At 39.8% G+C, this 57,671-nt stretch carries 51 protein-coding genes (2 of these 51 cut by a window edge); 32 read left to right on the top strand and 19 right to left on the bottom strand.

The genetic code is table 11. From position 1 onward, the window contains the following. The 3 genes from BLR53_RS06320 to BLR53_RS06330 all read left to right on the top strand — a co-directional run. On the top strand, positions 1-566 hold the 3' portion of the coding sequence (locus BLR53_RS06320) for an AraC family transcriptional regulator (RefSeq protein ID WP_074588090.1). Its footprint begins 217 nt before the window's first position; 566 of the gene's 783 nt are visible here — the last part of the coding sequence; the start codon falls outside the window, past its left edge; the stop codon is at positions 564-566. A 65-nt stretch (positions 567-631) separates the two neighbouring features. Next, positions 632-1,162, top strand: a complete 531-nt coding sequence (locus BLR53_RS06325) for a dihydrofolate reductase family protein (protein WP_074588551.1) — start codon at positions 632-634, stop codon at positions 1,160-1,162. A 302-nt stretch (positions 1,163-1,464) separates the two neighbouring features. After that, complete coding sequence (locus BLR53_RS06330; protein ID WP_074588093.1) at positions 1,465-3,843, top strand: ABC transporter permease; 2,379 nt, start codon at positions 1,465-1,467, stop codon at positions 3,841-3,843. A 30-nt stretch (positions 3,844-3,873) separates the two neighbouring features. Here BLR53_RS06330 and BLR53_RS06335 read toward each other — a convergent pair whose 3' ends face one another. Next, on the bottom strand, positions 3,874-4,422 hold the full coding sequence (locus BLR53_RS06335) for a hypothetical protein (protein WP_074588098.1): 549 nt from the start codon (positions 4,420-4,422) through the stop codon (positions 3,874-3,876). A gap of 64 nt (positions 4,423-4,486) precedes the next feature. After that, positions 4,487-4,861, bottom strand: a complete 375-nt coding sequence (locus tag BLR53_RS06340) for a winged helix-turn-helix transcriptional regulator (protein WP_037444461.1) — start codon at positions 4,859-4,861, stop codon at positions 4,487-4,489. Positions 4,862-4,949: 88 nt separating this feature from the next. On the opposite strand from BLR53_RS06340, the gene BLR53_RS06345 reads away from it, so the two are divergent. After that, positions 4,950-6,359: an MFS transporter gene (locus BLR53_RS06345; protein ID WP_074588103.1), complete on the top strand. Its 1,410-nt coding sequence runs from the start codon at positions 4,950-4,952 to the stop codon at positions 6,357-6,359. Between the two features lie 181 nt (positions 6,360-6,540). Further along, positions 6,541-6,990 (top strand): low affinity iron permease family protein, encoded by a 450-nt coding sequence (locus BLR53_RS06350; RefSeq protein ID WP_037444455.1) that lies wholly within the window; start codon positions 6,541-6,543, stop codon positions 6,988-6,990. Here the strand turns inward: BLR53_RS06350 and BLR53_RS06355 are convergent. Then, positions 6,987-10,073, bottom strand: a complete 3,087-nt coding sequence (locus BLR53_RS06355; RefSeq protein WP_074588105.1) for an AsmA family protein — start codon at positions 10,071-10,073, stop codon at positions 6,987-6,989. The two genes, BLR53_RS06350 and BLR53_RS06355, sit on opposite strands and share 4 nt — an antisense overlap. 360 nt (positions 10,074-10,433) lie before the next feature. Here BLR53_RS06355 and BLR53_RS06360 point away from each other — a divergent pair, with 360 nt between their 5' ends. The 7 genes from BLR53_RS06360 to BLR53_RS06390 all read left to right on the top strand — a co-directional run bounded on the left by BLR53_RS06360 (position 10,434) and on the right by BLR53_RS06390 (position 21,693). Beyond that, positions 10,434-11,636 carry a GAF domain-containing sensor histidine kinase gene (locus BLR53_RS06360; RefSeq protein ID WP_051760240.1) on the top strand — a complete coding sequence of 401 codons (1,203 nt, stop codon included), beginning with the start codon at positions 10,434-10,436 and terminating at the stop codon, positions 11,634-11,636. Between the two features lie 75 nt (positions 11,637-11,711). After that, the gene (locus tag BLR53_RS06365; RefSeq protein ID WP_037444452.1) at positions 11,712-12,182 is read left to right on the top strand and encodes a redoxin domain-containing protein; all 471 of its coding nucleotides are present in this window, start codon (positions 11,712-11,714) and stop codon (positions 12,180-12,182) included. 17 nt (positions 12,183-12,199) lie between these two features. Next, entirely contained in the window at positions 12,200-12,727 is a 528-nt protein-coding gene (locus tag BLR53_RS06370; protein ID WP_037444449.1) for a DsbA family protein, read from the top strand. Between the two features lie 74 nt (positions 12,728-12,801). Continuing rightward, the gene (locus BLR53_RS06375; RefSeq protein WP_083332021.1) at positions 12,802-13,551 is read left to right on the top strand and encodes a LytR/AlgR family response regulator transcription factor; all 750 of its coding nucleotides are present in this window, start codon (positions 12,802-12,804) and stop codon (positions 13,549-13,551) included. After that, on the top strand, positions 13,551-15,506 hold the full coding sequence (locus BLR53_RS06380) for a sensor histidine kinase (protein WP_074588107.1): 1,956 nt from the start codon (positions 13,551-13,553) through the stop codon (positions 15,504-15,506). The genes BLR53_RS06375 and BLR53_RS06380 overlap by 1 nt, the downstream gene beginning before the upstream one ends. A 530-nt stretch (positions 15,507-16,036) precedes the next feature. Next, complete coding sequence (locus BLR53_RS06385; protein ID WP_074588110.1) at positions 16,037-18,406, top strand: ABC transporter permease; 2,370 nt, start codon at positions 16,037-16,039, stop codon at positions 18,404-18,406. 122 nt (positions 18,407-18,528) lie between these two features. After that, positions 18,529-21,693 (top strand): lantibiotic dehydratase, encoded by a 3,165-nt coding sequence (locus BLR53_RS06390; RefSeq protein WP_074588112.1) that lies wholly within the window; start codon positions 18,529-18,531, stop codon positions 21,691-21,693. Here the strand turns inward: BLR53_RS06390 and BLR53_RS06395 are convergent. The 6 genes from BLR53_RS06395 to BLR53_RS06420 form a co-directional block, all read right to left on the bottom strand. After that, positions 21,690-22,412 (bottom strand): LytR/AlgR family response regulator transcription factor, encoded by a 723-nt coding sequence (locus BLR53_RS06395; protein ID WP_037444438.1) that lies wholly within the window; start codon positions 22,410-22,412, stop codon positions 21,690-21,692. The genes BLR53_RS06390 and BLR53_RS06395 overlap by 4 nt on opposite strands. Next, positions 22,409-23,461, bottom strand: coding sequence for a sensor histidine kinase (locus tag BLR53_RS06400; protein ID WP_074588114.1), 1,053 nt, complete (start codon positions 23,459-23,461; stop codon positions 22,409-22,411). Before BLR53_RS06400 ends, BLR53_RS06395 begins: the two co-directional genes overlap by 4 nt. Positions 23,462-23,499: 38 nt before the next feature. After that, positions 23,500-23,694 (bottom strand): hypothetical protein, encoded by a 195-nt coding sequence (locus BLR53_RS06405; protein ID WP_074588116.1) that lies wholly within the window; start codon positions 23,692-23,694, stop codon positions 23,500-23,502. A 150-nt stretch (positions 23,695-23,844) separates the two neighbouring features. Next, complete coding sequence (locus tag BLR53_RS06410; RefSeq protein WP_074588118.1) at positions 23,845-25,074, bottom strand: DUF4374 domain-containing protein; 1,230 nt, start codon at positions 25,072-25,074, stop codon at positions 23,845-23,847. 24 nt (positions 25,075-25,098) lie between these two features. Beyond that, positions 25,099-25,752: a hypothetical protein gene (locus BLR53_RS06415; protein WP_037444429.1), complete on the bottom strand. Its 654-nt coding sequence runs from the start codon at positions 25,750-25,752 to the stop codon at positions 25,099-25,101. Between the two features lie 65 nt (positions 25,753-25,817). Continuing rightward, complete coding sequence (locus BLR53_RS06420) at positions 25,818-26,363, bottom strand: sigma-70 family RNA polymerase sigma factor (RefSeq protein WP_218122971.1); 546 nt, start codon at positions 26,361-26,363, stop codon at positions 25,818-25,820. A 204-nt stretch (positions 26,364-26,567) separates the two neighbouring features. Here BLR53_RS06420 and BLR53_RS06425 point away from each other — a divergent pair, with 204 nt between their 5' ends. Continuing rightward, positions 26,568-28,208: a TldD/PmbA family protein gene (locus tag BLR53_RS06425; protein ID WP_037444542.1), complete on the top strand. Its 1,641-nt coding sequence runs from the start codon at positions 26,568-26,570 to the stop codon at positions 28,206-28,208. Positions 28,209-28,211: 3 nt separating this feature from the next. Continuing rightward, positions 28,212-29,549: a TldD/PmbA family protein gene (locus BLR53_RS06430; RefSeq protein WP_037444427.1), complete on the top strand. Its 1,338-nt coding sequence runs from the start codon at positions 28,212-28,214 to the stop codon at positions 29,547-29,549. A 132-nt stretch (positions 29,550-29,681) separates the two neighbouring features. Here the strand turns inward: BLR53_RS06430 and BLR53_RS06435 are convergent, their stop codons facing one another. Together BLR53_RS06435 and BLR53_RS06440 are read right to left on the bottom strand one after the other, a co-directional pair. Continuing rightward, positions 29,682-30,911, bottom strand: a complete 1,230-nt coding sequence (locus BLR53_RS06435) for an MFS transporter (RefSeq protein ID WP_074588120.1) — start codon at positions 30,909-30,911, stop codon at positions 29,682-29,684. 36 nt (positions 30,912-30,947) lie between these two features. Then, positions 30,948-31,604 (bottom strand): FadR/GntR family transcriptional regulator, encoded by a 657-nt coding sequence (locus BLR53_RS06440; protein WP_037444421.1) that lies wholly within the window; start codon positions 31,602-31,604, stop codon positions 30,948-30,950. 144 nt (positions 31,605-31,748) lie between these two features. Between BLR53_RS06440 and BLR53_RS06445 the strand changes: the two genes are divergently transcribed. After that, the gene (locus BLR53_RS06445) at positions 31,749-32,117 is read left to right on the top strand and encodes a DUF1304 domain-containing protein (protein WP_074588122.1); all 369 of its coding nucleotides are present in this window, start codon (positions 31,749-31,751) and stop codon (positions 32,115-32,117) included. A 102-nt stretch (positions 32,118-32,219) separates the two neighbouring features. On the opposite strand, the gene BLR53_RS06450 is transcribed toward BLR53_RS06445, so the two are convergent. The 6 genes from BLR53_RS06450 to BLR53_RS06475 are packed head-to-tail and all read right to left on the bottom strand — an operon-like array spanning position 32,220 to position 36,929. Then, positions 32,220-32,693 (bottom strand): sterol desaturase family protein, encoded by a 474-nt coding sequence (locus tag BLR53_RS06450; RefSeq protein WP_074588125.1) that lies wholly within the window; start codon positions 32,691-32,693, stop codon positions 32,220-32,222. After that, positions 32,686-33,216, bottom strand: a complete 531-nt coding sequence (idi, locus tag BLR53_RS06455; RefSeq protein ID WP_037444413.1) for an isopentenyl-diphosphate Delta-isomerase — start codon at positions 33,214-33,216, stop codon at positions 32,686-32,688. The genes BLR53_RS06450 and idi overlap by 8 nt, the downstream gene beginning before the upstream one ends. Further along, entirely contained in the window at positions 33,209-33,715 is a 507-nt protein-coding gene (locus BLR53_RS06460) for a hypothetical protein (protein ID WP_074588128.1), read from the bottom strand. Before BLR53_RS06460 ends, idi begins: the two co-directional genes overlap by 8 nt. Then, positions 33,712-34,548 carry a phytoene/squalene synthase family protein gene (locus BLR53_RS06465; protein WP_037444409.1) on the bottom strand — a complete coding sequence of 279 codons (837 nt, stop codon included), beginning with the start codon at positions 34,546-34,548 and terminating at the stop codon, positions 33,712-33,714. Before BLR53_RS06465 ends, BLR53_RS06460 begins: the two co-directional genes overlap by 4 nt. Continuing rightward, entirely contained in the window at positions 34,532-36,040 is a 1,509-nt protein-coding gene (locus tag BLR53_RS06470) for a phytoene desaturase family protein (protein ID WP_074588130.1), read from the bottom strand. Before BLR53_RS06470 ends, BLR53_RS06465 begins: the two co-directional genes overlap by 17 nt. Continuing rightward, positions 36,030-36,929 (bottom strand): MerR family transcriptional regulator, encoded by a 900-nt coding sequence (locus tag BLR53_RS06475; RefSeq protein ID WP_074588133.1) that lies wholly within the window; start codon positions 36,927-36,929, stop codon positions 36,030-36,032. The genes BLR53_RS06470 and BLR53_RS06475 overlap by 11 nt, the downstream gene beginning before the upstream one ends. Positions 36,930-37,213: 284 nt before the next feature. Here BLR53_RS06475 and prpB point away from each other — a divergent pair, with 284 nt between their 5' ends. From prpB to BLR53_RS06525, 10 genes are all read left to right on the top strand, one after another. Beyond that, entirely contained in the window at positions 37,214-38,119 is a 906-nt protein-coding gene (gene prpB / locus BLR53_RS06480) for a methylisocitrate lyase (protein ID WP_074588135.1), read from the top strand. After that, a complete protein-coding gene (gene prpC / locus BLR53_RS06485) occupies positions 38,109-39,263 on the top strand; it encodes a bifunctional 2-methylcitrate synthase/citrate synthase (protein ID WP_037444399.1) in 1,155 nt (384 codons plus the stop codon). Before prpB ends, prpC begins: the two co-directional genes overlap by 11 nt. 4 nt (positions 39,264-39,267) lie before the next feature. After that, positions 39,268-40,719: a bifunctional 2-methylcitrate dehydratase/aconitate hydratase gene (locus BLR53_RS06490; RefSeq protein WP_074588558.1), complete on the top strand. Its 1,452-nt coding sequence runs from the start codon at positions 39,268-39,270 to the stop codon at positions 40,717-40,719. 242 nt (positions 40,720-40,961) lie between these two features. Continuing rightward, entirely contained in the window at positions 40,962-42,482 is a 1,521-nt protein-coding gene (locus BLR53_RS06495) for a succinyl-CoA:acetate CoA-transferase ScpC (RefSeq protein ID WP_074588136.1), read from the top strand. 50 nt (positions 42,483-42,532) lie between these two features. Next, positions 42,533-43,465, top strand: a complete 933-nt coding sequence (locus BLR53_RS06500) for a hypothetical protein (protein ID WP_083332022.1) — start codon at positions 42,533-42,535, stop codon at positions 43,463-43,465. A 107-nt stretch (positions 43,466-43,572) separates the two neighbouring features. Beyond that, positions 43,573-43,896: a hypothetical protein gene (locus tag BLR53_RS06505; RefSeq protein ID WP_139218428.1), complete on the top strand. Its 324-nt coding sequence runs from the start codon at positions 43,573-43,575 to the stop codon at positions 43,894-43,896. A 148-nt stretch (positions 43,897-44,044) separates the two neighbouring features. Further along, positions 44,045-46,432, top strand: a complete 2,388-nt coding sequence (locus tag BLR53_RS06510; protein ID WP_074588138.1) for a TonB-dependent receptor — start codon at positions 44,045-44,047, stop codon at positions 46,430-46,432. A gap of 54 nt (positions 46,433-46,486) precedes the next feature. Next, complete coding sequence (locus tag BLR53_RS06515; protein ID WP_037444392.1) at positions 46,487-47,245, top strand: DUF4625 domain-containing protein; 759 nt, start codon at positions 46,487-46,489, stop codon at positions 47,243-47,245. Positions 47,246-47,269: 24 nt separating this feature from the next. Continuing rightward, positions 47,270-48,193, top strand: a complete 924-nt coding sequence (locus BLR53_RS06520) for a DUF4625 domain-containing protein (RefSeq protein WP_037444390.1) — start codon at positions 47,270-47,272, stop codon at positions 48,191-48,193. A 44-nt stretch (positions 48,194-48,237) separates the two neighbouring features. After that, entirely contained in the window at positions 48,238-48,714 is a 477-nt protein-coding gene (locus BLR53_RS06525) for a DUF4625 domain-containing protein (RefSeq protein ID WP_074588563.1), read from the top strand. Between the two features lie 60 nt (positions 48,715-48,774). On the opposite strand, the gene BLR53_RS06530 is transcribed toward BLR53_RS06525, so the two are convergent. Continuing rightward, positions 48,775-49,467, bottom strand: a complete 693-nt coding sequence (locus BLR53_RS06530; RefSeq protein WP_074588141.1) for a GNAT family N-acetyltransferase — start codon at positions 49,465-49,467, stop codon at positions 48,775-48,777. 198 nt (positions 49,468-49,665) lie between these two features. On the opposite strand from BLR53_RS06530, the gene BLR53_RS19680 reads away from it, so the two are divergent. Both BLR53_RS19680 and BLR53_RS06545 read left to right on the top strand, forming a co-directional pair. Then, entirely contained in the window at positions 49,666-51,456 is a 1,791-nt protein-coding gene (locus BLR53_RS19680) for a sensor histidine kinase (protein WP_083332023.1), read from the top strand. Between the two features lie 82 nt (positions 51,457-51,538). After that, positions 51,539-51,874 (top strand): hypothetical protein, encoded by a 336-nt coding sequence (locus BLR53_RS06545; protein ID WP_037444388.1) that lies wholly within the window; start codon positions 51,539-51,541, stop codon positions 51,872-51,874. A 54-nt stretch (positions 51,875-51,928) separates the two neighbouring features. On the opposite strand, the gene BLR53_RS06550 is transcribed toward BLR53_RS06545, so the two are convergent. Next, positions 51,929-53,014, bottom strand: coding sequence for a serine hydrolase domain-containing protein (locus tag BLR53_RS06550; protein ID WP_074588143.1), 1,086 nt, complete (start codon positions 53,012-53,014; stop codon positions 51,929-51,931). A gap of 111 nt (positions 53,015-53,125) precedes the next feature. Here BLR53_RS06550 and BLR53_RS06555 point away from each other — a divergent pair, with 111 nt between their 5' ends. The 5 genes from BLR53_RS06555 to BLR53_RS06575 all read left to right on the top strand — a co-directional run. After that, positions 53,126-54,310: an ankyrin repeat domain-containing protein gene (locus BLR53_RS06555; protein WP_074588145.1), complete on the top strand. Its 1,185-nt coding sequence runs from the start codon at positions 53,126-53,128 to the stop codon at positions 54,308-54,310. 11 nt (positions 54,311-54,321) lie between these two features. Continuing rightward, positions 54,322-55,626 carry an ankyrin repeat domain-containing protein gene (locus BLR53_RS06560; RefSeq protein WP_244889459.1) on the top strand — a complete coding sequence of 435 codons (1,305 nt, stop codon included), beginning with the start codon at positions 54,322-54,324 and terminating at the stop codon, positions 55,624-55,626. Between the two features lie 27 nt (positions 55,627-55,653). Beyond that, on the top strand, positions 55,654-56,175 hold the full coding sequence (locus BLR53_RS06565; RefSeq protein WP_037444380.1) for an STM3941 family protein: 522 nt from the start codon (positions 55,654-55,656) through the stop codon (positions 56,173-56,175). Between the two features lie 97 nt (positions 56,176-56,272). Next, entirely contained in the window at positions 56,273-56,854 is a 582-nt protein-coding gene (locus BLR53_RS06570) for an RNA polymerase sigma factor (protein WP_143007833.1), read from the top strand. 100 nt (positions 56,855-56,954) lie between these two features. Continuing rightward, positions 56,955-57,671 carry the 5' portion of a FecR family protein gene (locus tag BLR53_RS06575; protein WP_143007834.1) on the top strand. The gene runs 282 nt beyond the window's last position, so the window shows 717 of its 999 coding nt (coding positions 1-717); the start codon lies at positions 56,955-56,957; its stop codon lies off the right edge, out of view.

The following is a 57,671-nucleotide window of genomic DNA, read 5'->3' on the forward strand; positions in this document are numbered from 1 at the left end:
TGGATGTTCAGATGCGAAAAGGCGCCGGTTGTCTCGCTATTTGTTTTTACCCTGGCATGGCGTATAAGTTTTTCCAGGTACCCATGTGTACACTAAGTAATACCACTGCGGCTTTATCTGATATATGGACCGGCCTGGCAGACGAAATAGAAGATCAACTAGCTTGTGCCCGAGATAATAATACACGTGTGCAGATTGCGCAAAATTATCTGGTACAACAAATAAACCGGGGAAAGAACGACTTGCAGCTAGACTATTGTATCCAACAGGCACATCTTTCTGGTGGCTTAGTATCCCTGAGTAAGCTTACAAATGACGCTTGCATCAGTCAGCGGCATCTTTCAAGAATATTTAAACAATATATTGGCTTATCACCTAAAGAATATTTGCGCATCTGCCGGTTCGTGCATTCACTGACTCATATGAAAAAATACCCGGCATTTTCACTTACGGAAATAGCATGCAAAAGCGGCTATTATGATCAGGCACATTTTAATCGTGACTATAAAACGTATACCGGATATGCTCCGGGTAAATTGGTACGTGCACCACATATTTTGTATTAATGTCCGTTTTGTACAATTTATAGTAAGTTGATCTCTACAAATTGCGGGACAAAAACATTGACGATATGAGAAAACTAATATTAGGATTGGCAGTAACATTAGACGGATACATAGAAGGGCCAAATGGCGAATATGATTGGTGCTTTACGGATCAGGATTATGGTTTGAATGAATTCTTTGCCCGTGTTGATGCGATCTTTATTGGTCGTAAAAGCTATGAGATAGCGCAACAGCATGCAGCTAAAAACGGAGAAATAGTTCCTGGTTTGCCTGAAATAACAGAATACGTCTTTTCTAAAACTTTGAAAACAGTTAAAGAAAGTGCTGTGCTTATAAACGAAGATAGTATTGCCGAGGCGCGAAGGATAAAAGAGCTACCTGGTAAGGACATATGGTTATATGGAGGTGCGGAGCTCAGCGATGCCTTAATGAAAGAAAACCTTGTGGACGAATTGTGGTTGTCGGTACATCCCATACTCCTGGGTAGTGGCAAATCTCTTTTTCATAAGCAGAATAAATCATTCAAATTAACACTCCAGAAAAGCAAAACATATAAAACAGGTTTGGTGTCGCTCTGGTATACAATCAATAAATAGTAGAATCTTATATGAAGATTTGAAAAAGATGTGGAGTTAGCTGGTAATACGATATCAGTAGAAATGTACAGGTGCTGGTTGGGGATCGTTCTTAAGGCAAATTCGCGTGTTGCTCAGCTATGTAACTGTACGATTTCGCTCATAAACTGTTCATTTACGACCGTTTTGGGCTGAGTATTTTTGACTCAAGTTGTTGTTTTATAGTAGTTTATGTACCTGATTTGCTTTTGGCATGTACTTGGTTTACAGCTAGCCATACCAAACCGCCGGGCAGCTGCCCGATTAGATCAATTCATATGAGTATGTTTAGACTGAACTTAAAAATAGCCTTGCGAAACATTCAGAAAAATGTCGGTATTACATCACTTAATGTGGGTGGTTTAGCCATTGCGCTGGCCGCTTTTATTTTGGTAATAATGTATTTTAATTATGAGACGAGTTTCGATAAATCAAATCCCAATTACAATAATATTTACGTAGTCGGAAGAATATACCCGGATTTCAAGACCAATTATACAGCTCCTCCTTTTGCTAAAGCGATCAAACATAATTTTCCAGAAGTAGAAATTGCGGGTATTACCAAGCTCGATCCTTCTTGGGAACTGGTGATTAAAAATGGTGATAAAACAGTTTTTGCTAAAAATTTCTTACAGGCTGATTATAATGCGGCTAAAATTTTGGATTTACAGCCTATCGGAGGATTAGAAAAGCCGACTGGTGACATCGAAAGGCTTGCTTATTTAAGTACTGAAAGTATGCAGATACTTTTTCCGGATAAAACAGATAATAGTCCGGAAATGGTCGGATTCGGACCGAGTACTTCAGGTATAACAGGGAAAATCAATGGTTCAATAGCAAGTAACCGGCATTCAAATATAAATTTTGACGGTGTGTCAATCGCTAATGAGCTGGGAAAGTCAGAAAATTACGGGCATAACAATTACACCACTTATATTCAGGTGAAACCCGGTACCGACATAGCAAATCTGGAGCAAAAAATAACAAATTTATATAGGGCCGAATTGTTGAAGGGGGAGACCGACCAATCGACCATAGATGAAATCAAGGTTATCTCCACATTTTTAGATCCCTTAGCAAATTTGCATTTAAAACCAAGAGCAGGTAATGATGCACCTTATAAGATACTAATTGCACTTTCGATACTTGGGGTATTGATTTTGGTTATTGCATGTATCAACTTCACGAATTTGAGTATCGCTCAGGCAACCAAACGCGCTAAAGAAGTGGGGGTTAAGAAAGTATTAGGTGCCTATCGTTTTCAAATTACGGTTCAATTTCTTACCGAAATATTCATGCAATGCTTGTTAGCGACTATTTTAGCGTTGATTTTGGCAGAGTTGATATTGCCTACATTTAATAATCTGTTCGAAATTAATTTATCCATCTGGCATGCTGATAATAGTCTGATTTGGCAACTTCCGGTAATATTATGCCTTATTACTATTATCGCGGGTATATATCCCTCGTTAGTGTTATCCGGCTTTAAACCGGCGATGGTGCTAAAAGGAAATTTCTCTACGAATAAACAGAGCTACTGGTTACGGAATAGCTTACTGGTATTCCAGTTCAGTATTGCCGTGATTTTTATTATCGGTTTGTTTATTATCCATTCGCAGTTAAAATATATGCGCAGTCAGGATCTTGGTTTTGAGGCGACTCAAGTGGTTTACGTCAAAAATATCATGATTTTTAATGACCCTGCTAAATTCAAGCCTGTCAGAGAAAAGATTTTGAAAATACCTGGAGTAGAATCGGCTACGGTATCTACCACTATTCCTGATGGTTCTGAAAGTGGATTAAACGGATATACTGCAGGCGGAAAACAAGCAAATATCGATTTTGTGGATGTAGATTTTGATTATTTCGAAACCTTAGGCATTAAATTAAAAGAGGGCCGTTTTTTTTCACAGAAGTTTAAAACCGATACAGCGAATTCGGCGATAATAAATGAAAGCGCTGCTGCGAAATACGGAATGAAAAATCCGGTGGGGCAGCTGATCAGAGGTTGTAATATGGATTATAAAATTGTCGGTGTGGTGAAAGACTTCAAGACACAAGGTTTCGAAAATGCGGTTCAACCTACAATCTATGGGATTAAAAACCCTTGTGGGAACTTGAAGGTTCATATCATGCTGAAGATCGAGGAAAGTAAAATGGCAGGAGCTCTGGCTGCATTGAAAGCCCAGTGGCCAGAAATAAATACGAAGGATGGCGAAGACTTTCGGTTTGAGTTTTTAGACGAACTTTATGGTAAGCTTTTTAAAAAACAAGAGCAGCTACAGTCTGTATTTTTTGCAGCGGCAATGCTTACTATTTTTATCGCCATTTTAGGTCTGTTCGCTTTTGCAAAATACATCACCAATGGTAGAACTAAGGAGATTGCTGTGCGTAAAATCCTTGGCGCAAGCGATATTCAGATTTTTAAGTTAATTAACAGCTCTTTTCTTGTAATGGTCACGATCGCTAATATTATTTCATGGCCAGTAGCTTATATACTTACGAAAAAATGGTTAGAAACCTTTGCTTACCGCGTTGATCTGTCGGTGCTTCCATTCCTGATGAGTGCATTGATTACAATTTTACTCACCGTAATTACGGTAAGTATTCAGGCCAAAAAAGCTGTTAAAGCAAATCCAGTTGATGGTCTGAAATATGAATAAAATATTTTTTGGTCTAAAAAGTAACAGATGTTACTTATCCGGGTGTTTAATCTGGAAAATCATCCGGGCATCTGAGGTCCAGATATAATCGTCTGAACAGCAATAACCTCTTAGCCACTTTGCTCTGTTAAAATTTCTCAGATATAATCCGCGCGGGAAATCTTCATTTTCAAAAAGAGGTTTGGAGAAAATAGTTAAAGCCCCATGAGGATTTTGATTTACAGTCTCAACGTTAGATTCGGCCTGCTCAAGGTAAGCAAGCCTGATATACGGACCAAATTCTACGGGACAAGCACATAAATCGAATTTAACGATCGCTGCATTTATCTCGCTGAAATTTCCGCCGCCGGTTAGTCCTAGATCAGCCAGTGCGCATTCAATAATTGTTATAGACGAACTTAGCCCGTCGGGATTAAACCTTTCCGAATTGATGATCTGATAAGCATATTCGTTAAGCTTTATATTAGAAGTACCAAGTTCATGCAGTAATGCCGGATTAGCTAAGCCGGCATTTTTTATAAAGTGTGTTTTATTTTGTTCATCAGAAATTAGTTGACTGAAGTGCATTCCTTTTTTCATTTAGCACTTTTTATAATTGCACATATGCTTAATTGATGGTTGTATTTCATCTTTTTGCAAATTATTACAAATTGCTTTTGCAATACGTATTTCCCCAAGCTATAATGGTGTTGATTACCGGAACGAGTGTTTCGCCTAAAGGCGTAAGCTTATACTCCACTTTTGGGGGAGTTTCGGCATAAATTTTACGGGAAAGAATTCCGTCGCGTTCCAGCTCCCGCAGTTGCGCGGTCAATGTGGTCTGCGTAATATCTTTCATTTTTTTCTTTAACTCTCCAAACCTCGCTGGACACTCGGACATAATTGCATGAAGTATTAACAGCTTCCATTTTCCGCCAATAACTTTAAGCGTATTTGTCATTGGACAGTTATTTTCGACAATATCAGAAAAATCCTGATTTGTAAATTCCTGCTCGTCAGCATTAGTATTATTTTTCATACTTAGTACGGTTTATCAAACTACTTGCAGACACAGTTCCGCATTTGCAAATTTGTGATTGCAATCTAGTTAAAACCGTTCCAAATCTATGAAGAGTATACAAAAGAGCAAGTGGATATCGCTGCTGATCGTTTCTTCTGCAATGTTTCTTGCAGTAATTGATATCTTTATTGTCAACGTAGCAATTCCGGCAATTCAGAAAGGAATTAATGGTACTGAAGGTGACATCCAGCTCGTTATCGCTTTGTATCTGCTTGGGTATGCTGCCTTTTTAATTACTGCGGGAAAAATAGGTGACAGATACGGACGAAAGCGTGTTTTTGTTACAGCAATGTTCGTTTTCACCTTAAGCTCCCTTTTATGCGGCATCTCGCAGACAGCATTACAATTGAATACTGCGAGATTTTTACAAGGCGTCAGTGCCGCATTTATGATCCCTCAAAGTATCGCTTATATTCAATTTTATTTTCCGGAACAGCGGGAACGAATTAAAGCAATGGGTATTTTCGGTAGTATTGCCGGTGCAGCGTCAGTTATTGGTCAGTTTCTGGGAGGTGTTTTGCCAGATACAGACTGGATCATAGCAGGTTGGAGATTGATCTTTTTGATTAACCTTCCAATAGGACTGATTGCAGTTATGTTGGCCTGGAGGAAATTAGAAGATACACCCAGACAAATAACCGGTTCATTCGATTATATGGGAGTCACGCTGCTCACTTCAGCTTTAATCTGTCTGATTTACCCCTTAATCAGGGGCCGGGAATTGGGATGGCCGTTGTGGAGCCTTTTCGGTCTCGGGGCTTCCGTTATCCTGCTCATTGTATTTATTTTTAACCAACGTAAAGGAACTATTGCCGGAGTAGACAGGTTGATTAACATGCAGCTTTTTGCATTTACAGATTTTAACCTGAGTCTTTGTGCAGTGCTGTTTTATTTTCTGGTACAGGATACTTATTTTCTCATCAATGCCCTTCTGTTTCAAAATGGATTTGGGATGAGTTCCTCGGAGACTGGTGTTTTTTTTGTAGCGCAGGGAGCAGGGTATGTTTCAGCTTCTTTGTTTGCAATTAGGTTAATACCTGTTTACGGGAAAAAGGTATTACAGACCGGGGTGGTTATTATGCTGATTTCGCTTGTTTTTCACGTGTTGTTCTTCCGGTCGGCCGATATAAGCAGGTGGATAATCTACCCGGTTTTGTTTATTTATGGAACAGGCTGTGGGTCAGTACTTCCATCTTTGATGACAATGGCGCTCAGAGGGATTCCTGTTCATTTGTCTGGAGCTGCCGCAGGTACATTCTCCACATTTCAGCAGACAGCTATAGCGCTGGGAATCGGGTTGGTAGGAGGAGTGTTTTTCTATTGTCTGAACGGAGAGGTCAGTACGCAGGCGTATGTATATGCGTATGACATAACAACTGTTTTAAATGTGATATTACTCCTTCTGGTTAGTTTCTTTTTATATCTTTTACCAGGTGATGTCGCCACTCAGGATTAACTTCCCAAGCCTGAAATGATCTGTAGAGGAGCAGCTGGACCTTTACAGTCTTTTTGATGGAAAGAGGCGAGAATAGACTGAAAAATTGGAATTTTTTTAAAAAAAAACGTTTAAACAAATTTTGTGCGGACTTGTTAGGGATCGAAAATGACATCATTCATTATACTAACGAACACACGAAATGAAATCTAAAACATCCAGCGGGTTTGAAAAAATAGCAGATCGTATTACCTGCTTCACAGGTAGCTCCACGGCATTTGGTATTGCAGCTGCAGTAGTCATAATATGGGCGGTGAGCGGGCCCATATTTAAATATTCTGATACCTGGCAGCTCGTTATTAATACCGGAACCACAATTGTCACCTTTATGATGGTCTTTCTGATCCAGAAATCTCAAAACAAAGAAAGCAAAGCAATTCAGTTAAAATTAAATGAGCTTATCGCCGCCAGCCGACATGCAAGTAACAGGATGGTCGATATTGAAGATTTGACTGAATTAGAGCTGGATATGCTCCATAAATACTACGCTACCCTTTCAGATAAAGCAGAGGAGGATGACGATATCCACAAGTCGCACTCTATAGATAATGCCCGTATCAGGCAGGAAGAAAAAAACAAGAGATATAATTAATTATCATCATTTGTTTCTTCAAGTTTACCGTCTTTATTTCTTTTTAGCCTGATCACCGGATTTTCCTGTGTGCCGGTAATACTTAGTGGAATTCCAAATAAACCAAAAGGTGGCAGACCCAGTCTTCCACTAATATTTAAATGACCGTCCAGACTTATCTGACCTTCAAAACGTGGACGAAACCCGGCTATGCGCATTTTCGTACGCTTAATGGTCATAATATTGCGGTCTATGCGAGATTTGATCTGCACATCTTTAAGGTTTGGGTTTTTAAGACTATCCCTTTTTGTCTCTTTGCTCACTGCATTAATCATTTTAAATCCCATCAGACTTACCTTTTTTAAGATAAGTACGCCTTCACCTTTAATCGATGGCAATACTGGGAACATATCTCCGTTCAGACGGCCTGATAACTGGTAGTCCAGTCCGACAATACCTTTAACTGAAGAAGCCGAAGTGGCCATTTCCCGGAATAGTTTAATCTCCCGGTATGCTTTGGCAATATCAAAATCCTGTGCAGAAAGATGAAAATTGAAGTCGGCAGATTTAAGTGAAGTACTGCGATAAGTTGCATCCATTTTTACCATTGCATCAATCAGATCGAATCCAGTATCCTTTAGTGTAAGTGCGCCGTTATTCAGTTCCATCGTCCCCGTTGCATTTTGTATTTTAAGGCCGCTGTACACGACCTGTCCGGCACTGGCTTTGAATTGTATATTCAGATTCTCCGGAATCAGAATCACACCATTTGATCCTGAGGATGGCTTTACCGGATTTTGATCTGCATAAACCATAAATTCATCTGCATTTATTTTTTTACTTTTCAGAGTGAAGATACCCTTCAGGCTAGATTTCTCATTTAATACATAACTCATGACATTCTCCAGGTATCCGTTAAGATTGAAATCTGAACTGCCATAAACGGCCTTAAATTCATCAAATTTCATCTGTTCATTGGTGAAAGAGAAATCTCCTCTTGAAATCCGGAATTCCTTTGGAAACAGATCAGACTGCAGATTTAATTGTTTAATCCGTATAGCTCCTGTATTGCTTAAGCGGGTAAATCTGCCGGCAGCTGCATCACTTTGCAAGCCTTTAAAGTGTACATTAGTAAAGATATTTCCTCTAACCTGATAGCCTTTTATAGCGAAGAACTGATATATTTTTCCCAGATCAATATTACCTTTTGAGCTGAGATCATAACGGATGTTTTCAAAGTCACTGACAGCTGCTTTTAACATAAAAGGCTGTCCTGCCATTAGGAAAGAAATGGGTTTGATAATTAGCTTACTATTACGGAACGTTCCATCTGTATTAGACAGTTGTGCATCGATCTGAATTGAAGTCAGCGCTTCAGGAAAATTCGCAGTTTTGATACTACCATTGTCCATTTTAAGTGTTGCCCTTGTTTTTGGAAATAGTTTTTTAGCGTGGTTATAAGGTCCCATGCTGCTCAGGTCCAAGTTTAGCGTTCCCTGAAGTTCCAGATCTGTTAAGGGATAGACCTTAGCAATATCTGAAAGGTTCAGCAGCGCCTTTAAATTTATTTGTAAAGGAAGATCGGGGCGGGTTTTTATTTGAAAATCGCCTTTGATATAACTGCTCAGTGCTTCCAGAGTCAGGTCATTAACGCAAAGCATCGTGTTTTGATAAAGCCCATCTGTATTTTTCCCGGTAATATTAAAATTGATTTTCTCGATTGCCGCAGGAAGAGCAGTGAATTTCAGATAACCGTTACTAAACCTGGAGCTGAGTGAAAACTTTGGGACGGTGGACCATACAGTATCAACTTTTCTAATACCGCTCCGCACCACTTTTTTACTGAACTTTCCGTCGGCTTTAAGATTCATAACTAATCTGCCTTTCAGATCCAGTCCTTCGATATTAAAAGCTTTGGACCATTTTTCCAGATCGATGTCGGTACGGGTATCTGTTTTCAAAACAGGTTCTTTTAATCCATCCAGCTTAAAGACTGCAGCAACATAATCTTTACCCATATTAAAATAAAGGCTATCCAGATCTATGAACAGACGGTCCATATTTAAATCCGGTAACCGTGTCTGCAAATTCAAGGACAGTTTGGTTACAGGGACAGGAACCTTTGGATTTTCTATGTATCCGTCACGTATTTTCAGGTTGAATGTCGCAGAAGGCATCTGCTGGGTTGCAGCGATATATTGTCCTGTAAGAGATGCCGAAATTTCTGCATAACCAGTAATTTTTGTACGGCTGAACTGTTCGGCCATAGCGGGAGGCAGGGCGGAAAATATATTAGCCAGATCTGTTTCTTTAGCCCTGGTTTTGAAATTCAAATCATAACCATCTTTCAGAAATGCGAATTTCCCGATAAAGCTTATAGGTAACGAGTTAATTATCAGATTGTTTTCGTTAAACTGGAGTTCCAGAGAATTCGTGTTGATTTTGGTGAGTAATTTAGCGTTAAGCTTCTTATGTAACAAATAAGGAACATGGTTGTAATAAATATCGATGTGATCAGCAGTAAGCTGGCTCTTCAGGTCAAAAATATCCTTGCTAAAATCACCTTTGCCCTGGTAATTTAGGTTTTGGGCCTTCAGTTCGAATGGAATCGACTCGTCTTTATAGCTAATCTCACTGTTCAGTAAATAAATAGCCTCTATTTTTAACGCTGTTCCTGATGAGGTAGAATCTGAAGCGGCAGTATTTCCGGTTGGTTTGTAGATGTTATAATTTGCATTCCCTTTTTCATCAACCATGACATTAACTTTTGCATGATCGGCATAGATCTCGTCAATCCGTATCTGTTTCGACCATAACGAAGGGATATTCAGGCCAAAAGATAATCTCTTGGCTAACAGTAATTCTTGCTGTCTGAAGGGTGCAGATCCTTTTAAGGATACGCCGTTCAGGTTAATTGTAAGTGAGGGAAACTGTGTGAAAAATGAAATATTACTATTCTCAAATTTGATCTCACCGTCAATCTGAGCGTTGATTATCCGGGTTACTTCCTGATCTATTTTTCCAGGAATGATTAAAGGTATACTAAGCAGAATTGCCAGGATTGAAAGAATGGTGATTACCATTACTTTTACTATTTTTTTCAAGAGCGCACCGGTTATAGATTGTAAAAATGCGAAGATAGCAGTTTTGATTTCAAGCCTGTGTGTTTTATCGCTATTAATTAATGGTTAAAATATCTTGCGTTGATGTTGTTTTGGTTAACTTAATGGTTTCTTCGTATTTTGTTCGGACTTCCTTCGTACTTCCTTCAATGTTCCTTCAATACTTACCGAACGAATATTGAAGGAACACTGAAGGTGATTTGAATTTTATTATACTAATACTATAATTATAATTAACTATTAGTATACTGTGAATGCCGGCCTTGCGGTGCCGGTCTGTTTGATTTAATTTTAAATTACCGTATATTCGTATAGTTCAATTATTTCAATATTAATTGGCTTATGAACAAAAAATTGGAGGAAAAGCTGGATAGTAAACAAAAAGATATCGACGCAATAAATCAGATTCCTGTAATCAATCAGATTTTGGAAGTCATTTGCGGAACTACTGGTATGGGCTTCGCAGCAATTGCCAGGGTTACACCGGACAGCTGGACGACTTGCGCGGTAAGGGATGAAATTCTATTCGGTCTTAAGCCAGGCGATGAATTGCAGATTGAAACGACCATCTGTAATGAAATTCAAATGTCAAGATTGCCGGTTGTCATTAATCATGTAGCTAATGATTTGCATTACGCAGATCACGCCACACCGAAAATGTATGGTTTTCAAAGCTATATTTCCATACCTATTATCACAAAAGATGGCAGTTTCTTCGGTACATTGTGCTCACTGGATCCTGAGCCTGCAATTCTCGATACGCCACAGGTTATGGGAATGTTTAAGTTATTCGCAGACCTGATTGCTTTTCACCTTCATGCATTACAGGAACTGACAATTACTGAAATAAGTCTGCAAGAAGCACAAAAAACTTCGGAGCTTCGCGATCAGTTTATAGCTATATTGGGACATGATCTCAGAAACCCGGTTGGTGCTATCAGAAACGGCGCCCAGCTACTGTTACGGTCCGAACTAAAAGAGCGCGACCTTAAACTGGTGAATGTAATTAAGGATAGTTCTTACCGCATTACCGGACTTATTGAGAATGTACTCGATTTCGCCAGAGGCAGGCTTGGTGACGGAATTACACTGGATGCCACACGTAACGAAAAGATCAGAGAAGATCTTGATGAAGTTATCCGTGAACTGAATATGATCTGGCCCGGCCGGAAGATTGAGACAATTTACGATCTGGACTATGCTGTTCACTGCGATGGCAAAAGAATCGCACAGCTATTTTCAAATCTGCTGGGAAATGCGCTCACTTATAGTACCGCTGAGTCTGTAGTTACTGTAAAAGCATTTTCCGACCCTCAGAAATTTCATCTTGAAGTAATCAATACCGGAAATCAAATTCCCGATAGTAAGCTTGAGCGACTTTTTGAACCTTTTTCGCGTATTGAAACGGGCAAGAGTAAAGACGGACTTGGACTTGGACTCTATATATCTAAAGAGATCGCCCATGCACATGGCGGGCACCTGCTTGTAGATTCCAACTCGGAATACACTTGTTTTAAGTTGATTATTCCCCAGCTTGCAGGCTGATTAATACACCGGCAAACTTTGCCCGTCCACGTTTGTTATTTTGTCAGATTTAACCATTTGATAGAATTCAATTTTATGTTAGGACAAAACGAAAAAGCACCAGACTTCAGTTTGCAGTCATCCGATTTCAATCCGGTTTCCCTCAGTGACTTCAAGGGTCGGAAAAATGTTGTGCTGTTATTTTACCCGGCAGACTGGAGTCCTGTTTGCGGTGATGAGATAGCCGTATTTAGCGCAATGAAATCCATTTTTGATAAAGAAGATACTATTTTACTCGGAATTTCAGTAGACAGTATGTTTTGTCATAAAGCGTATACAGATGCGCATCAGGTGAAATTCCCCCTGCTTGCCGATTTTCATCCAAATGGTGCTGTTGCACAATCTTATGGGGTTTTTGATGAACAGACCGGGTATTGTAAGAGAGCGTTGTTTCTGGTCGATAAACAGGGGTTAATTAACTGGTCCTACCTTTCTCCTGATGAAATTAACCCGGGCGCAGACGGAGTACTTGAGGCAATTGGAAAACTGAATAAATCTAATAGTTAATTTTTAAAACATAAATTATGTCAACACAATTAAAACCCGAGATCAGCGAGCAGGACCATACCAGGGGTAATAAAAAAGCTCAGCTTGAAATTGTAGAATATGGAGATTTTCAATGTCCTGCATGTGGTGATGCTGAACCTCTTTTAGAAGAGATGCTGGATCAGTTTAACTCTGTACTAAGTCTAACATTTAGGAACTTTCCGTTGAAAGACGCTCATAAATTTGCATATGGTGCTGCATTGGCTGCTGAAGCAGCAGGAAAACAGGGGAAATATTGGGAAATGCATGATTTGCTTTTTTCCAATCAGGACAGTCTGAACGAAACACATCTGATAGGGCTGGCAGAAAGGATAGGATTGGATACCGAGGTTTTTGAGCGCGATTTAAGGAGTAAAGACGCAGTGGATAAGATTGAGGCCGATTTTGAGAGTGGCGCCAGGAGCGGAGTCAATGGGACGCCAACATTTTTCGTGAATGGAACCCGCTTTGATGGTGGGGCTGCAGATCTGTATCAAATTATCAAAGATAATGCTACTATGAATTGATTGTTTCGTATTTCTTTAAAACCTGCAATAATTAGTCTAATTTTCAGGCACGAATTTGTAGTATAGCTTAAGAGATGATACGTACCCTGATAATTGAAGATGAGACCGCCATTATTAAAGAAATAAAATGGTTCCTAAGTCAGGAAACTGATATTGAAGTGGTCGGTTGTGCGTCCAGATTACCTATAGCGTTGGATATGATTACCAGCCTCCGTCCCGATCTGGTACTGATGGATATTCAGTTACCCGATGGCACCGCTTTTGATATTCTTAATCAGCTCGAAGATATTGATTTTCAGTTAATATTCTTGACTGCATTTAACAATTTTGCGATTAAGGCTATCAAATACGGTGCGCTGGACTACCTCTTGAAACCAATGGACGACGATGAACTTAAACTTGCGCTGGAGAAGGTTAGGAGAAATATCGCGGCAAAGGATATTAGTCAGGATACTCAGGTTAAAATAGCTTTAAAGAGTCATTTACTTCCAGAAACGCCAGACAGCCATCTAGTCCTTCATACGATGGAATTTATTCAGATACTGCAGCTTAAAGAAATTATATACTGTAAAAGTGAAGGAAGCTACACAACGTTTTTTCTGACTAATGACAGAAAGTTAATGATTTCTAAACCCCTTAAATTTTATGATGAACTGTTGCCTGAGCAATTCTTTCTCAGACCCCATCAAAGCTTTTTAGTAAACTTCGCATTTATAGATAAATATCTTAAATCCGGATCGATTCTGTTGAAGAATCAGATGGAAATACCGGTTTCGATACGCCGAAAGGAATACGTTCTGCAAAGATTGATAAAGTTAAACTGATGAAATGTAATTTCAGTATTTTTGTTATCGTTTTATTGTCAGCCGGATTGTTGTGCTGTAAGCAAAAGAAGGCCGTTCCGGCAAAAGATGCAAATAGAATTGATGTACTCGCTAAGCTTAAAGCAGATGCTTTAAAATTTCAGGACGATAAACGCCCTATTGCCACACATTTAGCTTATTGGAGCGGTCTGCTCAAGCAACAGCCTTACTATCAGGATTCTGTAATGCAGTCTATGTTGCATTACTATATTGCCGGTGTATATTTTAGAATGGATGAGCAGGATTCGCTAGAACATCATATGCAGCAAGCCTGGTCGCTGATGGAAAATCAGCAGGGATTCGAATCCGAAAAAATTCTTTTATTTTCTGGGTTGGGGAATGTAGCTATGGTCAGGCATTTGATTCAGCAGCAAAATTATTACTACCAACGGGCGGCTCGTTTATTAATAGCAGTAAATGGAGGAACTTTAAAGCCCAGACAACAGGTGCAGATTCTATTCGCAGCGGCACAATCTGCACAAAAACTCCGGCAATATGACACCGCGGTTGAAATGAATAGAAGGGCATTAAAAATTCTTCCTGGTTTACCAGATGATTATTCTGCCTGGTTCAGAGCTTACAGTCAGATGGCTTCTTATTTTTACCAATCTGATGGCAATTCGGACTCATTATATCACTATATCCAAAAAATGGAGCAAGTTTACCATCTTGCGCCGGATCACAATAAAGCAAGATTTCTGTATGATCGTAAAGCTTCCTATTTCGAGCATAAGGATATGATGGACTCTGCACTTTTATACAGTCAGTATAGAAGAAATATTGATCTTAAGGATGCAAAGACTAATGGCGACTTAAGTAAGGGCCGGCTTAGTGGGAATTTGTTCAATAGTTACGCAGATCTTTCTGCAATCCACCTTAAAGCACGTAATTTAGATAGCGCCGCATATTACCTCAAGCTTTGCGAGAAACTGATCAGCCGTTTTCCCGATGGTCTAGATGAGAATAATCTTATTTTATATAGTCAAAATAAGGCCGGTTACCTGCTCGCAACAAATAATTTAAAAGCAGCCTCTGGATTACAGCAGAAACTAGTCAGGCAGTATCGCGAATTATACGAAAACGAGAATGCAAGAGCCCTTGCTGAGATGTCCGCACTTTATCAGCTACAGTCAAAAGACCAATCAATTTCGCGGTTAAATTTCAAAGTTGGGGAGACAAACACCAGCCTTCAACGGAATAGATTTTACCTGATCATCACTGGATTGACCGCATTACTGGGAATTACTTTTTTTATCCTCTTATATTTTATTCAACGGCAGCGGAAATTGAAAGCCGAAAATGAAAAAGCGATGCTCAACCAGCGCTTACTGCGAACGCAGATGGAACCCCATTTTATTTTCAATACACTGGCTGCTTTGCAAAGTCTGATTCGTTTTGACGAAAAAAGTAAAGCATTGAAATACCTGAGTCAGTTTAGTAAGTTATTAAGAAGTTCCCTCGAACTGTCCCGAGATGAGATGGCGCCGCTCGAGGAAGAAATAAGCACTTTGGAAAACTATCTCAGTCTACAGCAGATGAGGTTTGATTATGCTTTCACTTATTGTATCACACTTGCTGAAGATCTGGATTCATCTGCATTGTATGTACCGCCTATGTTAATTCAACCTTTTGTTGAAAATGCTATTATTCATGGCGTTAGTACCAGAAAGCAGGGGGGAGAGATAACCGTCAGATTTTCGCTTCAAGGTAAGATGCTGGAAGTTCAGGTTACAGATAATGGAGCTGGATTGTCGGTTAATACTGAAGAAGGAAACTCGCCTCATCATTCCTTATCTACTCAGATCAGTCGGGAACGGCTGACACTGTTGTCCAGAGATAAAAATATGAATGGGGGAATTGATATTAGTCATACCGCGCAAGGTACGGCAGTGCTGATTAGAATACCTGTTTTTTAAAATTGAATTGGTATATACTAAACCAATCTTGTGAATTTATGGTCAAAAATCCTCCTCATTATCTGATAGAATCTGCAAAACGGCAGGTTGACCCTTAGAATAACCCGGTTCATGTAAATTATTTTATTAGATGGGCTTACCTTAATATGTTTGTTTCAATATCAAGTTAAAGACTATTTATTTTGTCACGGCTGGTTTGCTTGTTCAAAGAGCTTTCGCAGGTTTAAAATAGAACCAACCTTTGATTTTTTGTAATCTGGTCAAAATGAGAGGGTATTTTAATTCTGCAATACGACATAATGATTTTACTTTGGTTTAATATTAATAAGGTGTGTTTGTGTTTGGAGGCTGTCTAATCAACAGCCTTCTCTTTTTTACGGATATTGGCTTTTACCGGACCCAGCGTTCAGCCATGGACACCGATTGTTCAATAATGAACATAAGGTTATCAAAATGGCGTTATTTGTTTCAAAGGCAGTGTTTTTTTTAATGGCACGCCATTGGTAAAGGGCGGTATAAACTAGAATGTTATGCTTAGACACCAGCTCCTTTTAATTTACCGCACTTTTAAAAAATATAAAACTTCTTTCTTTATTAATCTTGTAGGATTATCCGCCGGGCTGGCTTGTGCGCTTCTTATTTATTTGTGGGTTAATGACGAAATACAAAAAGATAAGTTTCAGGATTCAAGTATTTACCAGGTTATGGTTAATGAGATTACATCACAGGGTATTCATACATCTGCCGATCAATCTGCACTAACAGCCGGAGGGCTTAAGTTAGCAATGCCTGAGGTGGAGGATGCTGTAACTGCTTCTCCTACGTACTGGTTAGCACAAACAAAAATCGTTTACGGACAGGCCGCAGGCGTTAAAGCAGCAGGTAAATTTGCCGATCCTAATTTCTTCAGCTTTTTCAATTATCCTGTTATTACAGGAAATACCGACCAGGTATTGAAAAATCCAAACGGAATCGTGTTATCTGAAGATTTGGCCAGAAAAATATTCGGAAGCCTGGATATTATCGGAAAAGAAGTGATCTGGCGTAACCCTGAAATGAAAAATGAAACCAAGGTGCAGGTTTCGGGTGTTTTTAAAAATATCACAGCCGATGCTTCTGATCACTTCGATTTTGTCTTGCCTATAGAAGCCTTATTTACCTCTGCACCAATATATAAGGAATGGAATAACTACGGACCAAGTACATTCGTCTCCCTCAGGGAAGGGACAAATATCGATTCTTTTAATGCGAAAATTAAAGATTTCTTGGCATCGAAGGGAGTTAAGTTCAGAAAGATGTTTGTACGCAAGTTTAGCGATGCTTATCTCTACGATAAATATAAAAATGGTAAACAGCATGGCGGCCGTATAGATGATGTACGTATTTTCTCTCTGCTTGCGGTATTTATTTTGTTTATCGCTTGTGTGAATTTTATGAATCTATCCACTGCCAGGGCTTCCAGAAGAATGAAAGAGCTGGGGGTTAAAAAAGTGATGGGGGCAAGCAGGTCTGCATTAATTTATCAATTCCTTGCAGAATCACTGCTATTGACGTTAATTTCTATGTTTGTTGCGCTAGTATTAGCAGAACTTTTTCTACCTCAGTTTAATCAGATTACGGATAAGTCATTGAGGCTTGTATTTGATCTGCCGCTGCTGTTGATCCTGGCAACTATCACACTATTCACCGGTCTGCTTGCTGGAAGTTATCCTGCTTTTTATTTATCTGGCTTTAATGCATCTACGGCGCTGAAAGGAAAATTGCAATTTTCGAGCAGTGCAATCTGGACGAGAAGGGGACTGGTTATTTTCCAGTTTACATTATCTGTCATTTTGATTGTTGTGGTTCTGGTTGTATATAAACAGATCGAATTTCTTCAGGATCATAAATTGGGATACCAAAAGGACAATGTTATTTATTTTGAAGCAGAGGGACACGTGAAAAATAATGTCGTTAATTTTTTAACACAGGTACGTAAGGTTCCCGGGGTGAGTCAGGCGTCTGGTATGGACAGAGATTTTTTGGGTGAATTTGGTTCTACAACTGGTGATTTTGATTGGGAAAATCGTGATCCTGGTGTCGTGATTAAATTTCAAAACGCAGGGATAAATGACAGACTAATTGAAACACTGGGCATGCAAATGGTTGCAGGCCGTAGTTTTTCCGCCCAATATGGTTCGCAGGAAAACAAGATATTGATAAATGAGGCCGGTATAAAAGCTATGGGATTAAAAAACCCTGTCGGTAAGATTTTTAGATTATGGGGCAAAGACTATGAAATTGCTGGTATAGTCAAAAATTTTAACTTCGAATCTTTACAACTGGAAGTAAAGCCTGTGTTTTTTCGGTACGAAGCTACCGGATCAAATCGGATTTTTGTACGGTTAGAAGCCGGTCAGCAGCGTAAAACTATTCAAGCATTAAAGGACTTTTATCAAACGTATAATCCTGGCTATGTACTCGATTACAGATTTCTTGATCAGGATTTTCAAAATCAGTATGTCGCTGAAAACAGGATCTCGGTTTTGTCAAGGTATTTTGCAGGTCTTGCCCTGATTATCTCCTGTCTCGGATTATTTGGTTTGGCAGCTTTTACAGCGGAACGTAAAATGAAAGAAATCGGCGTTAGAAAAGTCTTGGGAGCCAACGAATGGAATATTGTATATCTACTTTCCGGTGAGTTTATGAGACCCGTACTTATAGCAGTAGTTACTGCAATTCCTGTAAGTTACCTGTTAACCAGGTATTGGTTAAATAGCTTTGCATATAGAATCGAACTGCAGTGGTGGTTTTTCGTTGCTGCGGGTCTGGCAGCCGTTGCTATTTCCTGGCTTACTGTTGGCATGCAGGCTGTGAAGTCGGCTCATTTAAGCCCGGTAAAATGTCTCAGGGATGAATAGCTAGAGTAGATTCCCATGGCAATAACCCGGTTTAAACTCTTATTCTCCGGGTTAATGTAATAACTTTCATGCTTAGCGTTTACTGTTCTACATTGGTCTTATGATTCATCAACCATAATGATATGAGTACCAGTATTCAATTCTATGATAAACTTATCGTACGTACACCAAGGCTACACTTGGCGTCGGTAGATGGCGAACTTCAGACCTTGCTGGAAGATAATGTTTTTATGGACGCTGTATACATGGCCTCAGCATCATTACATCAAGAGTGTTTAAAATATAAAAGATTTAAAAATTTTACTGAAAAAGATACGAGAAGACTCCATATATCTTTATTGAAATATCAATATAGAATGGCGACCAGACCAACTCCTTTCGGCCTTTTTGCAGGGTGTCACGTTAGTAGTTTTGCAGAAGCTCATCACGGAATTATTCTGGATGAAGGCCATATCGATACACATTCCCGTCTTGATATGGAGTATATCTGCACGTTGATCAGACATCTGGTTAGCGTTCCGGAAATTCGCGCACAATTGGTTTATTTTAGTAATAATAGTATTTGTAAAATTGGAGATGATTGGAGGTATGTAGAATATACCTTTAAAAATGACAAACGTCATTATCAGATCAGCGAAGTAGTTTATCAGGAGTTCCTTGCCGAATTATTCCAACGTGGAATAAACGGGATAACAATTTCCCGGATTCAGGATTTGCTAAAGGAAGGTGAACAAGGATATGGAGAGCAGGAGATCGACGTTTTTATTGATGAACTTATCGATGCGCAGCTTTTGGTATCCGAACTGGAACCCACGACAATAGGGGAAGATCACCTGGAAAAAATAATCAAGGTATTAGACCGGATTGTCTTACATGATGCAGGATCACTTTCGCTGCGTCTAAATTTACACGAGGTCTCCGAACTCCTTAGACGGATCGATCAGCATGAAATTGAGAGAATGGATGGTCTTACCGAGATTGTCCGGTTAGTTAAGTTAATTGGAATCCCTTTTGAAGAGGCGAAATTATTTCATACCGATTTATACAGGAAACAGGTTTCAGGAGCGCTGAATTCTGCAGTTAAAAATCAACTTGCGAACGCAGTTACTTTCCTTAACAGACTAACTCCTGTAAAGGAAAATTCAAATCTTAAAAATTTCCGAGAGAAATTTTACAGCAGATATGAGGATAAAGAACTGCCCTTGCTTCAGGTTCTGGATACGGAGAATGGTATCGGATATGTAGATTCTTCCACTAATCAGGATGTTACGCCGCTAATAGACGATGTTGTGCTAACTTCTTCAGGTTCTTCGGTAAAACCTATGTATTGGAATGAAATGGAGCAGATGCTTCATGAAAAAATGCTAACAAAAAAGGGTAATGTTATTACTCTTACTGACAAGGATATAGGTGATTCTGCTGTTCAATGGAATAATCTTCCGACTTCTCTTCCTGTAGTATTCCGCATGCTGGAAGATAAGCAAATCTATGTTGAAAGTTGCGGAGGGTCGAGTGCAGTAAATCTGCTGGGCAGATTTACTGCTGGAAATAAGGAAATCAGTGATATCGTGTCAGATATAGTGACACAGGAACAAGCGCAGGAACCACATATCCTTTTTGCTGAAGTAGTTCACCTGCCGGAAAACAGGCTCGGGAATATTCTTTTCCACCCGCCTTTCCGGGCATATGAAATACCATATATTGCGTTACCGAGCAAGTCCGATGCAAAGACGATCGCATTAAGTGACCTTTATATTTCCCTAAAAAATAACAGAATAGTTCTTCGTTCAGCCAAACTTAATAAAGAGATAATTCCAAGGCTCAGTAATGCGCATAATTTCGGAAAGAACCCGCTCCCGATATACCAGTTTCTTTGTGATCTGCAATGTCAGGGTAGAAGAGAAGGTTTACATTTCAGCTGGGGTAGTTTAAGAAAAATCTACACTAGTTTACCAAGGGTTAAATATGGGAATATTATTGTATCACTGGCACAGTGGAATTTTACACAGCTTCATGCCAAAGAACTCTTAAGTCTGGAAGGTGATGAGAAAAAGCATGCACTCCTGCATTTCAGGGAGCGGTGGTCGTTACCCAGAGAGGTATTTATCGCCGAGGGTGATAATGAGTTGTATATAGACCTGGAAAATGCTTTACTGGTGAATGTATGGCTGGAGAGAATCAAAAAAACAGGTTTTACCTTATTAAAGGAATATATTACACCAGATCGGAGCGTCACAAATACTAAACAGGAAAGATATGCCAATCAGTTTATTGCAATTTTACAGCAAAATACATCTACCTACGCAAACATACTTTCTCCTGCGCTAATTAACCCACTGGTCAAAAGATCATTTGCCACAGGCTCTGAATGGCTGTATTATAAAATCTATTGCGGTGTCAGATCTGCCGATAAGATTCTGATGCAGCTCATCAAACCTGTTTGTGAAGAACTCGAAGATGCAGGCATCCTGAATAAGTGGTTCTTTATCCGTTATAATGACCCGGATTTTCATCTGCGTGTACGTTTCAACGCTAAAAATATACAGGATATCGGACAGATCATTCAGATTTTTAATATCTGGTCTGAACCTTTACAGGAGAATGGACTAATCTGGAAGATTCAGAATGACACCTACAACAGGGAGCTGGAACGTTACGGCAGTAACAGTATAAGCCTAGTGGAAGATGTCTTTAATCTGGATAGTAAAGCGGTCGTCCATATGATTCAGGCAGTTCATTTTGAGGAAAGTGAAAATTTTCGCTGGATGTGGGCGATGAAGTCAATTGATGAGCTGTTTAACTCTTTTGGGTTGTCTCTTAGAGATAAGTTCCGCTTAACAGATAATTTTAGGGAGAGTTTCTCCAGGGAGTTCACAGTCGACCGGAATTTAAAAGGACAATTGGATCATAAATATCGGCAGCATCGTGGAAGGATGGAACGTTGGTTAACAAATGAGGGGTTGCTTCTGGAAGATCCAGATGAATTATCTGCAATCAGATGTTTGTTTGAGCGTACGAAAGAGATGATTCCTATTGCATTCTCCCTGAAAGCACTAGAAAGTAGATCGGCTATGGAGGTTTCTCTGGATGCGCTGATCGGTAGTCTTGTTCATATGGCTATAAATCGCGTAATAACTTCTAAACCCAGGTTACATGAACTGATCATTTATGATTTAATGAGCAGGCTATACCAATCCAGGCTGGCCAGACAGAAATACGGTTCTCTGGTGAAAAAAAAACCGGATTATTTTGCTGTACCCAAGGCAGGAGATAGTGGTAGGGGTTAAATTGTTCTGCTTTTCAGGAAGTTAAAAAATGACTCCCTGTAAGAATCCCCGATACTGATATCGATATCATGGTTTTGCAGCCTGAGCGTATAACCCTGTACTTTTGAAATTCTGGCCTTGGAGATAATATAAGATTTATGGACTCTCATAAATTTACTCTTTGGTAGAATAGCTTCCAGTTCTTTCAAACTTTGATTTGAAAGAGAAACTGCGCCATTATGGTACAAGCTTATATAATTTCCATCGCTGGCAACATATTCAATATCATCCATATTAATCTTGGAATATTTACCTTTCACACCCGCTTTGATAAAGAGATAATCAGCTTGCTGATCTTCTTCTTCAGATACTGGAGAGCTGAGCAGCTTTGACTCAGCTTTCTCGACTGCTGAAAGAAATCTAGCGAAATTAAATGGCTTTAGCAGATAATCAGTCGCTTCCAGATCAAAACCGGTAACTGCATATTCACTGAAGGCTGTGGTAAATATAACCTGTACCTGTTGTTTGATCTTGAGATTCCTTACAAAATCAATCCCTGAAATTTCCGGCATTTGTATATCGCAGAATAGCAAATCAACCTGGTTATTTTTAATATAATGGTGGGCCTCTATAGCATCTGTAGTTGCAAGAACTATCTGTAACACACCAGATTTCAAGCAAAAATGAGTAAGCAACTCTACTGATGGAAGTTCGTCGTCTAATATTACGCAGGTGATCATTTTGTCTTTTGAAGTTTTATAGTAAGTTGAGTGTAGTAAAATCCATCTGCTTCAACATTGGAAAAGGTGAACTGATCCGGAAAGCTCCTGTTTAAACGGAGCCTTATGTTTTCTATACCGACTCCGGAGTGCTCTTCGTGATTCTTTGCTGTCTTGATTTTATTTTTAGAGAAGAAACTGAACTGGTCATTTTCATGTTTAAGGGCTACGAAAGCAGGGTACTCCGCAGTGAGATGACCGTGTTTGAGTATGTTCTCTACTAAAGTAACTAATATTAGGGGAGGAAGATATATGTCTGTGAATGTGCCTTGAGTATCGAACTGGAAGATCTGATTATTACTTAATCTGAATTCATGGATTTCAATAATATTTCCAATATGCTTGATTTCTTCTGTTACAGGTGCATGCGATCCGTCTTTTAACCATTTTGGAAGATAGGCATAACGCATAATTTCCGAAAGTTTTTGGATTTTATCTGCAAGGTCTTCTGAGTAAACCATACTTTTTGCATAAAGCACATTTAAGGTATTAAACAAAAAATGAGGGTTGATCTGGGAACGCAGTAGGTTGGACTCAATGACCGTTTTCTCATTCGCCAGTTTTGTTGATGTTATTTTCTCTTTGACAAATTCCTTAACGAAAAAATAGCCGGCACCCATAGTGAAGTAATATATGAATTGAAAGAGCCAGAAGGAAAGGTATTTGGTGTAATTAATCGGGTTGTAATTATTAAGGAATATGGGTTGTATAATACCCCGGTTTAGTAAAGCCAATGCGCTGCTGGTAAGAATCAGTACGATGAATATAAGAATATTGACGATTCTGGGCAGGTGTTTATACTTAAGGATCTCAAAAAAAAATACTGTAGCGTAGAAGTTAAAAACCAGTACTGTAAAGAAGAAGCTGACATAGGTTAAAACACTAACAAATGAAAAGGCATATCTGGGGTCCTGTACCGCATTTGATATGAACTGATAAAGGAAAAAGACTATCCAGAAAATATAATGAAATTTGGGTTTTAATATATATTCAGCTTCTACTTTTGACATAAAGATTAATATAGCCTGTAAAGATCAGCTAAATTATTTTATTGACAGAAAAAACTATCAAAGATAGTAGTGTCGCCGCTGTCGCCCATAAATTTGTGCTGGGCATTTTCAGCATTCTGGTCCATTAAACCATTGTTTCTTACATTTTTGTTTTGGATAGATGAAGGCTGGTTATTTAATTTAACAACTACCTTTCTTTGTAAGCTCAATTTTTGTGTCAAGATATTTTTCATCGTTTTTATTTTTGGTTCGATATCAAAATAAACAAGTATAAATGAGCTAGTTAATAAATTACATGAATGAGGGTATTCTCTATGTGAATATGATTATTGATCTCTAATACACCTGTTTGTGCAACAGGGGGTTACCGGAATTAACTGGATTTAGTCTTGAAGTTTATCGATTCTGAGGATAAAATCGGTTTGTCCGCTCATTTGAAGACCTCTCTTCAAGCTGCCGTCTTTGATATTATAAATCCAGACATAATTTCCTTCTTTCGGGGAGTTGACAGCAATATAAGCGATGTCATCCTGAACGATAACACATTGTTTTCTTGTTCCCTTATCCAGCGGAAGATCAAGTTTAGTTGTCGTCTTTTTTGCAAGATCAAGGATGTAGAATTCGAAGTGAGGAGTGCTGTAGTGATCATTCAGTCCCTTGAATAAATCCTTTCGTTCAGAACGTATGATAGCTTTTCCATTCCCCAGGTACCAGATACCATAAGCATGGTTTTTAATTGGCGAATCTGAAATATTAAAAAAGTAATCAGGATCCAATACGGTGTCTCCGGCCTTAATACGCATGATTGCTGTCGGCAGTTCTGTTCGGTTACCTAAGGCAATGCCCGGACAGGTCATCAGGTAATAATCCTTCTTTTCATCATAAAAAGAATAGGGCTGAATAGTATTCATCCCACCAGGGTAAGTAGATCTGGTATCTTTTGTAAGTTTCCTCAGTTTCATTTCCGGAAATGTGTAGACTGCCATGTAGGTGGTGTCGCTGGTGGTGTAGCTGGACGCGCTGGTTTGCCGGTGAAAAGTATACCCTATCAATACTTCTTTATCTTTAGGTTCAACTATACCGACAGAGATTGCACTGTAAATACTTCCTGGAACTTCTACCGGAATAAATCCGGCGGAGATAACCCGCATCTCTGCAGTATTCAACAACATATAACGCACTTTGAGCGCCTGTTTATTGCTTAATCCGGTGAGCAAAAGTGTTTGATCGTCAATCCATTTGAAGTTTTCAATATAGAAGTCCTCCAATGGGATGCTGGCGATAGTTTTAAGTGTCTTTCCTTGTTTCTTATATTTCTCAAAAATGGGTTTTTTCCTGTTTAGATGGTAGTAGAATCCCTGATGTACAATGATATCCCGATCCATAACTGAACCGTATAGTTTAATACCATCGTCTTCTGGTTTGAGCGTACCCTTGTCGAGTGAATTTGTTTCCAGCATATAATCTACACCGTCTTTTCCAAGGATATAAAGACTATAATGCTTATCTGATGGTTGGTTTCCGTTGCCCGGCGGTTTACAGGAGCCGAACAGGCCTATAACTAGTAAGCAGAGTAGAGGAAAACGAAGCACTGACCATGCTAGGTATGGCATAAGGATTAAGGTAAAAGTTTAGCGTTAAATACGGAATTCATTGACAACTTGTTTTTGCAGTAATGGTGGCAGGTCCATTAGGTTTTGAGTACTAATAACAATAGTGTGGTCGTTAGGGGATTTTCCAAGGAGCGCGATATAGGTCTGACCGCCTTTGAATTTAAGTTTCTTATTAATGCCTTTAATGTTAAGTTCTATATCCCTTTTTGCACAGATAATAATACTACCGGTAAAGTCTATCAGGCCGTTTCTGTAATTGATATTTGCATAGGTTCCAGGACTTATTGCAATACTGTATCCTGCGTCATCTATGTGCTTTACATTAAGTGTATTATTGTTTACAGAGACGCTGTTTCTTATACTGGTATAGGCTGGCAGAACGGTTTTCTTATTATGGAAAAAAAGAACAGATAATGCGACCAAAGCTATGGAGGCTGCAATCAATTTAGGCCATAACCTTATAGTTTTTGTTGCAGTGGACGAAGTATGATCAGGTATTGTTTTTCGGATTTCTTCCCATATATCACTTTGAAGGTTTTCGGGTAATGTACATTCCTTATTTTCAATTTCCTCTTCAAAAAAATCATCATTCAGCCATTGTTCCACAGCTGTACGTTCTTCTGCAGTACATTCGTCCAGATGGTATCGCTCGATGAGTTCTTTAGTGATTTTAATCATGGCTGGTTGTAATACAAAATTAGGGAAAATTTCCTGGTATTGGGGTGTTTTATCTATATAGAAAGTCAGGAGGAGTATTCAGCCAGCTCAAGACGAAGTGTTGATGTAGCTTTGGCTATATGATAGGCAACCGCACGTTCGGTAATTAACAGAGCCTGCGCAATTTCTTTATTAGCCATATCTTCTTCCATACTCATTTTATAAACACGTTTGCATTGGCAGGGAAGGGTATCTACGATATCATTTACTTTGCCTTTCAGGCTATTGAAGAGAATATGTTCTTCTGTGCAGTTGGTGGAGTTGTCGCAAGACGACATCTTAATGTTGATGTGTTTTTCCCGGCTGACTTTGTTTCTGATGTACTCAAATGCTTTAAGTTTGGCGGCTCTGATTAAATAATGCTCTGCATTTTCCATAATCAGTGTTTCTCTTCTTTCCCAAAGTGACTTGAAGATATCCTGTACAATTTCTCTTGCTGGTTCCGTTTCTCTCAGCTGATTATAAAGAATGGTATAAACTTTCTCCCAATACAGCTGATAGACTACTTCAAAAGTAACCCGGTCTATCCGGATACTTTGCGCTTTAAATGGTATGGGAGTTCTATGTGCCAATTCGTTAAATATGGTGTCAAATATATGTTATTTAGAATGATTATAGGAAAAAGTTTTATGTAAAATGAGCTGCATAATAATTTCTTTCATTATTGTTACTTCTGCGAAAAACGTAGTGCATAAAATACGCTTATCTGTGTTTTATATAAAAAGAGTTAGTAATCAGTGAAATGTATTATATTTATTTTACCTAAATCAATTACTTTGAAACGAAGAAATTTTATCTATTTAACCGGGGTTGGCGCTGCTGCGGCGATGCTGCCTGCCATACCGGTATGGGGAAATGATATTTCCCCAGAGCAAGCACTCGAGTACATAGACCCGGCTGCCAAGAAAATATTGTCTGATGTTGCGCTTAACGCTGCAAAGTCAAAAGGTGCAACCTATACAGATGTACGCGTGGGGCGTTATTTGAATCAGTATGTGGTTACTAGAGAGGACAAGGTCGAGAACATTGTAAATACAGAGTCTTTTGGAATCGGTATCCGCGTAATTGCCAACGGCTGCTGGGGTTTTGCCTCAACAGATAAAATGGACAAGGACAGTATTGCAAAGGCGGCTGAGCTGGCTGTGGCTATTGCGAAGGAAAACTCCAGGCTTCAGGCAGAACCGGTACAACTGGCCCCGCAACAGGGATATGGTGAAGTAAGTTGGAAGGCTCCGATTACAAAGAATGCTTTTGAAGTTCCAATCAAAGAAAAAGTAGATCTCCTGCTGTCTGTAAATGATGCTGCTATGAAGGGTGGAGCGGATTATATTAATTCCATCCTGTTTATGGTAAATGAGCAAAAGTATTTTGCTTCTACTGAAGGATCCTATATTGACCAGGATGTTCACCGTATCTGGCCTACTTTTTTCATCACCAAAATAAATAAGGAAACGGGTAAATTTGAAACCCGTAATGCTTTAAGTACTCCTATAGGTAAGGGATATGAGTATCTGGATGGCAGGCCCGAAGATAAAATACAAACGGCATCAGGAACGCTTTATAAAGGCACGTACGATATGTTGGAAGATGCCAAGCAGGCCGCTGTGCAGGCAGGAGAAAAATTAAAAGCCAAATCTGTCGATCCCGGAAAATACGACCTGGTATTAGACCCTTCTAATCTGTGGTTAACCATTCATGAATCATGTGGTCACCCAACAGAACTGGATAGGGTACTCGGTTATGAAGCTAATTATGCCGGTACCAGTTTTCTGACTCTCGATAAATGGAAAACAGGTAAATTCAACTATGGTAGTAAAGAGGTGAATATTACTGCCGATAAAACTGAAGTGGGTACTTTAGGAGCAGTAGGCTACGATGACGAAGGTGTTAAATGTGGTAAATGGGATGTGATCAAAGATGGCGTGCTGGTTAACTATCAGGCTATCAGAGATCAGGCACATATTCTTGGTCTGGAACATTCCCAGGGGTGTTGTTATGCAGACAACTGGAGCAGTGTACAGTTCCAGCGCATGGCTAATATTTCATTGCAGCCCGGTAAAAAACCACTGACAGTGGCCGATCAGATCAAAAACGTCGAAAAGGGAATCTATATCGTCGGAGATGGCTCATTCTCAATTGATCAGCAACGCTACAATTTCCAGTTTGGCGGACAGCTTTTCTATGAAATTAAAGCTGGTAAGATTACTGGCATGCTGAAAGACGTAGCTTATCAGGCCAATACACAGGAGTTCTGGAATTCATGTACTGCAATCTGTGATCAGCGTGATTATCGTCTTGGCGGCTCTTTCTTTGATGGTAAAGGTCAACCTGGTCAGGTGAGTGCTGTTTCTCATGGCTCTGCTACCACTCGTTTTAACGGAATTAATGTAATTAACACTGCTAGAAAAATCGGATAATATATGCCTATATTAACTCAAGAACAGGCTAAGGCGCTGTTAACGAAAGTGCTCAGTTATTCAAAAGCTGACGAATGTGAAGTAAATATCGAGGGTTCTGATGGCGGGAATGTCCGCTACGCCCGTAATTCAGTTAATACAAGTGGAGGGGTTAGTAAAACCAGCCTGGTTGTTAGTTCTGCATTCGGGAAAAAACTGGGGGTCGCGACGATTAATGAATACGATGATGCTTCCTTAGAGAAAGTTGTCAGAAGAGCTGAAGAACTTGCCAGGCTCGCCCCTGAAAATCCTGAATATATGTCGGTTTTAGGTCCGCAGACTTATGGACCACCGTCTCCAACATTTTCACAGACCACTGCCAGTGTTGGCCCGAAAGAACGCGCAGATGCTGTAGAGAAAAGTTTGGCCGTGGCTAAAAAGAATCAGTTGACAGCTGCTGGTTTTCTGGAAAATAGTTCTGGGTACAGCGCCATGATGAATAGCAAAGGCTTATTTGCCTATAACACTTCTTCGGATGTGGCCTTTAATATTACCATGCGTACGGCAGACGGCAAGGGTTCCGGTTATGCTACAAGAGGTTATAACGACTTCGGTAAACTTAACACAGAGTTCGATACAGATGTTGCTGCTAAAAAAGCGTTGTCGTCAGTTACTGCCAAAGCAATAGAGCCTGGAAAATATACCGTAATTCTCGAACCAACTGCAGTAGCAGTAATGCTGGAAAATATGCTTTTTGATATGGACGCACGTCAGGCAGACGAAGGAAGAAGTTTTCTAAGTAAGCCCGGTGGTAAATCCAGGCTTGGAGAAAGGTTAGTTGATGAGCGGGTAAATATCTACTCTGATCCCTGGAATCCAGAACTTCCTTCCAGTACATGGTCGGGAGACGGAAGGCCTCAGGAAAAAGTAAGCTGGATTGAAAAAGGTGTTGTTAAAAACCTGACAAGCTCCAGGTATTGGGCGCAGAAAACAGGTATTAAAGCTATTCCCAGACCTGATGGCGCAATTATGGAAGGTGGCACTAAATCACTTGCTGAATTGATCAAAGGTACAGAGAAAGGGATTCTTGTAACCCGTTTATGGTATATCCGCTCTGTTGATCCTCAAACTTTATTATTAACCGGTTTAACCCGGGATGGCACTTTTTACATTGAAAACGGAGAGATCAAATTCCCTGTAAAGAACTTCCGTTTTAATGAAAGTCCGATTATAATGTTGAATAACCTGGAGGAAATTGGAAAGGTCGAGCGTACTGTTAGTGCAGAATCAGAAGCTAACTACTTGCTTCCACCACTTAAAATCAGGGACTTTACTTTCACATCTCTTTCTGATGCTGTATAACAATTAATAGAATATAACAGGCCGGAATTTGCCTCTTATATGGACCGGCCTGTTTTTCTTGCTATTAAATTATAGCAATCTTTATACCCATCAAATGTAATTTAAGAGCTTTGATGGGTATTTAGGTAGCATTTATACGACTTTCTTCTGTTCTATATTTGGCAAAAAGATGGTGATAATACCAATCAGCGGCAAAAATGCACAGATTTGGAATATATACTCAATGCTCGTTTTGTCTGCAAGCCAGCCGAGAACTGCAGAACCTAATCCACCCATCCCGAACGCAAATCCGAAGAATAAACCGGCGATCATTCCTACTTTGCCCGGTACCAGGTCAGTTGCGTAAACTAAAATGGCAGAAAATGCAGAGGAAATAATCACACCGATTAACACCGCAAGTACTACCGTCCAAGCCAGATCTGCATGTGGTAGTAATAAGGTGAAGGGCGCTGCGCCGAGAATAGAAATCCAGATAATATATTTCCTTCCAAAACGGTCACCTAATGGTCCTCCAATGACAGTACCTGCCGCAACAGCGGCCAGAAATGCAAAAAGATAGATTTGAGACTGCTCTACCGTTACATGAAACTTATCAATTAAATAAAAGGTAAAATAACTAGTCATACTCGCCATGTAGAAATACTTCGAGAAGATTAATACCAGCAGGATAACAATAGAATAGATTACCCTTTTTCTGCTGAATACGGGTTGCTCGTCATTAACAGTTTTTACCTGATTTTGTGTACGCAGCAGCATATGTTCGCCGTACCATTTACCAATTCTGCTCAGAATCACGATGGCGGCAACTGCGGCAACTGCGAACCAGATGATATAAAATTGCCCATGAGGCATGATGATCAATGCTGCAAGTAGGGGACCGATTGCACTTCCTGCATTACCTCCTAGTTGAAAGATGGATTGAGCCAGACCTTTTTTTCCGCCGGAAGCCAAATAAGCCACCCGGGAAGACTCAGGATGAAAAACAGACGATCCCATGCCAATTAGGCTGACAGATATTAAAATGGTCAGGAAGCTTGTCGCCAGAGAAATACAGATCAGGCCAATGAGTGTAAAGCCCATCCCAATAGCTAAGGAGTTCGGCATTGGTTTTTTATCTGTGTAAAAGCCTATAAAGGGTTGGAGCAGAGATGCGGTAAGCTGGAATGTAAGCGTAATTAATCCAATCTGTGTGAAGGATAGATTAAAATTCGTTTTTATTAAAGGATATACGGCCGGAATGACCGACTGCATCATGTCATTTAGAAGGTGCGTAAAGCTGATGGTGAATAAGATAGAGTATACGGTTCCTGTGACTATCGTTTTTGCAGGTGTAGTCTCAGTCGGGATAATACTGGCTTTCATAAGAAGTTAATAGGCTGTATTGGTGAAAATTTGGGTTTACTGGGAAATATGTCCGATGATTTTTGCTGCTGTATTCCAGGCTTTTTTTGGATCGGCAGCAATAATATTCTTTAATAATTGTTCATGTAACTGCTGTGATTCGGCAAAAGCGGTGGTATCCGTATATATTTCGCGGAACCATTTTTTTAGATGAACAGATGTAGAACGGTAGAGATCACTTAGAATACTGTTTTTTGAAGCAACTGAAATAGCATTGTGAAAGTTTATATCTGCTTCGATACAGCTTTCCAATGTTCCTGCCAAAGCGGCATTTTTTCTATCCAGCAGGTATTTCTTAATTATCAGAATATCTTCTTCTGTGCGATTCAATGCCGCTTTCTCGGCGATTTTCATTTCAATGATCTGGCGTACTTCATCCAGATCCCTTGAATTTGCCCGAAGCAGTATCTGATCCATGGGTTCATTATTATCAATCGTTTTTTGGATGAAGGTTCCAATTCCTTGCTGTACTTTAAGCATCCCGGAATTGGAAAGGATTTTAATTGCTTCACGGATGGTAGACCGTCCCACACCAAAATGCTTCATGAGCTCCGGTTCAATCGGAAGTTTCTCACCGGTCTGATATTGTCCGGAAGAAATCTGCTGCTTGATATTTTCAGCGACCTCGTCTGCCAGCGACATTTTTCGAATCATAAATTATAGCTTTTTTTTCATCATATCATCTGATGAATTCAAAAGTATAGATTTGTTCTGGAAATCAAAAAAATATATGCTGTGTATGCAAATATTTATAAGTATTAACTTGAAAACATGAAATGAATCTCTGATCTTTAATAGATGGGAACACTAGCTGTTATAATTATAAGTATCGTAATTGTGATACACCTTTATATTGTGTGGATGGAGATGTTTGCATGGGAAACACTTGGCAGAAAGGTATTTAAAGGTGCGCTACCAGATGAATTATTTCGGCCGACAAAAGGTTTGGCAGCTAATCAAGGATTATACAATGGTTTTCTGGCGGCTGGTCTAATCTGGAGTTTTTTGATTACTGACCCTATTTGGAGTGATCATGTCGCTGTTTTCTTTCTCGGCTGTATTGCTGTAGCAGGAATTTATGGTGCAATTTCGGCATCCCGAAAGATCTTGTTCGTACAGACTTTACCCGCGCTGGCGGGGATGCTGGCTATCTTGTTGAAATCTTAAATAGATTACCGTTATGGAACAGCTCCATGTTTCTTAAACGTATAAGAAAAATGGAGCTGGAATTTGGTGAGTTGTTTAAACCACTAAATTAAAATGTTCAACTTAAACTGTGGGGTTTTTATGTTGGCTAATGAAATATTTAAAGGGAACCCAGAGCATACCGAAACATTCTCCATGTTCTTTGCCAGTATGTTTGTGATGCATTTTATGGGCACGGCGGATAGCTTTAAAATACCAGTGGTCAGAATTTCTGAAGATTTTTATACGTTGATGAATAAAAATATCATGTACAAAAAAATAAGCGGCACCGTACAAGGTAACACCCACACCGATCCAGAATGGAGTAGCATAACCATAAAATGTACCTATAGCGATGCAGGCAATAGCGGGTAGCGCAAAAATAAGGAAGAAGAAATCGTTTCTTTCCATTACAGAATCATGATCTTTATGATGATGGTCTTTGTGCAGTATCCATAATAAGCCATGCATGATATATTTATGCGTAAACCAGGCTACGCCCTCCATTAAAATGAAAGTGCCTGCTGTAATCAGCGAATAATAAATCCAGTTATCCATTATTAAAATTTTTATTGTATTGTGCCAATACCAGTTTGAAAACTATTTTTAACCATTCTGTATACTGTTCGGGTTGTAGGGTAAGATCTGTTTCCAGCTGTTCCATACTCATATATTTATAGGCAATAACCTCGTCAGTGTTTAGAACCGGAAGGTCATCGGTACTGCCAAAGAAAACGTGGTCAAATTCATTTTCTATTAACCCGGGTTCAACTTCAGCTTTATAGGTGAAACTAAAAACATGTTCCAGTTTGCAGTTCATCCCCATTTCTTCGTTAAGTCTTCTATCAGCTGCTGCGGCATTATCCTCGCCATATCTTGGATGACTACAGCAGGTATTCGTCCATTTTCCTCCGGAATGATATTTATGCAATGCTCTTTGTTGTAACAGAAGCTCACCCGAACTGTTAAAAATGAAAATAGAGAATGCCCGGTGGAGCCGGCCCAGAATATGTGCTTCAAGTTTGGCCATAGTTCCAATTGGCTGGTCATCGCTGTCAATAAGTATTACCTCTTCATTCATATTTTAGGCTCATTTTTTCTTGCTCCGAACAATGTCTGGAAGTCGTTAAATATGCGACAATGTTCTGTTTTAATTTGTTATCCCGGACTGTATTCAAATGGCTGAGCAGGAATTTTTTGTCCTGGTTCACCTGTTTATCATAACCCAGGAATTGGGGCAGATTCGTCTGAATAGTAAAACGTAAAAATCTCACTTCTATGTCTTTATCATCCTTTTTAACTGCTTCTTCCAATAATAGCTTTCCTCTTTTAAAACTTTTGTATTTACTGAAAGGATTAAATCCATATTTAGCCTGCATCATTTCTGCAGCCCCCTTATAGCCAATATAAATAGCTGCAGAATTTTTATCTGCACCCTTAAGTAAATTCAAAAGCTGATCAGCCGACTTTTTACTGTTCGCTGATTGTGCATATAAGTCTCTTAGCTGATTTATCTCCGGTTCAGCGAAAAGATTGAATCCTGACAAGAAAAGCGAAATTAAAAGACAGACTGTTTTCATATAATATTCATTTTAAAACGGATGATTGAGTCAAACATAAGCCCAAATTTATGAGTATTTGAGATTCTTATCCGTTTTGCCATGACTTTTTCTGCAGAAGCATTTTTTATCTTATTGAAGAGTTCCTTGTAATACAGGTATGCCAGATAAACACCATTTCTGGACGTGCTGGGTAACTTTCGAATTCCGGCCAGGGCTTCGGTGAATTCTGCTTCAATTTCCTCTTCAATCCGCTTTTTCTCTAAGTTTGAAAATTCTGCCAGATTAACATGTGGAAAGTAAGTTCTGCTTAAATTATAGTAATCTGCATTGACGTCCCGTAAAAAGTTTACCTTCTGGAATGCAGAACCGAGCTTCATTGCAGATAGTTTTAAAGCTTCATATTGTTGGGTGTCACCACCTGTAAAAACCTGAAGACACATTAACCCGACGACTTGTGCTGAACCCAGGATATACTGGTCATACTTTTCGGGTGTGTACTCATGCTTTTCCAGATCCATCTCCATACTTTTCAAAAACAGATCGATTAACTGATGTTCGATTCCATATTTATTTACTACCTGCTGAAATGAATTGATAACAGGATTAAGACTTATGCCGTGTGCGATACCCTCAAAGCAATCTTGTCTGAATTTGGTCAATAGAAATGCTTTATCGTAAGCATGAAAGCTATCTACAATTTCATCTGCCAATCTTACAAAACCATAGATGGCATAGATTGGGTCACGTAGTTTCTTGTCCAGAAAATAAATGCCCAGGGAAAAACTCGTGCTGTAACGCTTTGTTGTCATTTTACTGCATTCCGCAGATAGTTTATCAAATATCTCTTTCATAGTCGGACTTTAGATACTTTATAAGTTGTTTGGCGGCGATATTACCAGAGATAATTGAAGGTGGTACACCCGGACCTGGTACAGTAAGCTGTCCGGCATAAAACAAACTCGGGATCTTTTTATTTTTAAGTGTCGGTTTAAGGTTGGCAGTTTGCATTAAGGTATTGGCAAGACCATAGGCATTACCTTTATAAGAATTGTAATCTGCAATGAAATCAGAAACACAATAACTTTTTTTATAATCTATATGTTTTCGGACAGGGGTATCTGTGTACCGTTCCAGGCGGTCCATCATTAAATCAAAATAAATAGCTCTTGTCTCTTCGATGTCATCCAGGCCGGGAGCAAGGGGCATCAGCACAAAAAGGTTTTCATGACCTTCTGGTGCAATTCCGGAGTCGGTCTTGGAGGGGCAGCAAACGTAAAACAGAGGCTTTGTCGGCCATTTAGGGTCTTTGTAAATTTCACGCGCATGAACTTTAAGATCCTCGTCAAAAAATAATGTGTGATGTTTTAATCTTTGAATACTGGTATTCAATCCGATGTAAAAAATAAGACATGATGGAGCAAAGACCTTTTTATCCCAATAATTCTCCGGATAATTTCTAAGCTGAGGCGGGAGTAATTTTTCTTCTGTATGATGGTAATCTGCAGTAGAGATAATTCCCTGATACTGCCTAAAGCCCTGGCTTGAAGTTAATCCTTTAAGTGATTTCCCCTCGGTTTCTATTTGAGTAACAGTTTCATTGGTAAAAAAACGAGCGCCCCGCTCTTCGGCGACAGTTCTCATCGCATCAATGACTTTACCAAAGCCACCTTTTGGATACCATGTACCAAGTTTCAACCCCGCATAGTTCATCAGACTGTATAATGCCGGCGTATCTTCGGGCATGGCACCAAGAAACAGTACTGGAAATTCCATCAGTGCGATTAACCGGGGATCTTTAAAATATTTTTTTACATGCGTACTGAAAGATGTGAATACCTGCAGTTTAAATAAACCACGGATCAGTTCTGTATCTGCGAATTCAAGAATGGAAAAACCAGGTTTATAAACAAGTTTTCCAATTCCAACCTGGTATTTATATTCGGCCTCAGTCAGAAACTTTTTTAATTTTACAGCGCTGCCGGCTTCAATAGTTTCAAAAAGATCACAGAGTTGCTGGAAATCAGCAGGAATGTCCAGTACATCTTGTTCACCGAATACGAGTGTGAAACCAGGGTCCAGGAGCTCCAGTTCGTAAAAATCGGATGCTTTGTATCCAAAGTCATTAAAAAATTTCTCAAATACATCAGGCATCCAATACCAGCTCGGTCCCATGTCAAAGATGTAACCGTTATCTGTTTTTAACTGACGCGCACGGCCGCCGACGCTTTCGTTTTTTTCGTAAACGTCGGGTTGATAGCCAGCTTTGGCTATATATGCTGCTGCACTTATTCCGGCGAAACCCGATCCAATGATAGCTACTGCTGGTTTTGTTTTAATTGACATCGGCTAAATGAGTTAAAGTATTCTCGAAATCTTCTATAGATTGAAACCAATTGACATTTTCTGCTAACTTGACCTGGTTTAACAGCTTTCCGTTGCCCGCCAGATGTATTCGGGAGCCGGCAAAACTCGTACTTAATTTATTCAGGTAGCTTTCTGCCTCCTGAGCGGATCTTGAACGAACCATAAATAGCAGCAGGTGCTCACATTGATTATGTGCCATCGCACTTTTAATGGATTCAAGCGGAACTTTTCCGCCCAGAAAGATAACGCGCTGTCCATGTTGTTTTAAAATATAATGGGCAAATAATAAACCGATATCATGGTCTTCATCCTCCGGCAAAAACAGTAGCCATGAAGAAGTTGATTTAAGCTTAACATTTACTTTACCTATTGCCGCGAAAATCTTCTGCCTGATCAGATGAGATAAAAAATGCTCCTGAGCAGGACAGATTTGATCACTCCGCCACATTAAACCGAGACGAACAAGCATTGGATAGATGACCTGTTTATAAGTACAGATCATACCATGCTCAACAATGCATTTGGAAATTAGTTTATCAAATTTTAACTCATTATAAACAAGACCGAACTTAAGTAACTGCGATATATAATATTCATAAGTTGAATCCGGAGAGATTGTATAGTCAATCTCCTTTTTTAGCAACTTTTCCAGTTCGGAATCTGAAAGAGCACAGACCTGTGAAATTTTCATTCCCGATTGGTTTAGCGAAACAATGTTTAGTAGCCTGCGCAAATGCCGGTCATTGTAAAGCCTTGTATTACCGGCGGTACGCATTGGTTCGAGCGCCTGATAACGCCTCTCCCAAATTCTGATGGTGTCTACGTGGATGCCGGATAACTGTTCAAGATCAGAAATAGAGTATGTCATTTATATTTTGTCCATATTTTTAGCGATGAAATATAGACAAATAAAATGAATATTTGTTCTGGGCGTTGTTTTTAGCGCATTAAATTCGACCTTACATAGAAGGAGATAACCGCTACAGCAGTCATCAGCCCTTGGTTTTCGAGGGAAATAAAATAAAATTATGTTTACTTGTACCCAATAAGTGTACATTTATCAGTGTCGTGTTATTTTATTTAAACGCTTTGATCCGGAAGTTTTTAATCTTCTTAGGATAGAGGCATGTTTTGAATTGTAATTACTATAAAATGAACCAAAATATAAACTTGAACTCCGCCGGATTCCGCTTCCGGCAGGCGATGCAAAGGGAAAAACCCTTGCAAATAGTGGGGGCGATTAATGCAAATCACGCGCTTTTGGCCACCCAGGCTGGATTTAATGCCATTTATTTATCTGGGGGCGGTGTTGCTGCCGGATCATTGGGTATTCCAGATTTGGGCATTACAACTCTGGAAGATATTTTAATTGATATTAACCGGATCACTAATGTGACAGATACTCCCTTACTGGTAGATGTTGACACTGGTTTTGGCCCTTCTGCGTTCAATGTGGCAAGAACTGTCAAATCTTTAATTAAAGCCGGTGCAGCTGCTCTCCATATCGAAGACCAGGTTGGTGCCAAACGTTGTGGTCACAGGCCTGGTAAGGAGGTGGTTAGCAAAAGCGAAATGTCAGACCGGATCAAGGCGGCTGCAGATGCAAGAACTGATGAACACTTTGTACTTGGGGCAAGAACAGATGCTTTTGCCAGCGAAGGGCTGGAGGCTACATTGGATCGGGCAGTGGCTTATGCGGAGGCTGGTGCAGATTTTATTTTTGCCGAAGCGGTACATAACCTTGTTGATTATCAGAAATTTGTCGATGCAACCGGTATTCCCGTATTGGCGAACATTACGGAGTTTGGTATGATTCCGATGTATACTGTCGCCCAACTTGAACAAGCTGGTGTCGGGCTGGTGCTTTATCCTTTATCGGCTTTCCGTGCTGCTAACCGTGCTGCCCAGAATGTATATACTCATATTCGTCAGGATGGAACACAAGCTGCGGTGATAGACACCATGCAAACCAGAGAGCAGCTTTATCAAAGCATTGGCTACTACGCCTATGAAGAAAAATTAGATCAATTATTTAAACAGAATAAAGATGTCCAATAACCAGGAACCAGGAACATTCAAGCCGAAGAAAAGTGTAGCGCTTTCCGGCGTCACGGCTGGTAATACAGCCTTATGCAGTGTCGGTAAAAGTGGTAATGATTTGCATTATCGAGGATACAATATTCTTGATCTCGCCGAAGGTGCGGAATTTGAAGAAGTTGCTTATTTGCTTATTTATGGCGCATTGCCCAATAAGGCGCAGTTATCAACTTATAAAACCAAGCTCCGGTCCTTAAGAGGCTTACCAATATCGGTTAAAAAGATTTTGGAACAAATTCCAGCTTCTGCTCACCCAATGGATGTTATGCGCTCCACCGTATCTGCGTTTGGAAGTATACAGCCCGAAAAAGACGATCATAATCTTGCTGGTTCCCGGGATATAGCCGACAAATTACTTGCATGTTTTAGCTCAGCGTTATTGTATTGGTACCATTTTTCCCATAATGGTAAAAAGATAGAAGTAGAAACTGACGATGATAGTATCGGTGGTCATTTCCTTCATCTGTTGCACGGGAAAAAGCCTGATGCCTCCTGGGAGAAAGCCATGCAGATTTCGTTGAATCTTTATGCCGAACATGAATTTAATGCTTCGACGTTTACGGCTCGTGTTATTGCGGGAACGGGTTCGGATATTTATTCTGCAATAACCGGTGCAATTGGTGCTTTGCGAGGGCCTAAGCACGGTGGGGCAAATGAGGTTGCATATGATATTCAAAGCCGTTATGGATCCGAGGAAGAGGCCGAGAAAGATATATTAGAACGTCTGGCCAGAAAAGAAGTTATCATTGGTTTCGGGCACCCGGTTTATACGATTTCGGATCCCCGAAATGAAGTAATAAAAGGAGTTGCAAAAAGGTTATCTGAAGAAGCGGGTGACCTTTTGCTGTTTAACGTTGCAGAGCGGTTGGAAACGTTAATGTGGGATGAAAAGAAAATGTTTCCTAACCTTGACTGGTTCTCCGCAGTTTCCTATCACCTGATGGGTGTACCCACTTTATTATTCACCCCGCTATTCGTTGTATCCAGAGTTACAGGTTGGAGCGCACATATTATTGAACAGCGTCAGGATGGAAAGATTATCCGTCCAAGTGCAAATTATGTCGGTCCAGAAAATAGAAGTTTTACTCCAATTGAAAAAAGATAAGAATATGTCATCACACATTTCAAACGAAAGGCCGCAACCAGATCAGGTACTGACCGATATCGTAGACTATGTTTTAAATTATGAAATCACAAATGAACTTGCCTGGAAAACCGCGCATTATTGTTTGTTAGATACTTTAGGCTGCAGTTTTGAAGCATTAACTTACCCTGCTTGTACCAAATTATTAGGACCGGTAGTAAAAGGAACTGTAGTTCCGAATGGAGCGAAAGTTCCCGGTACCCAATTTCAGTTAGATCCGATTCAGGCGGCTTTCAATATAGGAACAATAGTCCGCTGGCTTGATTTTAACGACACCTGGCTTGCTGCAGAATGGGGGCATCCTTCAGATAATCTGGGTGGAATATTGGCCACGGCAGATTGGTTATCCCGAACTGCGGTGGCACAGGGGAAGTCTGCAATAACTATGAAAGTTGTTCTTGATGCGATGGTTCGTGCCCATGAAATTCAAGGTGTACTGGCATTGGAAAATTCTTTCAATAAAGTTGGGCTGGATCATGTGCTGCTGGTTAAAGTCGCGTCTACTGCGGTAGTAGGCAGGCTGATTGGTTTAAATAGAGATGAGCTCATCAATGCCGTTAGTCTGGCTTTCGTCGACGGGCAATCGCTACGCACTTACAGGCATTCGCCCAATACGGGCAGCCGCAAATCATGGGCAGCAGGAGATGCAACTTCCAGAGCAGTAAAACTTGCTTTAATAGCACAGACCGGAGAAATGGGATATCCGTCGGTATTAACGGCGAAAACCTGGGGATTCTATGATGTTTCCTTTAAAGGAAATGAATTTAAATTTCAGCGTGGTTATGGTTCGTATGTTATGGAAAACGTACTGTTTAAAATCTCCTTTCCCGCAGAATTCCACTCACAAACTGGTGTAGAAGCTGCGATGACAATCTTTACACGTCTAGGAGCTCTGGGTAAGACTGCAGAAGATATTCAAAGTATCACCATAAGAACACACGAGGCAGCAATTCGTATCATCGACAAAAAGGGACCACTTGATAATCCAGCAGACAGGGATCATTGTATCCAGTATATGGTAGCAGTTCCGTTAATTTTTGGCAGGCTAACTGCCGGGGATTATGAAGACCATATTGCGGCCGACCCCAGGATAGATATATTAAGAGATAAAATTGAATGTATAGAAGACCCTCAATTTACTAAAGACTACCATGATCCACAGAAACGTTCTATAGCAAATGCCCTCACTGTGACTTTTCAAGACGGTACAGTACTGGAGGAAGTCGTTGTTGAATATCCTATCGGACACCGTTTGCGCCGTGAAGAGGGAATGCCTGAACTGATTAAAAAATTCAGAATTAACCTGGCCAGAAGATTCCCGGAAAAACAGCAGCAGTCTATTCTGAGTCTTGCACTCGATTACGAAAGGCTGTTGGAAACACCGGTTAATGAATTTATCGACCTACTCGAGATTTAAGGCGTTAAATTTCTTATTTCATATATAAAAGAGGATGCCTGTAAAGGCATCTTTTTTTATATATAAAAATGCAGTCTAACTCCCGATTGTTTTTGTTTTCCTTTTCCAGGGGCGGCCATTTTTTTAGCTGAATAACTACGATGCGCTGGAGTGATTTTAATTTGTATCAATTAAATATTTGTTTGGCGTGATGCGATACGCACTTCCTGAATATAAGTCACTAGATTTGTTTTTTTTATGTTATGATCACGGAAAGAATATTGAAGAGTGAATTAGCCGCCAAGGTGATTACTCCTGCACAGGCTGCTGCTTTTTTTAAAGATAAGATGGTAGTTGCATCCAGTGGCTTCACTAAAGCCGGAGATAGTAAAGCTGTTTTAACCGCACTGGCAGAACGTGCAAAGTTGGATCCTTTAAAAGTTACATTGATTACAGGTGCATCCCTGGGGCATGGCACTGATGGTATTCTGGCAGATGCCCATGCGATTTCATTACGTCTGCCATTTCAGGTTGATACGATTATGAGAAGGGCCATTAATTCGGGTGAAGTGTTGTTTATTGATCAGCATTTGGGTGAGACAGCTAATTTGCTCAAAGCCAATAATTTCCCTAAAATAGATATTGCTATACTCGAAGCAATCTGTATTGAGCAGGACGGCAGTATAGTACCCACTACTTCGGTCGGGAATTCGGCGTCTTTTGCTGCACTTGCTGATAAAATAATTATAGAAATCAATACAGAGATCCCTTTCTCACTGAAAGGTGTCCACGATATTTTCTCCCCGGGTGACTATCCTGACCGCAGGGAAATACCAATTGTAAATGCTGCGAGCCGGATTGGCCAGGGAACTATTCCGCTGGATACCGACAAGATTATCGGGATTGTATTTACCAATATTAAAGATAGTCCCGCCGATATTGCTCCTCAGGATGAGGTGACAGCTGTCATTGCTAGACATATTGTTGATTTTTTCACAACGGAAGTTGAAAAGGGTAATCTCACCAATTCTTTACTTCCGCTGCAGGCTGGCATCGGTAAGGTGGCTAATGCTGTCCTTCGTGGATTTCTGGAAAGTGATTTTGAAGGATTGACGATGTATTCTGAGGTGCTGCAGGATAGTACATTCGACTTGCTGGATTCCGGGAAGATGACCTTCGCATCTGGCTCTTCAATAACGGTATCTTCGGATTATTACGAGCATATCTTCAATGACTTTAGTATCTATAAAGACAAAATTGTTCTTCGTCCGCAGGATATCAGTAATGCAGCGGAAGTGATCCGCCGTCTGGGCGTAATTGCGATTAACACAGCGCTGGAATGCGATATTTATGGTAATGTCAATTCTACGCATATCGCAGGAACAAATATGATGAATGGAATTGGCGGTTCCGGGGATTTTGCACGTAACTCTTATCTTAGCATATTTGTGACCCAATCAGTCGCGAAAAATGAAACGATTTCACGTATCGTTCCGATGGTTTCACATGTCGATCATACAGAACATGATGTCGATATTATAGTAACTGAACACGGATTGGCCGATTTGCGCGGCCTTGCGCCAAGGCAGAGGGCAGAGGTGATTATTGAGCATTGCGCTCATCCGGATTATAAAGCTGAACTGAAGTCTTATTTTGACAGAGCCTGCGCAAGGGGAGGACACACGCCCCATTTGCTCGAAGAAGCATTCAGTTGGTATACTTCATTAAGGCAGCACGGCACTATGAAGCCGGTTTCTGCAGAAAAAGTCGAGTTTGGGGCTTAATTTAGCATGTATTCCGTAGAATGTTTAATTAGCTAAAATGAATCATAAAGATGAAGTGTATTTTAAATATAGCCTCTTTCGCATTGCTGATTACTGCATGCAGTCCGGTAAAACAGAACGTACGAGATACAAAGCTATTAGGCTTTAAGTATAATTATTGTGCTCCAAATGTGCCATATCTTAAGCAGGGGGCGCTATCGAAAGATACGATCGACCTTAAACTTACTCAGACGAATATTTCACCACGCGACCAGCTGATTTGCAGGATTCTAGGTGTAAGTAAAGATATTGATGGTCTATGGAAGCTTAACCGCGCGGGTGGTAAGGATAATACTGCAGATAAAGTCTATCTCCGGCAAAAAATAAGTAATAAAATATTACTTGCTCAAACACAGTTGCAAGCCGTTGCAGCAGAACTGGATTGTGAAGGAGAGCGTGCTGATATGGCTGCAACTTACCTGGATGCGCTAAATAGTAAGAGAAATACGAAGCTCACTGTCGGATCTGTCATTCTCGGCGCTTTAACCACTGTTGCCACCGCCGTTATTTCCAATAATGGTGTACAAAATACCGTGGGAATAAGCGGTGGTCTTATTAGTGCAGGATTAGGTGCAATGACAATTAATCCGAAGGGGAGGGAGGTCGAGTTTGAGCATGCGCATAATTTACTGCGCAGTATCTGGACTGAGCCTGAAACTAATACAGATTATCCCGAGTTTGTCTGGGAGATGCTTCATGAAAAAAAATTTAGTAATCAGGGGAATGTAACTCTTTCGGAAAGTGTTAAAAGGCGTTGGATTCAATTCCAGTTTGACGGCAAAATAGATCCGGAACAGGAGGCATTGCTCTTTGGATCCGGAGGTTTTTATGGTGCAGATGATCTGCATACTCGTGCATCAATGATCAATCAACTTCAGTCTTCGGTACGGTCCCTTAACCAGGAATTAACTGGCCTGATCGGTTTCGTTGCTAATATGGAATAAGTATATTTTCGGTTGATAGCGTTTTATTTAAAAATATAATTACATTTGCCACTCAGTTGCGACTATTGCTGCTGATGTGCCCCATGGTAAAAAGAAGAAGAGAATTTATGAAGCAGTTAATTAGCAAGGCAGGTTGTCTTTTGCTGGTGGTGCTTTTTCTCTTTATATCTGCCGCGCAGATACTGCATACACATGGTTATAAGGTACAAACTGAGCACGCTACCGACAATAATAGTTTAGATCAATCCGGTGATTGTAAAGTGTGTGACTATTTTATTCACCACCATGGGAAGCAAATTTTTCTTAATTATCCTCCGCTTATAGCTATCCCTGTTCCGGAAATTGTCGTTATTTCTTCTGGTGTATTCGCCCGCATTTATAAGTTTACGCTTCAGGGGTTTACGAACAAGGGGCCGCCTGCATTCAATTAATTTCAATTGCATCGTCCTGATGCTTATTCATCGCCTTCTCAGGTGATGTGATTTACTATTTTATTTTTATATGGATCTGAAAAGATATCTGCTTTATAAGTATGTCTTTTCCTAGGATTCCTAATGGCTAAATAGCCTCTGAATTTTAATGAAGAAATTCTTTATTCTGTTTTTCTGTATGCTTTGGAGTGGGCTACTTTGCAGCCAGGACCTCCACCTGAGTGGAAAAGTGACCGCTGCGACAGGCCTTCCTATCAAAAATGTGAGCATTTCAATTATAGGTCAATCCCGTTATTCCGTTACCGATTCCGCTGGTATGTTTTCAATATATGGTTTAAAACCAGGAGTATACGAGGTGAATTTTATACATATCGGGTATCAGAAAAAGGTGCAGATAGCTGTTGTCGCCACTGTCGATGTCTTTTTGGCCATTACGATGGAGCAACGGCAACATCAACTAAAGGAGGTTAGCGTACGAAATAAGCGGGGAAAAATAAGAGGTCAGACCGAATCTATGAATATTGAAGTGGTCGGCAGTGAATTTATTCAACGGAATTTGGGCGGAAGTTTAATGCAAACCCTAGACCGCCTTCCGGGAATTAATACAATCGGTATTGGCTCCGGGCAATCCAAACCCCTTATCAGGGGGTTGGGTTTTAACCGTGTGGTAGTTGTAGATAAAGGTGTTAAGCACGAAGGCCAGCAGTGGGGAGCAGACCACGGGTTGGAAATCGATCAGTTCGCAGCAGGCGAAGTAGAATTGATCAAAGGAGCAGCTTCCTTTCTTTACGGTTCCGATGCGATTGGGGGTGTGATTGATATTAAACCCAGAGCTATTCCTGGAAAAAATACATTTGGAGGCGCAGTGGATTTGATTGGAAAAAGCAATAATAATCTTTACGGCACATCTGCAAATTTGTTTGCCCGTAAAAACCACTTTTTTTATGATGCCCGTGTTACTTATCAGAATTATGGAGACTACAGAGTGCCTGCGGATCAGGTTTTTGTGTATGACTATGCCGTAAATCTTAAAGACGGACGATTAAGAAATACTGCGGGTCGTGAAACTGCATTGCATTTTAATACCGGTTATATCAAGGATAGATTCAGGACTGTTTTTTATCTCAGTAATACTTATAGTAAAAGTGGATTCTTCGCAAATGCACATGGTCTGGAACCGAGAAGAGTAGACACCGAAATGCACGACCGTTCAAGCCGGGATATCCAGATGCCTGGGCAGGAGGTTAACCACTTGAAGTTAATAAACCGTACTGAGTATAGTGTTGCACAACATAGACTGCAAATGGAGCTTGGCTACCAGCACAATTTTCGGCAGGAATTCAGTCAGTATGTAAATCATGGATACATGCCACCAGCTTATCCGGATACACTTAATATACCTGCAGATCTCGAGCGGGAATTTGATAAACACGTATACAGTGTAAATCTGCGGGATGAGTTTAAAGTAGGAAAGCATTTGCTAACTGCAGGGGTTAATGCAGAATATCAGCACAACCGGATCAATGGCTGGACTTTTCTTGTGCCTTCATTTAATCAGTTAACTGCGGGTGCTTTTATTTATGACAAATATGAGCTGAACGACCGTGTGCTTTTACATGCCGGAATGCGGTATGATTATGGAAGCGTCCGGCTCTTCGAATATCAGGACTGGTTTCCTTCTGAAGGTGCGACGGGCACAGCCGGCGGTAAACTGACCCGGGCAAATAATCTGAAACGCCGGTTTGGCAGCGTGGTCTGGTCAGCAGGCATAAACTATAACCCGGAACACTTTGTACTGAAAGCAAATCTGGGTAAAAGTTTCAGAATGCCCATTGCTAAAGAGTTGGGGGCAAACGGTGTCAACTATCATTATTTCAGTTATGAAAAAGGAGATGCAAACCTCTCGGCAGAACAATCTTATCAAGCGGACCTAAGCCTGGGCTGGGATGCTGAAAATTGGTCTGTACTGATCACTCCATTTTATAATTATTTCCCAAATTATATTTATCTGAATCCTACTGCTTACCATGATTATTTCTATGGTGCAGGTAACCAGGTCTTCCAGTATGCGCAAAGTAAAGTGATGCGTTATGGTGGCGAGTTTAAACTCCGGGTGGATCTGCTAAAGGGGCTCAGTTCTGAATTTGTCGGTGAATATTTATATGCCAGGCAGCTTTCAGGTGATAAAAAAGGTTATGGCTTACCCTTCTCACCACCTGTATCTGGTATGATAAGCTTGTCCTGGTCACCCGTATTCGGAAGGAATTTGGACGATACCTATTTTGCGATCGATTACCGGATTGCAGGAAAGCAGGACCGGATTGTTCCACCCGAAAAGAAAACACCGGGCTATACAGTAATCAACCTTCAGGCAGGTACCAAAATAAACCTATTTCGTCAACCAGTAATGTTTAGTCTGCAAGCGCAGAATTTACTGGATACCAAATATATGAATCATACAAGCTTCTATCGCCTGATAGAATTGCCCGAGGCAGGGAGAAATCTTATCCTGTCTTTAAAAATCCCATTTCATTGAAAATGAGAGCGAACTAATTTAAAATCAACACAAATATTTAAAAATCAAACAATTATGCAAAAAACAGATCAAAACACCTGGAATGCCAAGACAGGCAAAATGAAAATTAACAAGATGATGGTTATACTGCTCTTTTTCTCTGCAGCATTCACTGCTTGTAAAAAAGACGATAAACCGGAGATATCTGCGCCAGTTATCAACGCGCTGGAAATCGGTCATGACAATAATAAAACTGCTTATCCCGGCACCGATATTCATATCGAGGCCGAACTGATTGCTGCAGGAAAACTAGCAAGTGTAAAAGTAGAGATCTCTCCTAAATCAGGTAGCGGCTGGAAATTTAATCAGGAGTACGTAGATGGTTTTTCAGGTTTAAATAATGCAAGCTTCCACAAGCACATCGACGTGCCGGCAGATGCTGCTATCGGCCAGTATCTGGTGGTTTTCGCGGTAACCGATCAACAAGGATCAGTTACAAAAATAGAGAATACTCTGGAAGTAAAATTCGATCCTTTTCTACCCGCAGCGACCGGATTTGAGGTAGGTATTAACACTGCCGGTAATGATCTCCATATGGAAGCGACGCTTACTGCGGTTAATAAAATTGCTAAAGTCGTTGCTGAGGTACATGGGGCAGGATGGGAAAAAGAATTTGAATTTACAGATGCAGCAATGGTTGGACAGACTACCTATAAATTGCATAAACACCTGGATGTAACCGCAGCTCCAAAAGGCCATTATCATGTTCATCTGAAAATAATTGACCAGGCTGGAAAAGAAAATGAGTTTGAACAGCACTTTGACAAACCCTGATTACAAGATTAAATTAAATATCAAATGAAGAAGATATATACTGTTTTTATACTAATAGGTCTGGCATCCGGACTTTCAGTTGCTTGTAAAAAAGATAATCAATCTGCTCCCGAAGCAGGAAAGCCAACTGTTGATAATATCGAAATTGGAACCGGCAATAATAAAAATGCCTTGCGAGGTAGAGATTTTCACTTAAATGCTGATATAATTGCAGGAGACAAAATAAGTGATGTTCAAGTTAAAATTCTGCAGAAAAGTACAGAAAGTTATTCAGCTTCCTGGAAGTTTGAACTGAATTGGGGGGAATTTAAAGGCGTTAAGAATACGAACGTGCACAAACACTTTACCATTCCTGCTGAAGCGCCAGAAGGAAAATACGATTTCTTTTTTATTGTCTTGGACGAAAATGGCAGCAAGCTGGAAATCAGGGAAGATTTTGTTATAACTGATCCTGCTAATGTTCCGGTCGACCCTCAAATAGGGAGGGATATGATTTCCAGAAATGGACAGCTAATTTATTATATGGAAACCTGGGTTGAGAAGGAACTTATTTTTAAAAAAGGCGATGAGCTTAAAGCTCATGCTCAAGTCAACGGAATTAAAGGTGATGGAATATTATATTCTGTGTTGATTAAAAGAAGTGCAAATTATCACCCTGAGTCCATAGATAATCTTGATTTTAATAAGGCTATTGTTATTTCAAGAGTAGAACATCATGACTTGCCATCGGCTTCGAAAGTGACTACGCTTAAACAGGTTAATGGTGTTTGGGGATGGGAAGATATCACGATCGGTGCCATTGAAGATTTCAATGAGCCGAAACCTAATCCCGTCTCGGGTGAGAAAAGTTGGGCATCCGGTCAATATGATCTGGTTTTTCTGTACAAAAACACGACTTATAATCGCAGTACTTTTAAATCATTTCCAATCACTATAGACTATAAATAATCATGGTGGTGGAATTTAACACGATTCACTTATTAAAAAATACAATGAGAAGAATAAATTTTTTACTGTCTCCAATTTTAATACTCTTTTTGCTTACGAATTGTAGTAAAGACAATAATAGTACAATTGACACTACCTATCCAGAAATCGATAACACCGCTTCAGATGCGTTTCCTAAACAATGTAGTGTAATAAAACGTGGGGAGACGTTTACTTTTCGTGCATTACTGACTGATAACTCACAGCTTGGTTCCGTAAGCGTAGATATTCACCATAATTTCGATCATCACACACATAGTACCGAGGTCAATGACTGCGGAATGGAACCAGTAAAGAAGGCAGTAAAGCCTTTTTTACTGATCAGGGATTTTCCAATTCCTGCGGGATCGAAAAGTTACCACTTAAACACTGAAATCACTGTTCCTGCAGATATCGATCCGGGGGATTATCATTTTATGATTCGTCTGACAGATAAAGAGGGTTGGCAGACTATAAAAGGACTAAGTGTAAAAATACAATAGTCTATTCTATTTTATTCAGCAGTGCATCCTGAAAAATGTGCTGCTGAATATTAAATAGGTTTAGTTTTTTCCGGTATATTTTAATTTAACCAATGGAAAATCAATCCTTTTGGTGAAATTCAGAAATTCGTAGATTTGTATGGCTCTTTTATTTGATTCTAATACATGCAAAAATGGGATATTACCCTTTTCGAGCGTTATCTGACATAGCCCGCGTAATAATTGCTGCGCATAACCATTACCTGTATGGGAGGGATGTGTACAAACAGCGCTGAGCTCTGTGAAACCATCCAATTTCATTCTTTCTCCGGCGACCGCTACAAGAATTCCTTCCTTTCTTATGCCGTAATAATTACCCAAAAGTGTTGTTTTTCGTTTAAAAAAACCTGGTTGTACAAGATTCACCAGCGCATGGAGCTCATCTGAATCTTGTTCCGAGAGCTGTGATATGGGATTTATCGCGGATTCTACTGCAGAAGGGTTGTAAACCATTTGAATACAAGCTAATCGCTGCAGGATTTCCCAATTTTCAGGAACGGATTCCAGTTCGTCCTTTAAGAATCTTTCTTCCCCTTCTTTCAAATAAGCTTCCAGTTCTGTTAATAGATTTTTATCGTTATACTGTATACCCATAAATGGAATAGTCTGTTCCTGGTAGCATTTTACCCCAGGCGTACCAACTGCAAACTCCTGATGAACTGAAGATAAAGCGTTCCAGATTGGATTGTCTAGTAAGAATAATTTAGGTTTCATTAGTCAGAGATCTTTATTGTAAATTTTTACGTAAAATTTTACATAAGTCAAATGTATGGATTTTGATGCTTTAAAAAAACCTAATATTTGTTTTTTGCAGGATTTTTAGTTGCTACATAAACAAAAATTAATTTGTAAAGTTATTGTACATGAAAAAGCCAAAAGATTTTATATTAGCGCCCGCCTGCAGAAAAAATTATGTATAACGACCCGCCATTTTTAAGTAAAGAACAATTAATAACTGTACTAAATCAGACTAAAACAGCTACGGCCGTACATGTTGGAGAACTCGCTGTGATTCAAATGGCCAATGACGCGATGTTGAAAATCTGGGACAAAGACCGGTCAGTTATCGGGAAATCTCTTGAAGATGCATTGCCTGAATTGAAAGGACAACCTTTTGCAGAAATGTTTAAACGTGTATGGCAAGAAGGTATTACTGTTGCCGGAACGGAGACTGCCGCCGACCTGATTACCGATGGACAGCTGTACACTTATTATTTTGATTTCGAATACCGTGCTATTAAAGACATAGACGGGAAAACTATTTGTATTTTACATACCGCAACCGATGTAACCGAACGTGTGAAACATCGTTTAACACTTCAAGAAGCTTACTCGAAGGAGCAGGCTTTGTTGAGAGAACAATCACTCAACGAAGAACTTGCTGCCTCGAATGAGGAACTGAATGCGGTCAATGAAGAGTTATCTAAAAATCAGGATGAGCTTAAAATATTAAATGAAACCCTTGAAGGTAGAGTAGAAGCACGTGTCAGGGATTTAAGAGAGAGCGAAAATAATTTCCGCTTGCTCTCCGAAGAACTTGCGGCGATGAACGAAGAAATGGCGGCCGCTAATGAAGAACTTCTGACTTCTAATGAAGAGTTATATGAGGCTCAGCAAAGATTGCAGGAAATTTACGACCGGCTTGAAGACAAGGAAATTGCCTTAAGGCTTGCCATTGAGGCTGCAAACTTCGGAACATGGCATATTCATTCTGTATCCAGGGAGTTTGTCACTTCCAGCAGGCTCAGGGAGCTTTTCGGATTCCATGCAGATCAGAACATAACAATTGAAGATGCGCTCAATCAAATTACAGATGAATACCGGCAATACGTATCAGATAAATTGGAGAATGCTCTAAGTGGGAATGGCGATTATGATGTTTCCTATCCTGTGGAAGGTTATCATGATAAAAAAATTCGATGGCTAAGGGCAGTAGGGAATTTAAAAGCAGATAAATCGGGTGAGTTTTCTGCTTTTACAGGTGTAGTGATGGATATCTCAGTACTTAAAAAGGATGAACAACGCAAAAACGATTTCATAGGTATGGTAAGTCATGAGCTGAAAACGCCGCTGACCTCAATGAACGGATACCTACAATTATTGCAGCGTAAAACCAGCAAAATGCAAGATGATTTTATTAATTCTTCTTTAGACATGGCAGTCAGACAAGTCAAAAAAATGACAAGTATGATTAATGGTTTTTTAAATGTTTCCCGTCTTGAATCTGGTAAAATAGTTTTAAATCGACATCACTTTCTTTTAAGCGACCTGGTACAGAACGCAGTGGAAGAAGCCAGATTAATGGAGACCGGCCATACTATAAACTTTCATCCTTGCGAAAATATACCTGTATACGCTGACTTCGATAAGATAAGTAACGTTATTTCTAATCTTTTGAGTAACGCCGTAAAATACTCACCTGCTGATAAGAATATTAACTTACAGTGCGAAATAACCGATGGAATGGCGCAGGTGAGCGTTAAGGACAATGGTATTGGAATCAATGAGGTCGACTCCAGTAGAATTTTCGAGCGTTATTATAGAGTTGTGAGGGACAGTCATATTTCGGGTTTTGGTATCGGTCTTTATCTGAGTGCAGAAATTATTGCAAGACATCATGGTAATATCTGGTTAGAGAGTGATCCTGGTAAAGGTTCTACCTTTTATTTTAGTATTCCTTTAGCTAAACAACCCGGAAATTAAAGAGTAAATGAAACATTTTATTTTCCACGATGTTAGGGGATTAAATTCTATTAATTAAAAACCTGTTATTAGCTTATCAATTATGGAAAACAACGAAAATAGTGCCTTTCAAGATGCACTGGATCCGAGTGAATTGGATGCAGCTGCCAATTTTAGCGAACTTAACGAAGAAAATGACACCATTGACGGAGAAAATGAAAATGAAGAACTTTCTCCTGCAGATGAAGAGGAACTAGCGGAGGGCAACCCTGTTCCGGATCAGGATGAATATACGGGCTACGACTCCAGTGAAGATACAGGTAATACAGCAGCAGATCTGGATCTGAATTTAGACGATGACGACGATACAGCTATTGAACCAGAAGATCTCGACACGCTTAACGCACAGGATGAGGACGATCAGGATACTATGTCTTAAAATGCGGGCCGGCATGTGATTCTCTGTTTACCCGAATGGAAGAAACGGGCGATATTATTGGTATGCCGGGATAATGTATTTTACTAAAATATCAAATGCCCGTTTTGCTTTCCATGAACCATAATTACTTTGTGTAAAAACGATAACCAAGCCTAAATCTTTAATAGTCATAATGTATTGTCCGCCATTACCAGAAGCAAAAACAATATTCGCTGTGAACCCATCCGTTTTTACTTGTTCATTATACCAGTAATAACCATAAAAGGCAGGTTGGGGAATCGCCGTTTTGTTTTTGCTTAATTTAATGAAAGATGTTTCAGGTATAGGAATATTTGCCGTTGTAGAGCTTTTCAGCCATTTTGCACTAACTATGCGTTTACCATTCCAGATACCCCTGTTAAGCAGGAGCTGACCTATTTTTTGCATATCCTGTGTACGGATAAAAAATGATCCTCCAGTCATACCATGTCCAGCGGGGTCGGTAGTCCACCTGTAGTTTGTAATGCCCATTGGTTCGAACAGATATAATTTGGCGAATTCCATTATAGACATACCAGATGCATTGCTGATAATACCACTAATGATCATTGGGTCAATTGATGTATATGACCATATTTTTCCAGGTTCATGTTTCATTGGCACACTTAGCGAAAATTTCAGCCAGTCGTTGGTAGGTTCCATTTCGGACTCACAATCCTTTTCGCCATTCCATTCGTCGCAATCTATTCCGGAACGCATTTCCAGTAGATTTTTAATAGTCATTCTCCGTTTTAACGGATCTGCGGCAAATGCTTTCTCTTCCGGAAAGAAGGTGTAAACAAATTGATTTACATTTTTTACTATACCTCTGTCAATAGCAATTCCTAAAAGTAGGCTGGCTACTGATTTGAAAGAGGATCTGGAGTCGTTTAATGAATCTGCAGTAAAACCATTGAAATAGTGTTCATAAACCGGTGCTCCATCTTTTGATATCAGAATGCTATTTATGCCAGAATACTCATTCCGTAAAATAGCTGCTTCAGCTTCAGCCATAATGCTGGAAGTTTTAACCGGAAGTGTCTGAGCATCCAGTTTCAACGTGAGTGTAAAGACAGGTATGAATGTAAGGACAGATAAAATAACGAGCGCATTAAGTTTCATGAAGTTAAAGATACATTTCAATTTGAGAATGAACTGCATAGAAATAATAATGTTTCTGTAGAGGTAATCGGCGCAGTTTTTGAAGCATGAAAATTAATCTAGTTTTTATATATGCCCGAGAACCAATTGTTATTAGACGCATTCAGAAATAGTAATTTTGAAGAAGCCAGGGAATTATTGAAGGAGGAATCAAATGTCCCCGTTGATCTGCAGCCCTTTGAAAGGATCCAGTTGTTCGACAAATTAATCAGAAATAAAGCATTCGATATTATTTTGCTCTTTATCAGACATCAATTAATTGAGACTGATTTATACGAATACACTAGTTTTGACCACACATTATTAAAAAGCATCTTCTTAAATCTTCAGCAAGAAGAAGAAGATATCATCTTTTTTGATGAGTTTCTTTCGTTGTTGCAAAATCTCAATGAGCCGATAAATAATCAAACACTTTTAGGTTACGCTCTAGAGTCAGGTGTGCATCCCGTATTGATTAAAAGCTTAATTAGGGCCGGTTGTGATACAAACTGGGTAAATAATGCTGAAGAAACTTATCTTCACCAGATTGCATCGAATAACCGAATTACGCCAGAAATTGCTGTTATTCTCCTTGATTTGATGATCAATGAGGGTTTGGATGTGAACGCCATGGATATCGTTAAAAAAACGCCGCTCATCCATGCAATTTCGAGAAATAAAGTTCAGTTAATAGATCTACTGCTGAAAAATGGCGCGGACACTAATATGCCCGATAACGTAGGAGAAACTGCCATTTACCATGCTGTAGTTCATCAGCAGAATTTATCTTTATATCATATGCTATGCGCCTATGAAAAGCCGGATTTCGAGATTCTGAATAAAAATAAGGTGACGATATTATTTGAATTTCTGCGCAGATTAAACAGGCCTTCAGAAACTTTGCTAAACTTATTAACTGCCCTTATCAATGACGGTGCTGATCTATATGCACCTGCAATTTATTACGGGAGCGAGAAGACTCCGGCAGATATTGTTGCAGAACAGACTTTCGATGTTTTTAATACAGTTATCCAGCTGGAGGCACTGGATCTAACGCGGCTAGGCCAGAATGGGAATTCCCTGTTGCACAAAGTCTGTGCTTTTGATGTCAATTTTGATCAGGAAATGGCCAAAGACACCTATCGAAAGGTCAAACTATTGATCCAAAAAGGTATTGATATCAATCTGACAAATAATCAAGACCAAACTGCGATGATGCTCGCTTCAACTGATAACCTGAAAGCTAAAACTGTAGAGCTACTTTTGACCAATAAATAATCATTATGTCCATGTCATTTATAATTGCCTGTGAATCGGGCAAAAGAAAGATCGCTGAAATCTTATTAAAGAATAACGAAGTAGATGTTACTTATACCGATGAAAAAGGAAGAACTGCACTGCATTATGCAGCGCATAGAGGATACCTGGATATTGTAAAGGCTTTGGTTGAAGCGGGGGCTGATCTGGATTATGAAGATCACAACGGAGAGACTCCGTTATTCTTTTCATGTCTGCAGAAGCAGAAGCAAACAGCAATGTTTCTGCTGGAAAAAGGCTCGGGAACTGACATTAGGGATCACCAAGGAAATAGCCTTTTACACCTGGCAGCCCGGACGTCTCAGGCAGAGGTTCTTCAGGAATTATTAAAAACCGGTTCAAATGCAGATCAGGAAAATAATGAAGCAGAAACACCGTTGATGTTTGCCGCATATAGCCGGAATAAAGAGGTTCTTTTGCAGTTAGTAAATATAGGAGTTAATGTGAATGCAGCAGATAAGCAGGGGAATACTTCGCTATTCTATGCTGTGAAGTCAGGCAGTAATGCAGCACTCTCATTGCTGTTGGAGAACGGAGCTGAGGTTAATCAGGCGAATCACGCTGGTGAAACACCATTGTTACTGGCCTGCCATCAAAATAACAATATGCTTGTTAAATTATTAGTTGAATTCGGCGCCGATATAACTGTTTCCTCAAATAATGGCTTGTCTCCAATCTGGTATGCCTGTAACCATAATCAAAAAGAAATTGTAAAACTTTTCATTCAACAAGGAATTGACATCAATTATAGCAAGCCACTGTCCGGAAATGATGACTCCATGAATTCATACCTGGATTGGGTACAGACAGCTAATAATCTGGCAAATGAGAGTAATTTCTCCTTGAATGAGAACTATCAGTATGGAGGGGAAAGCTTGCTGCACGTTGCTGTTAAAAAGGGGCACCTGAGTCTGGTTAAACTTCTTCTCGAAAACGGCGCGGCTGTTAATATTCAGGATGAAAGCGGGAATACCGCTTTGCATTATGGGGCTGCCAACGGGAAAAAAGATATTGTAAAAACCTTGCTGGAAAATGGTGCAGATATAGCAGCAGTTAACGTTAAAGAGCAGAAAGCGATTGATTATTCAAATATCAAAGGATTTAATGAAATCACGGCGTTATTACTTTCTTTTGGACCTAAGGATACGAATGTTGACACTGGTAGTTCAATAAATACTAAAAAACAAGATCTTCTGGATCTTAAAGACCTTTTAGATGCCGGAATCCTTACGCCGGCAGAATTCGAGATTGAAAAACAAAAAATACTTCAAGGATAAATAGCAATAAACAAACATTATATAAAAATGGAATTTTACAGAAACAGAAAAAAGTCAGTTAATCTTATACTCATATGTTCAGGAATACTTGTTCTCCTGATAGCTATCTTTTTATACAGTATCGGTTTGTTTAATGGTGAGGTGGTTGCTAAGGGAGTCGCCATCTCCTCTATATTTGGTTTAATACTGGCAGTTATAATAGTTAAAATGTTAATCTCTTTAAGAGATACCTCCCCGTTGGTAATCTTGAGTGAGCAAGGTATAATAGCTAAAGTTACTCCGGTTAGTAAAGCAGCCGGGTTGATTTTGTGGGCCGATATTATTGATATGAACCTGACTAAAGTTGGTGCAGACACATTGATCGCACTTACAGTCAATAAACCTGATCACTACGGACCGATAATCCGTAAGAAATTATCTGCACTGGCAACTAGCGGGGCAGATGACGGACAGGGAAACCTGTTAGTTTTCCTGACGGCTTCAGCGCTGGATGTTGAAGCACCGGAATTACTATCCATAATCACGAAATATAAAGACGGACTGCGTTAGTCATTATAATTTTAAATAATACTCTTGGAGGTGAAGAAGACGCCTGCTTGATTAGATATTTTACTTTTAACAGTGGCTTAATATCCGGGCTATAATTTTGGCCGCCAGAAGAGTTATGGATATTAACAGTGCAGACAATATAATCTGGAGTCACATTATAAAGGGGGAAGAGAAAGCCTTCGAGATTCTTTTTATGAGGTATTATCCGGGATTAATCAGGTATGCGAAAAATCTTCTCCCATATCCAAATGATGAAGCAGAAGATATCATCACCGATGCTTTCTTTAAAATATGGCAGCAGCGGGAAACTGTAAATATTCACACATCTGTCGTTTCGTATCTTTATGTGGTTGTGCGCAGCCGTATTTACGACTTCTACCGGGCAAAACGAATGCATGTTCCTATTGAGGATGCACTCGATTTTGCCGGACCAGAATATTTAGTTCCTGACCATCTTCTAGTCTATAAAGAATTATGTATGGAAATGGAATACCTCATCAGCCTGCTTCCCAAACGTACCAGATTAATTTATCAGATGAACAGAAATGATAATATCACCTATAAAGATATTGCTGTCATTTTAGATATCTCGGTCAACTCTGTGAAAACACATATGTATCGCGCAATCAGTTTCTTAAAAGAGTCTTATTATGCTTCGCCTAAAAATTCCGGGTGTTAAGCTATTGTTACCCATATTATCGTTGTGTGAATTCGTGAGATGCCTGTCATGAACTGGTTACTCTTAATCGTCCTATAAATGAAAAAAGAGAAATACCATTTTGGAAGAAATATATTTATTGATTACACGCCATCTGGCAGGGCAGACGAGTGAGGAAGAAGAAAAACATCTACGGGAATGGACCAGTTCTTCTTCGGTTAATGCAAGAACCTTTGAGGAAGTTAAACAGGTTTGGCTAGCTTCTTATCAAAGAGACGATACAGCAGCGATCCATGCTTTTCAGCGACTCGACAAAAAAATGCACGCTCAGAAACAGCAGAAGCCGGGTATTACTCCGTCCGGTAAGTTACCAATTTCTAAACCCAGGCGATTTGCCATAATTGCATCACTCGCCCTGACCTTTATAATTTCAGCATTACTCTATAAGGTTTATTATCCATCGGAACCGGTTGTGATTAAAGAATTCACGGTCTCCGGTCAGAAAAAAGAGATCTGGCTGGCTGATGGAACTAAAGTTTTTCTTGCTCCTCAAAGTGAGCTTTTTTATCCAAAAGATTTTACAGCAGAAAAGCGGGTGGTTGAACTGCAGGGCGAGGCGTATTTTGAGGTAAGTAAAGACCGGCACCGGCCATTTATTGTACGTACAGCAACACTGGACGTACAGGTATTGGGTACGCATTTCAACGTAAACAGCTATAAAAAGAATACCTCCACATCCGTATCGCTAATGGAAGGAAAAGTTAAAGTACTCATGGCTGGAGACGATGGAGATGAATATCTGCTGGAGCCGGGTCAGGAACTCTCATTGAATAAATTA

Origin of the sequence: Pedobacter antarcticus (genome assembly GCF_900103515.1) — a bacterium.
GTDB classification, from domain to species: Bacteria; Bacteroidota; Bacteroidia; order Sphingobacteriales; family Sphingobacteriaceae; genus Pedobacter; species Pedobacter antarcticus.

Excerpts from the sequence above, each read along its gene's own strand:
- BLR53_RS06325 (WP_074588551.1), top strand. The coding sequence starts at position 632 with ATGAGAAAACTAATATTAGGATTGGCAGTAACATTAGACGGATACATA.
- BLR53_RS06330 (WP_074588093.1), top strand. The coding sequence starts at position 1,465 with ATGTTTAGACTGAACTTAAAAATAGCCTTGCGAAACATTCAGAAAAAT.
- BLR53_RS06335 (WP_074588098.1), bottom strand. The coding sequence starts at position 4,422 with ATGAAAAAAGGAATGCACTTCAGTCAACTAATTTCTGATGAACAAAAT.
- BLR53_RS06340 (WP_037444461.1), bottom strand. The coding sequence starts at position 4,861 with ATGAAAAATAATACTAATGCTGACGAGCAGGAATTTACAAATCAGGAT.
- BLR53_RS06345 (WP_074588103.1), top strand. The coding sequence starts at position 4,950 with ATGAAGAGTATACAAAAGAGCAAGTGGATATCGCTGCTGATCGTTTCT.
- BLR53_RS06350 (WP_037444455.1), top strand. The coding sequence starts at position 6,541 with ATGAAATCTAAAACATCCAGCGGGTTTGAAAAAATAGCAGATCGTATT.
- BLR53_RS06360 (WP_051760240.1), top strand. The coding sequence starts at position 10,434 with ATGAACAAAAAATTGGAGGAAAAGCTGGATAGTAAACAAAAAGATATC.
- BLR53_RS06365 (WP_037444452.1), top strand. The coding sequence starts at position 11,712 with ATGTTAGGACAAAACGAAAAAGCACCAGACTTCAGTTTGCAGTCATCC.
- BLR53_RS06370 (WP_037444449.1), top strand. The coding sequence starts at position 12,200 with ATGTCAACACAATTAAAACCCGAGATCAGCGAGCAGGACCATACCAGG.
- BLR53_RS06375 (WP_083332021.1), top strand. The coding sequence starts at position 12,802 with ATGATACGTACCCTGATAATTGAAGATGAGACCGCCATTATTAAAGAA.
- BLR53_RS06380 (WP_074588107.1), top strand. The coding sequence starts at position 13,551 with ATGAAATGTAATTTCAGTATTTTTGTTATCGTTTTATTGTCAGCCGGA.
- BLR53_RS06385 (WP_074588110.1), top strand. The coding sequence starts at position 16,037 with ATGCTTAGACACCAGCTCCTTTTAATTTACCGCACTTTTAAAAAATAT.
- BLR53_RS06390 (WP_074588112.1), top strand. The coding sequence starts at position 18,529 with ATGAGTACCAGTATTCAATTCTATGATAAACTTATCGTACGTACACCA.
- BLR53_RS06395 (WP_037444438.1), bottom strand. The coding sequence starts at position 22,412 with ATGATCACCTGCGTAATATTAGACGACGAACTTCCATCAGTAGAGTTG.
- BLR53_RS06400 (WP_074588114.1), bottom strand. The coding sequence starts at position 23,461 with ATGTCAAAAGTAGAAGCTGAATATATATTAAAACCCAAATTTCATTAT.
- BLR53_RS06405 (WP_074588116.1), bottom strand. The coding sequence starts at position 23,694 with ATGAAAAATATCTTGACACAAAAATTGAGCTTACAAAGAAAGGTAGTT.
- BLR53_RS06410 (WP_074588118.1), bottom strand. The coding sequence starts at position 25,074 with ATGCCATACCTAGCATGGTCAGTGCTTCGTTTTCCTCTACTCTGCTTA.
- BLR53_RS06415 (WP_037444429.1), bottom strand. The coding sequence starts at position 25,752 with ATGATTAAAATCACTAAAGAACTCATCGAGCGATACCATCTGGACGAA.
- BLR53_RS06430 (WP_037444427.1), top strand. The coding sequence starts at position 28,212 with ATGCCTATATTAACTCAAGAACAGGCTAAGGCGCTGTTAACGAAAGTG.
- BLR53_RS06435 (WP_074588120.1), bottom strand. The coding sequence starts at position 30,911 with ATGAAAGCCAGTATTATCCCGACTGAGACTACACCTGCAAAAACGATA.
- BLR53_RS06440 (WP_037444421.1), bottom strand. The coding sequence starts at position 31,604 with ATGATTCGAAAAATGTCGCTGGCAGACGAGGTCGCTGAAAATATCAAG.
- BLR53_RS06445 (WP_074588122.1), top strand. The coding sequence starts at position 31,749 with ATGGGAACACTAGCTGTTATAATTATAAGTATCGTAATTGTGATACAC.
- BLR53_RS06450 (WP_074588125.1), bottom strand. The coding sequence starts at position 32,693 with ATGGATAACTGGATTTATTATTCGCTGATTACAGCAGGCACTTTCATT.
- idi (WP_037444413.1), bottom strand. The coding sequence starts at position 33,216 with ATGAATGAAGAGGTAATACTTATTGACAGCGATGACCAGCCAATTGGA.
- BLR53_RS06460 (WP_074588128.1), bottom strand. The coding sequence starts at position 33,715 with ATGAAAACAGTCTGTCTTTTAATTTCGCTTTTCTTGTCAGGATTCAAT.
- BLR53_RS06465 (WP_037444409.1), bottom strand. The coding sequence starts at position 34,548 with ATGAAAGAGATATTTGATAAACTATCTGCGGAATGCAGTAAAATGACA.
- BLR53_RS06470 (WP_074588130.1), bottom strand. The coding sequence starts at position 36,040 with ATGTCAATTAAAACAAAACCAGCAGTAGCTATCATTGGATCGGGTTTC.
- BLR53_RS06475 (WP_074588133.1), bottom strand. The coding sequence starts at position 36,929 with ATGACATACTCTATTTCTGATCTTGAACAGTTATCCGGCATCCACGTA.
- prpB (WP_074588135.1), top strand. The coding sequence starts at position 37,214 with ATGAACCAAAATATAAACTTGAACTCCGCCGGATTCCGCTTCCGGCAG.
- prpC (WP_037444399.1), top strand. The coding sequence starts at position 38,109 with ATGTCCAATAACCAGGAACCAGGAACATTCAAGCCGAAGAAAAGTGTA.
- BLR53_RS06490 (WP_074588558.1), top strand. The coding sequence starts at position 39,268 with ATGTCATCACACATTTCAAACGAAAGGCCGCAACCAGATCAGGTACTG.
- BLR53_RS06495 (WP_074588136.1), top strand. The coding sequence starts at position 40,962 with ATGATCACGGAAAGAATATTGAAGAGTGAATTAGCCGCCAAGGTGATT.
- BLR53_RS06500 (WP_083332022.1), top strand. The coding sequence starts at position 42,533 with ATGAAGTGTATTTTAAATATAGCCTCTTTCGCATTGCTGATTACTGCA.
- BLR53_RS06505 (WP_139218428.1), top strand. The coding sequence starts at position 43,573 with ATGAAGCAGTTAATTAGCAAGGCAGGTTGTCTTTTGCTGGTGGTGCTT.
- BLR53_RS06510 (WP_074588138.1), top strand. The coding sequence starts at position 44,045 with ATGAAGAAATTCTTTATTCTGTTTTTCTGTATGCTTTGGAGTGGGCTA.
- BLR53_RS06515 (WP_037444392.1), top strand. The coding sequence starts at position 46,487 with ATGCAAAAAACAGATCAAAACACCTGGAATGCCAAGACAGGCAAAATG.
- BLR53_RS06520 (WP_037444390.1), top strand. The coding sequence starts at position 47,270 with ATGAAGAAGATATATACTGTTTTTATACTAATAGGTCTGGCATCCGGA.
- BLR53_RS06525 (WP_074588563.1), top strand. The coding sequence starts at position 48,238 with ATGAGAAGAATAAATTTTTTACTGTCTCCAATTTTAATACTCTTTTTG.
- BLR53_RS06530 (WP_074588141.1), bottom strand. The coding sequence starts at position 49,467 with ATGAAACCTAAATTATTCTTACTAGACAATCCAATCTGGAACGCTTTA.
- BLR53_RS19680 (WP_083332023.1), top strand. The coding sequence starts at position 49,666 with ATGTATAACGACCCGCCATTTTTAAGTAAAGAACAATTAATAACTGTA.
- BLR53_RS06545 (WP_037444388.1), top strand. The coding sequence starts at position 51,539 with ATGGAAAACAACGAAAATAGTGCCTTTCAAGATGCACTGGATCCGAGT.
- BLR53_RS06550 (WP_074588143.1), bottom strand. The coding sequence starts at position 53,014 with ATGAAACTTAATGCGCTCGTTATTTTATCTGTCCTTACATTCATACCT.
- BLR53_RS06555 (WP_074588145.1), top strand. The coding sequence starts at position 53,126 with ATGCCCGAGAACCAATTGTTATTAGACGCATTCAGAAATAGTAATTTT.
- BLR53_RS06560 (WP_244889459.1), top strand. The coding sequence starts at position 54,322 with ATGTCATTTATAATTGCCTGTGAATCGGGCAAAAGAAAGATCGCTGAA.
- BLR53_RS06565 (WP_037444380.1), top strand. The coding sequence starts at position 55,654 with ATGGAATTTTACAGAAACAGAAAAAAGTCAGTTAATCTTATACTCATA.